We start from the raw sequence: 55,235 nt of genomic DNA, 5'->3' as shown, positions 1-55,235 counted from the left end.
GATGCTGGTTGAAAGGATTCACCGCCTGACCGAGAGGCCCCCGACATGCTGATGGCGACGCCGACCCGCGCGACCTCCCGGGTGCGCGAGGAGATCCTGTACTACTGCCGGGAGTCGGTCCGTTGCGGCCTGAACTTCAACACGCAGGGCAACATCAGCGTCCGCCTGACCGCTCCCGACGGCACCGAGGCGATCGTCATCACCCCGTCCGACGTGCGCTACGACGTGATGACCCCGGACGACCTGGTCGTCGTCGCCATGGACGGCACCGTGCTCGAGGGCGACCTCCTCCCGTCGACCGAGCTGCCCGTCCACCTCGCCCACTACGCGCGCCGGCCGGACGCCCAGGCGGTCGTCCACACCGAGTCCACGTTCGTGAACGTGCTGGGCGTGCTCGGTCGGACCATCGACCCGGTGCTGCTCAACATGGTCCTGTACGCCAAGGGCCCGATCCCGGTCATGCCGTTCGAGTTCTCCACCAACGCCGACTTCGGGCGCCGCAGCGCCGAGCTGATGGGCGACGACGTCAACGCCGTGGTGTGGGCGAACCACGGCCTGCTCGCGGTCGGAAGCTCGCTGAAGCTGGCGTTCAAGGTAGCGGTGGCCGTGGAGGAGAACGCCGAGGTGCTCCACCGCGCGAGCCTGGCCGGGTCGCCGAACGTCCTCGTCTACGACCGCATCGCGATCCCGGAGGGAGCGCGCCTGCCCTGACGCGAGTCAGCCCAGGGTGCCGGCCACCACGAGGAGCACGGGTACGCACAGCACGGTCGTCACGAGGCCGGCGTCCCGCGCGAGCGCCTCGCCGTGCCGGTACTGCATGGCGTAGACGAGGACGTTCTGTGCCGTCGGCAGCGCCGCCATGGCGACGACGGCGAGGAGGGCGTGCGGCGGGAGGCCGAGCGCGGTACCGAGCGCCCACGCCAGCACCGGCTGCACGACCGTGCGCAGCGCGACGGCCAGGACGAGGTCGCCCCGGGGAGCGGCGGTGTCGACCGTCCGCGGCACGGCCAGCGACATGCCGAACGTGAGCAGCGCGAGCGGCGCGGCGGCGGCGCCGACCAGCCGGAACGGCTCGAAGAGCACCTCCGGCGGTCGCCAGGGCAGGGCCGCCAGGACCAGGCCGACCAGGGTCGCGACGATGATCGGGTTGCTCAGCGTGCGCCGCAGGACCGGTCCGGGCCGCAGCGGACCTGTGCGGGCGTCGAGCACGGCGAACGCGACGGGCGCCAGCACCAGCAGCTGGAACAGCAGCGTCGGGACGACCGCGACGGCGTCCCCGAGCAGGTAGACGGCCAGCGGGAGCCCGAGGTTGCCCGCGTTCACGTACGACGACGCGAGCGTGCCGACCGTGACGTCGGCCGACGACCGGCGCCAGGCCGCCCGGAGCACCAGCACCGCGACGAGGGCGACCGTCGCCGTCGACGTCCACGTGACCACGGCCGTCCGCGACAGCAGCAGGTGCAGGTCGGTGTGCGCGACCGTGGTGACCAGGAGCGCGGGGGTGGCCACGGCGAACACGACCCGGGCGAGCACGGGCGCGGCGCGCTCGCCGAGGACGCCCCGCCGGGCGAGCACCCAGCCGAGCGCGATGACCGCGCCCATGGTGCCCAGCGCCGTGAGCACGGCGGTCATCGCGAGATCACGTGCCCGATCCTCGCACGCGGTTCTTCAGCCGGAAAGCGCTTGCCTCGACCGCGGCCCGCGTGGCACGATCGGGGGGACGCGCAGGTCACGCGCGCGTCCCGCACACGAGGGAAGGCAACGATGCCGGCAGTCGCACTGGTCACCGGGGGCAATCGGGGGATCGGCCTCGGGATCACGCAACGGCTGCTCGCCGACGGCTTCGCCGTGTCGATCCTGGCCACGCGCGAGGAGCCGACCGAGCTGCTGGAGTCGCTGGACGCGCCCGGTCGGGTGCGCTACGTGCGCGGCTCGGTGGCCGACCTCGAGGACCACGCCCGGTTCGTCGACGACGCGGTCGAGGCCTGGGGTCGCCTCGACCTGCTCGTGAACAACGCCGGGGTCGCTCCCGCCGTGCGGGCGGACCTCCTCGAGGCCGGCCCCGAGAGCTTCGACCGGGTGCTCGGCATCAACCTGCGCGGGCCGTACTTCCTCACGCAGACGTTTGCGAACCGGGTCATCGCGCTCGGGTCGGACCGTCTCCCTCGGGCCACCATCGTCAACGTCTCGTCCATCTCCGCCACCGCCGTCTCCACCAACCGCGGCGACTACTGCGTCTCCAAGGCGGGCGTCGCGATGGCCACCCAGCTGTTCGCGGTCCGCCTGGCCCCCGAGGGGATCGTCGTCTACGAGGTGCGCCCCGGGGTCATCGCCACCGACATGACGGCGGGCGTGACCGAGAAGTACGACGCGATGATCGAGAACGGGCTCGCGCCGATCAACCGCTGGGGCAGGCCGTCCGACGTCGCCGGCGCCGTCTCGATCCTCGCCTCCGGCCAGACCCCGTACTCCACCGGCGAGGTGTTCCACGTCGACGGCGGCATGCACATCCCGGTGCTGTGATGTCGATTGAGCTGGACGGCGTCCCCGTCGTCACCGTGAACACCGTCGTCGTCGGCACCGGCTCGGCCGGCTTCTGCGCGGCGGACCGCCTGTGGGAGCTGGGCCAGACCGATCTCGTCATGGTCGCCGACAAGGTCAACGCGGGCTCGTCGCGGAACGCCGGCTCCGACAAGCAGACGTACTACAAGCTCACGCTCTCGGGCGGCGACGGCGACTCCGTGCGGGAGATGGCCGAGACCCTCTACTCCGGCGGCGCCATGGACGGCGACAACGCTCTCGCCGAGGCCGCGCTGTCGGCCCGCGGGTTCTTGCGCCTGTGCGACCTCGGCGTCCCGTTCCCGCAGAACCGGTACGGCGAGTTCATCGGCTACAAGACCGACCACGACCCGCGGCGTCGGGCCACGTCCGTCGGGCCGTACACCAGCCGGTCGATGGTGGAGCAGCTCGAGAAGAAGGTCCACCGCAACGGCACGCGGATCTACGACGAGTGCCGCGTGGTCGACGTGATCGTCCAGGACGGCGCGGTCGCTGGGCTCCTGGTGCTCCGGACCGACGTCCCGCACGACGGCGCCGAGAGCCCGTTCCTGCTGTTCCGCTGCACCAACCTCGTCTACGCGACCGGCGGACCGGCCGGGATGTACGCGACGCGCGTCTTCCCGAACGGCCAGTGGGGCGCGTCCGGCGCCGCCTACCGCGCGGGCGTGCACGGCAAGAACCTCACCGAGTGGCAGTTCGGCCTGGCCTCGACCCACCCCCGCTGGAACGTGTCCGGCACGTACATGCAGGTCGTCCCGCGCTTCGTGTCGACGGATGCTGACGGCGGGGACGAGCGCGAGTTCCTGACGGAGGCCATCCCCGACTACGGGCGGCTCATGTCGCTGGTGTTCCTCAAGGGGTACCAGTGGCCGTTCGACATCCGGAAGGCGCGCGACGGCTCGTCGCTGATCGACCTGCTGGTCTACCGCGAGACGGTGCTGCGCGGGCGGCGGGTGTTCCTCGACTTCCGGCGCAACCCGGTGCATGCGGAGTTCGACCCGACCGCGCTCAGCCCTGAGGCGCACGACTACCTCGACCGCGCGGGCGTGCTGTTCGGGACGCCGATCGAGCGGCTGCGGCGCATGAACGAGCCCGCGTACCAGTTCTACCTGGGCAAGAACCCGTACGTGGACCTCGAGACGACGATGCTCGAGGTCGACGTCTGCGCGCAGCACAACAACGGCGGGCTCGTCGTGGACGCCTGGTGGCAGTCCAACGTCGAGGGCTTCTTCCCGGTCGGCGAGGCGGGCGGCGCGCACGGGGTCTACCGGCCCGGCGGCGCGGCGCTGAACAGCGGGCAGGTGGGCGCGACCAGGGCGGCGCAGTTCATCGCGGCGCGACGCGCGTCGGCACCCGCGCCCTTCGACGACGCCGCCATCCCCGTCCTCGAGGCCGCCCGGGACCTGGTCGCCGCGTCGTCGGCGCGCGCGGCCTCCGGCATCCCCGACAACACCGGCGACCTCCTGCGCGAGGTCCAGGTGCTCATGAGCGCGAAGGCCGGCCCGGTCCGCTCCGCCGCGTCGATCGACGAGGCCCTGGCCCAGGTGCACGAGTGGCTCACCGCGTACGAGTCCACGGTCTCCGCCGATGCCTCCTCGCGCCGCTCGATCAACCGGGTCTTCCTGGTCCGCGACATCCTGACCAGCGCGTACGTGTACCTCTCGGCAATGGCCGACTACGTCGCGCACGGCGGGCGGTCCCGCGGCTCGGTGCTCTACACCGACCCAGCCGGCGAGCTCCCGCACGGGCTGCCCGCCCTCCCGGACGTCTTCCGGTTCACGCTGGACGCCGGCGCACTCGACGACGAGGTGCAGGAGACGTCGTGGGTGCCGGCTCGTGGATGGCGCCCGGTCGTCCCGCGGGCGTCCGAGGACCCCGCCGGCGAGCCCGTGTTCCGCTGGCGGCCGCGCCGGCCGATCCCCGAGGACGACGACTTCTTCGAGAACGTGTGGCGCGAGTTCCGCGAGCACGGGAACGTCCTCTGATGGGGTTCCCGGCCACGATCCCGCTGCCCGATCCGCGCGTCGAGATCCGCGGCGCTGCCTGGCTCGAGGAGTCCCTCGACGGCGTGCTCCCGCACCGGCTCCCGGCGTGGGCGCGACGTCAGTTCCCCGACGGCTTCATGGCCATGGTGGAGGCGCAGCCCGCCGGTGTCCGCCTGCGCTTCCGGACCGCCGCGCGCACGGCCGACCTGACCGTCCGGGTGCTCCGGGTCGCCGTCGAGCACGCGCCGCCGGGAGCGCCCCAGCCGTACGACGTCGTGGTCGACGGGGCGGTCGTGCCGCAGTCGTCGGCCGTCGCGTCCGAGGCCGGCGTGCTGCTGCTCGAGCCACTCGCCGGCACGACCGTTGAGCTGCCCGGGCCGCCCGGCACCGTCCACCTCGCGCTCGGCGGCGACGGGATCACCGAGCGGGACGTCGAGATCTGGCTGCCGCCGGGGGAGACCACCCGGCTCGTCGCGCTCAGCACCGACGCGCCGGTCTCGGCGGCTCGGCCCGTGGACCCCCCCCGATGGGTGCACCACGGCTCGTCGATCAGCCACGGCGCCGGCGCGGCGTCGGCCCTCGGCGCCTGGCCGACGGTCGCCGCGCGCGCCGCCGGGCTCGATCTGGTCAACCTCGGGTTCTCGGGCAACGCCGTGCTGGACCCGTTCGTCGCACGCGCCGTCCGGGACCAGCCCGCCGACGTCATCTCGCTCAAGCTCGGCATCAACGTGGTCAACCACGACGCCATGCGCCTGCGGGCGTTCGTCCCGGCAGTGCACGGGTTCCTCGACACCATCCGCGAGGGTCACCCGACCACGCCGCTCGTCGTCGTCTCGCCCCTGCTGTGCCCGCTCGTCGAGACCACCCCGGGTCCGACCTCCCTCGACCCCGCGGACCCGTCGGTGTTCCGCACGCTCGGTCACCCGTCCGAGGTCGCCGCCGGCAAGCTCTCGCTCACGGTGATCCGGTCGGCGCTCGCGGCCGTGGTCGCGTCGCGTGCCGACGCGGCCCTCACCTACGTCGACGGCACCTCGCTCTACGGCTGGTCCGACTGGGACGACCTGCCGATGCGGGACCTCATGCACCCCGACGCGGCGGCGCACCGGCTGATCGGGAAGCGGTTCGGCGCGGTGCTCGGGGGCGTGCTGGCGTAGGTCGCCGCGGCATCCTCAGAGCCCGTCGATGATGCGCTGGCGGATCTCCCCGAGTTCGTCGGCCGTGATCAGGCCGCGATCGTGCAGGTCCTGCGCCTCCGCGAGCCGGGCCTCCGCCGAGCGGTCGGTCGGCTGCTCGGGTGCACGGTCGGACGCCCGCTCGGGAGCGAGCAACTGGCTGTTCCGGGCCTGGGCGAGGAGCTGGGCCTCCGCCGTGAACGGGTCAAGGCCGGCCTTCCGCAGGACCGACGCCTTGCGGACGGCGGTCACCACCGAGAAGACGATCCCCAAGACGATGATGATCGGGATGATGACCGCCGCCGCGCTGAACGTCGCGTCGAAGGCTGTGGGGGCGAGCGGGTCCATCGCGGGTCCTCCGGCGGTCGGCGTCGACGTCGTCACACGCTAGCGGCGGCGACCCCCGCCCGTCAGAGGAACGGCTGGACGTGCTCCAGGTAGCGCGCCGAGAGCGTCGCGACCGTCTCGTCGCCGGGCGCGTCCCAGACGGCCTGGTTGAAGATCTCCACCTCGACGTCGCCCGCGTAGCCGGTCTCGGCCACCCAGCGCGTGATCGTCGGGAAGTCGATGAAGCCGTCACCCACGTGCCCGCGGGACAGCAGGGCGTCGGACGCCAGCGGCAGGATCCAGTCGCACACCTGGTAGCCCGCGATCCGGCCGGCGGCACCCGCTCGCGCGATCTGCCGGCGCAGGTCCGGGTCCCACCACACGTGGTACGTGTCGATGACGACGCCGACGACGTCCGCCGGGAACGGCTCCGCGATGTCGAGCGCCTGGCCCAGCGTCGAGATGACCGCGCGGTCCGCGACGAAGATCGGGTGCAGCGCCTCCAGCACCAGCCGGACGCCGTGGCCCGCCGCGAACGGCGCGAGCTCCCCGATGCGGTCGGCCACCCGCCCCCGGGCGGCGACCAGGTCGCGCCCACCCGTCCCCGGCCGCGCCGGACGGCCGGGCTCGGTGGACGCCGGGAGGCCGCCCACGACCATGACCAGCTCGCGCGTGCCCAGGGTCGCCGCCTCGACGATCGCGCGGCGGTTGTCGTCGAGCGCGGCCTTGGCGTCGGCGTCGTCCTCCGCGGTGAGGAAGCCGCCGCGGCACAGCGACGAGACGCGCAGACCGGCGTCGGCGACGATCTTCGCCGACTCGGTGACGCCCGCCTCGTGCACGCGGTCGCGCCAGAGGCCGATGGCGGGCAGGCCGGCGCGCACGGCGCCGTCGACCGCTTCCCGCAGCGTCCATGACTTCGTGGTCGCCGTGTTCAGGGACAGCCGGCTCAGGTCACCGGTCGCTGCGCGTCCGGAGGTCACGGCGTGGACCGTGCTCACAGCGTGATCGTCGGGACGTCGAGCCGGCGGCCCTCCGCCGACGACCGCAGACCCAGCTCGGCCAGCTGCACGCCGCGCGCGGCCGAGAGGAGGTCGAACCGGTGGGTCCGCCCGGCGACGACGTCGCGCAGGAACTCCTCCCACTGCAGCTTGAAGCCGTTGTCGAGGTCGCCGTTCGCGGGCACCTCGAGCCACTGGTCGCGGAACGACTCCGTGACGGGCAGGTCGGGGTTCCACACCGGCTTCGGCGTGTGCGCGCGCTGCTGGGCGACGCACTTGTTCAGTCCGGCGACCGCCGAGCCGTGCGTCCCGTCGACCTGGAACTCCACCAGCTCGTCGCGGTACACGCGGACGGCCCACGACGAGTTGATCTGCGCGACCACCGGGTCGCCGTCGGGCGTCTCGATCTCGAAGATCCCGTACGCCGCGTCGTCGGCGGTCGCGTCGTACGCCTCGCCCCGCTCGTCCCAGCGCGTCGGGATGTGCGTGACGGCCTGCGCGTTCACCGTCCGGACCGTGCCGAGGATGCCCTCCAGCACGTAGTTCCAGTGGCAGAACATGTCGACGACGATGCCGCCGCCGTCCTCCTTGCGGTAGTTCCAGCTCGGGCGCTGGGCCTCCTGGCCGTCGCCCTCGAACACCCAGTAGCCGAACTCGCCGCGCAGCGACAAGATGCGGCCGAAGAAGCCCTCGTCCACCAGTCGGCGCAGCTTGACCAGGCCCGGCAGGTACAGCTTGTCGTGCACGACGCCCGCCGTGACGCCCGTACTCTCGCGCAGCCGCGCCAGGTCGATCGCGTCCGCCAGCGTCTCGGCCGTCGGCTTCTCCGTGAAGACGTGCTTGCCGGCCTTCATCGCCGCGGCGAGCGCCTCGTACCGGCGGCTGGTCACCTGCGCGTCGAAATAGATGTCGACCGTCGGGTCCGCGATCACGGAGTCCGCGTCGGTGGTCCAGTGCTCGACCCCGTGCAGCTCCGCCAGCTCCCGGACCTTCTCCGCGTTGCGGCCCACGAGGATCGGCTCGACCTGCACCCGCGTGCCGTCCTCGAGCGTGACCCCGCCCTGGTCGCGGATCGACAGGATCGAGCGGACGAGGTGCTGGCGATAGCCCATCCGACCGGTGATGCCGTTCATCCCGATGCGCAGGGTGCGAGTGGTCATGGGTGCTGCTCCGAGGGTTCGGGACCGCGTTGTCGGTCGGAGTGGAATGCGCTTTCCAATGTAGCGCATCCCGGTCCGGTCGCGTCAAGGGGACGACGCGATCGGCCCGGCCCGGCCCGACCCGACTCGACCCGGCCAGGGGGGCATCTAGGTGAAGACTTCGTCGCGCCAGGCGCGACAAAGTCTTCAACCAAGCCTCAAACCGCGACGAAGTCGCCGCGCAAGCCCCAACCGCGACGAAGTCGTCGCCCAACCCCCAACCGCGACGAAGTCTGCAACCAAGCCTCGGCTCGGTGGCGCGATCGGCCGAGGTCAGGTGCGGACGGTGACCAGGTCCGCGACGGCCGCGCGCACGGCGACCCGGAACGGCGTCGAGTCCGCCAGGTCGTCACCGAACACCGGGCGGACGGCGAGCATCCGGTCCGCGAGCGTGTCGAGTGGGCCGGCCGCAGCCTCCGCGAGCGTGGTGGCCAGCGGGTCGTCGAGCGCGATGCGCCGCCCGTCGACCGTTAGGTCGCCCTGCGTCGTCGCGTGCACGTACGCGATCCAGGCGGCGACCGTGCCGGCGGCCGCCACGGGCACCGCGCCGGCGGCGAGCCGGTCGCGCACGGTGCCGAGCAGTCGTTGCGGGAGCTTCTGCGACCCGTCCATCGCCACCTGCACCGTGGTGTGCCCGGTGTTGGGGTTGGCGAACCGCTCGAGCACGTCGTCCCGGTACCGCGCGAGGTCGAGGCCGTCGGGCGCCACCAGGGTCGGCAGGACGTCCTCGTCCACGAGCGCCCGGACCGCACCGGCCAGGTCCGGGTCGGCCACCGCCTGCGCGATCGTCGGGTGCCCCCGCAGGGCGCCGAGGTACGCGAGCGTCGAGTGGCTCGCGTTCAGCACCCGCAGCTTGGCGCGCTCGAACGGAGCGACGTCGGAGGTGAGAGTGGCCCCGGCGCGCTCCCATGCCGGTCGAGGTCCGGCGAACGAGTCCTCGACGACCCACTGCGAGAACGGTTCACCCACCACCAGGCCGGCGTCCGTCAGGCCGAGGAGCCCGAGCGCCTCGTCGCGGTGGGCGTCGGAGGTGGCCGGGACGATCCGGTCCACCATCGTCCCCGGGAAACGGACCGAGCCCTCGATCCACCCCCGCAGAGCGTCGCCGCCCGGGACGGCGTCGAGCGCAGCGCCGACCAGCGCGCCGAGCACGGCGCCGTTGTCCGCGAGGTTATCGCAGCAGACCACGGTGAGCGGGCCGGAGTCGCGGCGCCGGCGGAGGGCCAGGCCGCGCAGGAGCAGGCCGACCGGCGAGCGCGCCGGCGCCGGGTCGGTCGACCCGCCGCGCAGCTCGGCGGCGAGCGAGGCGAGGTCGGCCGCCAGGTCGGGGTCCGTGAGGTCCGGGCCCCCACCCGCGGCCCGTCGGTAGCCCTTCTCGGTCACCGTCAGCGTCACGACGTGCGTGGTCGGCGCCGCGATCGTCGTCATCACCCGGGCGGTGTCGGTGCCCGGGAACGCGACGTCCCGCAGGGACCCGACGAGGCGGAGGGACGTCTGCTCGGCGCCCTTGGTCAGGACGCCGTAGAGGCCGTCCTGGGGCGCGAGCTGGTCGACCACACGGGCGCTGCGCTGCGTCACGCCGAGGATTCCCCAGCCCAGCTCGCCCGTCGCGGCCGCCGCGTCCTCGGTGAACACCGCCTGGTGCGCCCGGTGGAACGCGCCGAGGCCCAGGTGCACGATCCCGACGCTCACCGAGCCCGGGTCGAGCACGGGCAGCCGGACGGTCGGGGCCAGGCGGCGTGCATCGAGGGAGGCCAGGGCGGCGCGCGAGAGCCGGTCCGTCATCGTGCCGCCCCGCTCGCGATGCTCGCCACGCCGGTCGACGCGCGGACCACCAGCTCGACGCCGATGCGCACGGTGGGGGCGTCGCCGTCGGCCGTCGCCGTGCTGGTGATGCCCTGCCTGCTCTGCGCGGCCGTGCTGAGCGCCGCGGCGAGCGCGGACTCCACGGCCGTCGGCACCGACCCCGTCTCGACCAGCAGATCGACGGCCGCGCGGCCCAGCCGGGCGAGCGGGACGGTGACCGTGGTGAGCGCCGGCGACACCAGGGTCGCGGCCGGGATGTCGTCGTACCCGACGACCGAGACGTCCTCGGGGACGCGTATCCCGCGTGCCCTCAGGCGGCTGAGGACGCCGAGCGCGAGCAGGTCGTTGTGGGCGAGCACGGCGGTCACCCCGCTGGCCGCGACCAGGTCGCCGGCGGCCACGCCGCCGCCGAACACCGGCGGGAAGTGCCCGAGGTCGACCACCTCGACGCTGCGCAGGCCGTGCGAGGCGTGCTCGAGGCCGCGCCTCCGCTGGGCGTCGGACCACGAGCCGACGGGGCCGCCGGCGTAGCCGATCCGCCGGTGGCCCAGGGCGTGCAGGTGCGTCACGGACTGGCGGATCCCGTCGGCGTTGTCGATCACCACGGACGGCAGGCCGTCGTGCAGGCGGTTGACGAGCAGGAGCGGGACGTCGCGGTCGAGGACGGCCCGGCTGAGCCGGTCCAGCTCGGTCTCCGACATGCGCGGGGAGCAGAGCACGACGCCGTCCACCTGCGCGCCGAGGTGCCCGACGAGCTCGGCCTCGAGCCGGGGGTCCTCCTCGGCGTCCGCCACGAGCAGCGCGAACCCCAGGGCGCGCGCCCGCGCCTGGACGCCCTTGGCGACGGCGGCGAAGAACGGGTTCTCCAGGTCGGGCACGACGAGGCAGAGGTTGCCGGTGCGCCCGGTGATGAGCTCGCGCGCGGCGCGGTTGGGGCGGTAGCCGAGCTCCCGGGCGACGTGCTGGACGTGCTCGCGGCGGGCCGGCGCGACGAGGTCGGGGGCGCTGAGCGCGCGGGAGGCCGTCGCCGGCGAGACGCCGGCGGCCCGCGCGACGTCGCGCAGCGTGACCACCACGTGGCACCCCTCTCTGTGTCGGTTCTGTGTCGGTCGACCGGATGAATGCGATTTCAGCACGCTCCAGCACGCCGCGGCAAGCCTGTTCTCGAGATGCGGGACGAAGGCGGCCTGCCCCTTGTGGTCTGCGCACTCACCTGGTTGGCTGCGATGAATGCGTTTGCACCGCGAGTCATCGGACGTCGCGGTATCGAGGTCGAGGAGGAGCTAATGGTCGGCGAGAAGGGCTGGTCGCTGCACCCGGACCGGGCGCTGCCCAGCGATCCCGCCGTGCGCCCGATCGCGCGGGAGATCCTCGCCTCGACCGCTGGTCTGCCGATCGTCTCGATGCACGGTCACGTCGACGCGGGCGTGCTGGCGCGCGACGAGCCGTTCGCGGACCCCGCGTCGCTGCTGGTGACGCCGGACCACTACCTGGTCCGGATGCTGGTGTCGCAGGGTGTCCCGCACGACGCCCTCGGGGTCGCGCGCGCCGACCGGCCCGGCGTGGCCGCGGATCCGCGGGAGGTCTGGCGCACGTTCGCCACGCACTGGTCGCTGTTCCGCGGCACGCCGACGCGCTACTGGCTCGAGCACGAGCTGGTCGAGGTGTTCGGGCTCGACGAGCGACCGTCGGCCGAGTCCGCCGACCGGCTCTACGACCTGCTGGCGGAGCGGCTGGCCGAGCCCGCGTACCGCCCGCTGGCGCTGTTCGAGAGATTCGGGCTCGAGATCCTGGCGACGACGGACGCGGCGACGGCCACCCTGGCCGACCATGCCGACCTCGCGGCCCGCGGGTGGGGTGAGCGGATCGTGCCGACGTTCCGGCCGGACGCCGTCCTGCACGTCGACCGCCCCGGGTGGCGCGCGGACGTGACCCTCCTCGAGGAGCGCTCGGGCGTGCCCATCGGCGGGTACCGCGACCTCGTCCTGGCGCTGGAGGAGCGTCGGCGCACCTTCGCCGCGGCCGGCGCGCGCGCGACCGACCACGGGCACCTGTCGGCCGACACCACCCCGCTCAGCGTCGGCGAGGCCGAGCGGATCGTGTCCGCCGCCCTGCGGGGCGACGTGTCGGTCGCCGACGCGCAGGCGTTCTCCGGTCACATGCTCCTCGAGATGGCACGCATGTCCTGCGAGGACGGCCTGGTGATGCAGCTGCACCCGGGAGTCCTGCGCGACCACGACCCCGCCGTCGCGGCGCTCCGCGGACCCGACGTCGGCTACGACATCCCCGTGCCGACCGACTATGTGCACGGGTTGCGGCCGCTGCTCGAGGCGTTCGGCCACCACCCGAACCTGCGCCTGGTCCTGTTCACGGTGGACGAGGACACGTTCAGCCGGGAGCTCGCCCCCATCGCGGGCGTCTACCCGGCCGTGCGGCTCGGGGCGCCGTGGTGGTTCCTGGACACCCCCGACGGCATGCGCCGGTTCCGCGAGGCGGTGACCGACACGGCGGGGTTCGCCAACACCAGCGGGTTCGTCGACGACACGCGCGCGTTCTGCTCGATCCCCGCCCGGCACGACCTCGCCCGCCGGGTCGACGCCGGGTTCCTGGGCAGGCTGGTGGCCGAGCACCGCCTCGAGCTCGACGAGGCGATCGACACCGCGATCGATCTCGCCTACCGGATCCCGCGGCAGGCGTATGCTCCACCACGAGCGGCAAACGCTTTCCCGCCTCCGAGCGCCGAGCCGGACGTGGCGGCGATCGGCGACGAGCACGGTGCGAAGGAGCACGAGTGAGCGAGATCCTCCAGCGTCTGGCGGCCCACCGCCTGGTCCCGGTCGTCGTCATCGACGACGCGGCACACGCGGACGCCCTGGCCCAGGCACTCGTCGACGGCGGACTGCCGGTCGCCGAGGTCACGTTCCGCACGCCGGCCGCCGGCGACGCGATCCGCGCGATGGCGGCCCGCGGCGACGTGCTCGTCGGCGCAGGCACCGTCCTCACCCCGGCACAGGTCGACGCCGCCGTGGCGGCGGGCGCGTCCTACGTCGTCTCACCCGGTACCAGCCGCGCGGTGGTCGAGCGTTGCCAGGAGCACGGCGTGCTCGCGCTGCCCGGCGCCGTGACGGCGACCGAGGTCCAGGCGGCCCTCGAGCTCGGGCTCACCACGGTCAAGTTCTTCCCCGCCGGCACGTCCGGGGGTGCCAAGGCCGTCGCGGCGCTCGCGGCGCCGTTCGGGGACGTCGGCTTCGTGCCGACCGGCGGCATCGGCCCGGCGAACCTGGCCGAGTACCTCGCGCTGCCGTCCGTGCGGGCCGTCGGGGGCTCGTGGATGGTCCCGCGCGACCTGGTCCGCGCGGGCGACCTCGACGCCGTCCGCGACCTCACGGCCGAGGCAGTGAGCCTCGTCGCACACCTCTGACCTGCGAGGAGACCCCGCTCATGTCCGACCTGCATATCCGCCCCGCGAACGAGACGCGGTACGACGCGGTCTCCCTCGGTGAGGTCATGCTCCGCCTCGACCCCGGCGAGGGCCGGATCCGCACCGCCCGGTCCTTCCGGGTGTGGGAGGGCGGCGGTGAGTACAACGTCGCCCGCGGCCTGCGCCGGGCGTTCGGGCAGCGCACGGCGATCGTCACCGCGCTGGCGGACAACGAGATCGGGCGGCTGGTCGAGGACTGCATCCTCACGGGCGGCGTGGACACGTCGTTCCTGCGCTGGGTGCCGTACGACGGGGTCGGGCGCGCGGTGCGCAACGGGCTCAACTTCACCGAGCGCGGGTTCGGGGCGCGGGGCGCCGTCGGCGTGAGCGACCGCGGGCACACCGCCGCCGCGCAGCTGGCGCCGGGAGACGTCGACTGGGAGCACCTGTTCGGCGAGCTGGGCGTGCGGTGGTTCCACACCGGCGGCATCTTCGCGGCGCTGTCCGACAGCGCGGCCGAGACCGTGATCGAGGCGGTGACCGTCGCCCGCAAGCACGGCACGATCGTCAGCTACGACCTCAACTACCGCCCGAGCCTCTGGAAGGCAGTCGGCGGGCAGGCACGCGCGCAGGAGGTCAACCGGGCGATCGCGTCGTCCATCGACGTGATGATCGGCAACGAGGAGGACTTCACCGCCTCGCTCGGCTTCGAGGTCGAGGGCGTCGACGAGAACCTCAGCACGCTCGAGCTCGACTCGTTCGCGGCGATGATCGACCGCGTCGCCCAGGAGTACCCGAACTTCCAGGTCATCGCCACGACCCTGCGCACGGTGCACTCCGCCACGGTCAACGACTGGGGCGCGATCGCCTGGTCGAAGGACACCGGACTGGTCAGCGCGACCCACCGGGAACGGCTCGAGATCCTCGACCGCGTCGGCGGCGGCGACTCGTTCGCGTCGGGGCTGGTCTACGGCCTCCTGGACGGCCAGAGCCTGCAGACCGCCGTCGAGTACGGGGCCGCGCACGGCGCGCTGGCCATGACGACCCCGGGGGACACGACGATGGTCAGCAAGGCCGAGGTGCTCAAGCTCGCCGGCGGGGGCGGTGCGCGGGTCGACCGATGACGCCGGCGGGTGCGCGCGACCCGCTGACTACTCCGTGAAGCTCCACGACCCCACCGGGGCGTACGAGGAGTCCGAGATCGTCTCGCCCGCGTCGGGCTCCATCGGGTAGTGCTTCACGTTCCCGGCCCAGTAGCGCAGGATCCGGCCGAGCTCGCCGAGGACGTCGTCGGGGACGACGCCGGCGGACAGGTCGACCTCGAGCGTGAACTTCATCGGGGAACCTCCTGACGGGTGGCCTCCGACCGTACGTCCCCCCGCCACGGCACGGTCAAGAGCGGGAGCACAGGAGCGTCAGGTCACCGCGCCGAGCTGCCACGGCACGAACTCGTCGGCCCCGAGGTCGAGCTCCTCGGAGACGGTCTGCTGCCCGGAGGCGACGGCGATGATCAGCTCGAACAGCTCCTCGCCGACGGAGTCGACGGTCGCAGTGCCGTCGACGATCCGCCCGGCGTTGAGGTCCATGTCCTCGGCCATCCGCAGGTAGGTCGCGGTGTTCGTCGCGACCTTGATGGACGGCGTGGGCTTGCACCCCAGCACGGACCCGCGGCCTGTGGTGAACACGACGACCGTGGCGCCGCCGGCGACGAGCCCGGTGACGGAGACGGGGTCGTAGCCGGGGGTGTCCATGAAGGTGAACCCGCGGGCGGTCACGGGCTCGGCGTACTCGTAGACCTCGACCAGCTCGGCGGTCCCGCCCTTGGCGACGGCGCCGAGCGACTTCTCGAGGATCGTCGTCAGCCCGCCGGCCTTGTTGCCGGGCGAGGGGTTGTTGTCCATGGTCCCGCCGCCGGCGGCGGTGTAGCCCTTCCACCAGTCGAGCCGATCGAGCAGCTTCTGGCCCACGGAGCGGGAGACGGCCCGGCGCAGCAGGAGGTGCTCGGCGCCGAAGACCTCGGGGGTCTCGGCGAGGACCGAGGTGCCGCCGCGCGCGACCAGCAGGTCGGAGGCGTGGCCGAGAGCGGGGTTGGCGGTGATGCCGGAGTACCCGTCAGACCCGCCGCAGTTGAGCCCGAGCACGAGTGAGGAGACGGGCGCGGGGGTCCGGCGCATTGCGTCGATGCCGGGGAGCATCGTCTCGATCGCGGCGACGCCGGCGCGCACGGTGGCACGGACCCCGCCGGTCTCCTGGATGACGAGCGTGGTCACGGGCTTGTCGGCGGGCAGCGCGAGGCCGTCCAGCAGCGACTGCGCGGGGATCATCTCGCAGCCGAGGCCCAGCACCAGCAGGCCGGCGATGTTGGGGTGGTCGGCGTACCCGCGCAGGGTGCGCCGCGTGATCTGGGCGCCCTCGCTCGTCGGGACCAGGCCGCAGCCGGTGTCGTGCGTGAGCGCGACGACGCCGTCGACGTGCGGGTAGGCGTCGAGCACCCGGCCGCGGAACTGGTCGGCGATCAGGCGGGCGGTCGACGCCGAGCAGTTCACGGACGTGACGATGCCGACGTAGTTGCGGGTGCCCCAGCGGCCGTCGCTGCGGGCGTACCCGTCGAAGGTCCGGACGGGCCCGGCGGGGGTCGGCAGCGTGACGCGGGCGGTGCCGAACTCGTAGGCGCGCTCGTCGTCGTCCATGCCGAGGTTGTGGCTGTGCACGTGGTCGCCGACGGCGATGTCGCGGGTCGCGCGGCCGATCGACTGCCCGTACTTGTGCACGGCGGCGCCGGCGGGGACGGCGCGGAGCGCGAGCTTGTGGCCGCGCGGCACGCTCTGGTTGACCACCAGCGCGTCGAGCTCGGTGCCGGACTGCAGGTCCCGCGTCGCGACCCCGACGTCGTCGTCCGGGCGCAGCACGAGCACGCAGTCAGCCAGAGCCAGCGTCATCGGCGTCCCTTCCACGTGGAATCTACCCGCAGGATATCGCTTTCCCGACGAAGGTACCGGCGTTGCCCGGCCCGAACGTGCCGCGCGGCCGGGGCAAGCGCCTACCCTCCAGACATGGCCGCTTCCGTCACCCTCAGCGACGTCGCACGCGAGGCAGGCGTGTCGCTCGCCACCGCCTCGCGCGCCATCAACGGCAGCGCCAACCGCACGGTCCGCGCGGACCTGCGCGACCGGGTGCTCGCCGCGGCGACCCGCCTGCGCTACACGCCGGACGCCAACGCGCAGGCGATGGCCCGCGGCCGGACGACGTCGCTCGGCCTGGTGGTGCACGACATCGCGGACCCGTACTTCTCCTCGATCGCGGCCGGCGTCGCGCGCGCGGCGGAACGGGCGGGCCTGCAGGTGACTCTGGCCAGCACCCAGCACGACCCGAGCCGCGAGAGCGGGCTGGTCGACCTGCTCAAGCGGCAGCGGGCGCGCGCCATCGTCATCGCCGGCGGCCGGCTGGACGACGAGGCCACCAACGACGAGCTCCGCGCGGCGCTCGCCGACTATCGCGCGGTGGGTGGCTCTACCGCGCTCATCGGCCAGCCCATCCTCGGTGTCGACTCCGTGGTGATCGACAACGCGCAGGGCGCCGGCGACCTGGCCAAGGCGCTGCACGGGCGCGGCTACCGGCGGTTCGCTGTGCTGGCCGGTCCCGCGGGCCACCTGACCGCGCGCGAGCGCAGCGAGTCCTTCCGCGGGGCGCTGGCCGAGCTGGGCAGCCCGGTCCCGGACAGCGCCGTGCTCACCAGCGCGTTCACGCACGAGGGCGGCGAGGACGCGATGCGGACGCTGCTGCGCGGCGGTGACCTGCCGGAGCTGGTGTTCGCCGTCAACGACGTCATGGCCCTGGGCGCCCTCGCGGCCGCGCGCGAGGCGGGCGTCCGGGTCCCGGACGACATCGCGCTCGCGGGGTTCGACGACATCTCGACGCTGCGCGACGTCGTCCCGGCGCTGACCACCGTGCGGATCCCGCTGGTCGACGTGGGCATCGCCGCGACCGAGCTGGCCCTCGCGGACGCCTCGGACGAACCCCGGCTCACGCACGTGCCCACCGAGGTGGTCCTGCGCGACTCGACGCCGGGGATCTGACATGACCCAGCCGATCGTCGAGATCCACGTGCCCCTGACCCCGGACCCCGACGTCGCCCCGGGTGCGTACCCGTTCCCGTGGATCGACGACATCGAAGAGACGCTCGAGCTCGGCGCGGAGGACGGCGTGTACGAGGTGTACGACGACGCCGAGGAGCTGGGCGACGAGTACGTCTTCTTCATCACCGGCGACGAGGAGTCGGACCTGCTCGTCGTCGCGACGCAGGTGGCCAACCTCGTCGGCGTGCCGGACGGGACGTTCGCCGTGGTGACCGACGAGGACCAGCAGGACCTCGGCACGGGCCGCCGCGTGGAGCTGTCGAGCTAGTCGTCCCAGGGCGCGCGGGCTCCGGTCGCCGAGTCCTCGAGGCCGAGCAGGTGGGTGGCCATCCGCAGCCGCGCACGGTCGGGGTCGCGGGCCGCGACGGCGGCCAGGATCGCCTCGTGCTCGACGAAGGCGCGGTCCTCAGCGCCCTCGTCACTCAGCCCGCGCCAGAGGCGGGTCCGGGAGGCGCGCCCGGCCAGGCCTTCCACCAGAGCGGCGAGCACGGGGTTGCCCGACGCCCGTGCGATCTCCTCGTGGAAGGCGAGGTCGGCGTCGACCAGCCGGTCGTGGTCGAGCGGGTGCTGGACCAGCGCGCGGGCGGTCTCGTCCAGCACGGCCCGCAGCCGGGCGAGCCCGTCGTCGTCGATGTGCAGCGACGCCAGGCCGGCGGCCTCGGTCTCCAGCAGGCGCCGGACCGCGTGGAAGGCCGCGGCGTCGTCCTGCAGCTCGGCGACGAACCCGACGGGGGCGAGCAGCAGCGCGGGGTCGAGCGTCGTGACGTAGGTGCCGTCGCCGTGGCGGGAGTCGAGGATGCCGAGGGTGCCGAGCGCGCGGACCCCCTCGCGCAGCGAGCCGCGGGACACCCCGAGGGTCGCGGCGAGCTCCTTCTCGGCGGGGAGCCGCTCGCCGGCCTGCAGTCGCCCGTCGAGGATCATCTGCTTGACCCCGTCGACGACGTCATCGGAACGTGACACGGAGCGAACCTAGCGGTCGGCGGGTCAGTAGGCGTCGAAAGGCAACCCGTACACCCGGGTGGCAGTCCCTCCGAGCACCAGCGCGCGGTCGGCGTCGGGGAGGCCGTCGACGGTGCTGCGCAGCCCGTGCCAGACCTGCGCGTACGAGTCGCCCTCGAGCAGCGCGTAGGGCCAGTCGCTGCCGAGCATGAGCCGGTCCGGCCCGAACACCTCGAGCGCGCGCTCGACGGACGGGAGCAGGTGGTCGGGCCGCCAGCCCGCGCCCGCGGCGGTGGCCAGGCCCGAGAGCTTGGCGACGACGTTCGGCAGCTGCGCGACCGCCCCGAGCAGGGCCGACCAGTGCGCCCAGGTGTCCCGGTCGCCGGCGCGCTGCGCCGCGATCGGCGGGGAGCCGAGGTGGTCGAGCACGATCGTGAGCTTCGGGTGCTTCTCGGCCACGGTGGCCACGTGGGCCAGCACGGTCGAGTTCGGGGTCCGCAGGTCGAAGGTCAGACGCCGCTCGGTGAGGAGCGAGAGCCCGTCGTCGACGGCCGGCCGCAGCAGCCAGTCGGGGTCGCGCTCGTCGTGCACCCGGTGGCCGATGCCGACGATCGGCTCGCGCCGCCACTTCTCCAGCTGGGTCGCGGCCTCGTCGGGGGCGTCCAGCGGCACCCACGCCACCACACCGGCCACGCGCCGCGAGGACAGGGCCTGGAAGAGCATGAGCTCGGAGTCCGCGCGGTTGTCGGCCGCCTGCACCAGCACCACCCACGCGACGCCCTCGTCGGCGAGCTGATCCTCGATGTCCGGCACCCGGAACTCGCGGTGCAGCGCCGTGTTCTCGGAGGTCATCCAGGGGTAGTGGACGGCGTCGGGATTCCACACCTGCAGGTGGGCATCCACGACGTCGGGCATGTGCCGACGCTAACAGTGGTCCGATCTCTGGGCCTGACGGCCCGGCGGTTCCTCATCGAACCCTCATCAAGGGGTCGATTCATCGGAGGACTTGCCTAGCGGCCGACCGCGTAGCCCTGCATCCCGCGGGGGTTGGCGGCGGCGACGAGCAGTCCGTCCGACCGCACGCCCGCCGCGCTCAACCGGCCGAGCTCCCACGGGCCGGTGGTCTCGATCGCGTGACCGCGCTCGGCGAGCCCGTCGATCACGTCGGACCCGAGCCGCGACTCGACCACCAGGCCGCGCGGCGTGTGCGTGCGCGGGTAGAACGAGCCGGGCACGTGCGACGAGTGCCAGGCGGGGGCGTCGATCGCGGCCTGCAGCCCGGCGCCGCCCAGCAGGTGCCGCAGCAGGAACGGGACGGTCCACTGGTCCTGCTGGTCGCCGCCCGGCGTGCCGAACGCGAACCCGGTCCCGTCGTCGTCCAGCAGCATCGCCGGGCTGAGCGTGGTGCGCGGCCGCTTGCCGGGCGCCAGGCTGTTCGGCAGCCCGGGCTCGAGCCAGAACATCTGCGCGCGCGTCGGCAGGGCGAACCCGAGGCCGGGCACCACGGGGCTCGACTGCAGCCAGCCGCCCGACGGCGTGGCGGACACGCGGTTCCCCCAGCGGTCGACGACGTCCACGTGGCAGGTGTCGCCCGGGCTCAGGCCGAGCGGCGAGACGGTGGGTTCGCCGACGCCGACGCCGGAGCTCTCGCGGGAGTCCCACAGGCTCGCCGACACCCGCGGCACGCGCCCGTCGGGGGAGCCGGGCAGCAGCCCCTCGGAGGCGGTGGGCCCGACGAGCGCGGCCCGCGCCGCGGCGTACTCCGGGGACAGCAACGTCTCCAGCGGGACGTCCGGCACGTCGCCGTACCAGGCCTCCCGGTCCGCGAACGCGAGCTTGGCCACCTCGACCACGGTGTGCACGAGGGCAAGCGTGTCGTTGCTGCGCACCAGCCCGGCCACGTCGAGCGCGTCGAGCATGGCGAGCTGCTGCAGGAGCACCGGACCCTGGCCCCACGCGCCGGTCTTGTGGACGGTCCGGCCGGCGAAGCGCAGGGACGTCGTCGGCTCCTCCGTCGCGCGCCAGGCCGCCAGGTCCGAGGCTCGCAGGAACCCCGTGTGCCGCCGGCCCGACGAGTCCTGCACCGCGACCGACGACTGGAAGTCGTCCACCGCCTCCGCGACGAACCCCTCGTAGAACGCCCGCCGCGCCGCCTCGATCTGCGCCTCCCGCGTCCGGCCGGGCACCAGCAGCCGCTCGAACGTGTCGGCCAGCGCCGGGTTGGCGAACCGGGTCCCCGCCGCGGGGACCTGGCCGTGCGGCAGGTAGACCGCGGCGGACGTGGGCCAGTGCTCGGTGAACAGGTCGGCGACGGTCGCGATGGTCCGCGACGCGGCCCGGACCAGCGGGTACCCGTCGCGCGCGTAACCGATGGCCGGGGCGAGCACGTCGGCCAGGGGGAGCGTGCCGTACCGCGCGAGCAGGTCGAGCCACGCGCCGAACGCCCCCGGCACGACGGCGGCGAGGTGGCCGGTCCCGGGCACCAGGTCGAGCCCGAGGTCGCGGTAGGCGTCGATGGTCGCCAGGGCCGGCGCGGAGCCCTGCCCGCAGACGACGAAGGTGTGCCCGTCGGACGCCCGGTGCCCGATGATCGGCGCGTCGCCGCCGGGCCCGTTGAGGTGCGGCTCGACCACGCTGAGCGTGAACCCGGCCGCGGCCGCGGCGTCGAACGCGTTGCCGCCGGCCTCGAGCGTGCGCATCCCGACCGCCGACGCCAGCCAGTGCGTCGAGGCGACCATGCCGAACGTGCCGAGGAGCTCGGGGCGGGTGGTGAACATCCGTCGATCCTGCCGCAGCGAGCGGGCGCTCACACCCCGCCGTCGAACCCCAGCTGCCGCCAGGCCTCGTACACGCCGACGGCGGCGGCGTTCGAGAGGTTCATGGAACGCCTGCCGGCGAGCATCGGGATCCGGACGCCCGCCGTGACCCGGGGGTGCGCGAGGACCTCGTCCGGCAGGCCGGTGGGCTCGGGCCCGAACAGCAGGACGTCCTCGTCGGCCCACGCGACGTCGGTGTGGTGCTGCGTCGCCTGCGTGGTGAACGCGAAGACCCGGCCGGGCAGCGCGGCCAGTAGGGCGTCGAACGAGGGGTGCACGACCACGTGCGCGAGGTCGTGGTAGTCCAGGCCGGCCCGCCTCAGCCTCGCCTCCGACAGGTCGAACCCGAGCGGCTCGACCAGGTGCAGGGTCGCGCCCGTGCCCGCGGCCATCCGGATCGCGTTGCCGGTGTTGCCGGGGATGCGGGGCTCGAAGAACGCGACGTGCAGCACGGGCCGATCCTACGGATAGCGTTGTCTCATGCCCTTCCTCGCCGACGACGCCCGGTACGACTCCATGACCTACCGCCGGACGGGCCGCAGCGGCCTGGACCTGCCGGCGCTCTCGCTCGGCCTCTGGCACAACTTCGGGGACACCACGCCCCTGGACACGCAGCGCGCCGTCCTGCGCCGGGCGTTCGACCTCGGCATCACGCACATCGACCTGGCCAACAACTACGGCCCGCCGTACGGCTCCGCGGAGGAGAACTTCGGCCGGATCCTGGCCTCCGACCTGCGGCCGTACCGCGACGAGCTGGTCATCTCCTCCAAGGCCGGCTACGACATGTGGCCCGGCCCGTACGGCGACGGCGGCTCGCGCAAGTACCTGCTGTCCTCGCTGGACCAGTCGCTGGCGCGCATCGGCGTGGACTACGTCGACATCTTCTACTCGCACCGCCCCGACCCGTCGGTGCCGATCGAGGAGACGATGGGCGCGCTGCACACCGCCGTGACCAGCGGCAAGGCCGTCTACGCCGGCATCTCGAACTACTCGCCGGCCCAGACCCGGGTGGCCCAGCAGGTGCTCGCCGACCTCGGCACGCCGCTGCTGATCCACCAGCCCAGCTACTCGATGTTCAACCGGCACGTCGAGAATGTCGCCGACGGCCAGACCGAGAGCCTGCTCGACGTCGTCGGCGACCTCGGCATCGGCACCATCGTGTTCTCCCCGCTGGCGCAGGGTCTGCTCACCGGTCGCTACCTGTCCGGAGACGTCCCGGCCGACTCCCGCGCGGCCGTCGGTCACTTCCTCAAGCCGGCCGCCATCTCGGAGACCTACCTGTCCCGTGCGCGGGCGCTCAACGAGATCGCCGCGGGCCGCGGGCAGTCGCTCGCGCAGCTGGCGCTGTCGTGGGTGCTCCGCGACGACCGCATCACGTCCGCCCTGGTGGGCGCGAGCTCGGTCGCGCAGCTCGAGGACAACGTCGCCGCCCTGAAGGCCCCCGCCCTCACGGCCGACGAGATCGCCGCGATCGAGCCCCACGCGGTCGACGGCACGGGCCGCTAGACCGGGGCTCCGGGCCCCGTCACACCACCGCGGGCGGCGCCGTGCTGTCGCGGATCACGAGCTCGGTGCCCAGCTCGATGCGTGGGTTGGCCGGCACCTCGCCGCGGGCCAGCGCGAGCACCATGCGGGTCGCCGTCGCGGCCATCTCCTGCAGGGGCTGGTGGATGGTGGTGAGGGCGGGGCCGATCCACTCGGTGACGGGAAGGTCGTCGTAGCCGACGACGGACAGATCCTCGGGGATCCGCAGGTCGAGCTCGCGGGCCGCGCGCATGACACCGAGCGCCTGGAAGTCGGAGCCGGCGAAGATCGCGGTGGGCCGGTCGGGCCGGTCCAGCAGGTCCATGCCGTGGGTGTAGCCGCCGCCGACGAAGAAGTCGCCGTACCGGATCAGCGCGGGGTCCACCGCGACGCCGGCCTCGTCGAGCGCGGTGCGGTACCCGTCGATGCGCGCCCGGCTGCACAGCACGTCGACCGGGCCGGAGATCACGGCGATCCGACGGTGGCCCAGCCCGAGCAGGTGCCGCGTGGCGGCCAGCCCGCCGGCCCAGTTGGCGGACCCGACGGTCGGCACGCCGGCGGGCTGCTCGCCCGCGGTGTCGACGACGACGAACGGGATCGACCGGGTCTCCAGCTGCCGGCGCTGCGCGGGGTCCAGGTCGGACAGCACCAGGATCACGCCGCGCGGACGCCGGGCCAGCACGTCGTCGAGCCACTCCTGGCGGGGCCGGTGCGCGCCGCCCAGCTCGGATAGCACCACGCCCATGCGCTCGGGCCCGGCGACGGACTCGACGCCCTTGATGATCTGCACCGCCCAGCCGGCATCGAGCTCGTGGAAGACGAGGTCGAGCAGTCCCGGGCCGGCCTGGCTGCGGGCGCGACGCCGGCGGTACTGGTACCGGTCGATGACCTCCTCGACGCGGGCGCGGGTGACCGCGGCGACGTCGGTGCGGCCGTTGAGCACCTTGGACACGGTCGGGATGGAGACCCCGGCCTCGGCCGCGATCAGGGCGATGGTCGCCACCGGCGTCGGTTCGGTGGCGGCATCGCCCAGCGGTTCGGGCGTGGCGCGGCCGGGGGATGCGCTGGGGGCGGTCATGGGGGTCCATCCGGTCGTCGCAACTATCGGCTCGAACGTAGCACCACCGCCCCGACGCCCGGGGCGCGCGTCGCCGCAACGCACCCGTACGCCGCGGTCAGGACGAGGAGAGACAACCGTCATGGTGGCCTGCACCGTCGGACCGTGGGCGACCCGCAGGAGGCCGATACTTTCGGACCGAGCTGTCGCCCGGAGGCGGACGTGCGCAGCCCGCCGGTCGTGAGTCCGGCGGGTGTGGTCGGATGACGGCCATGGCGGCGAGGAGCGACGACGAGATCGGCCCCGGCCTGCTCGCGCGCTCGTCGGCGGCCGTGTACTGGTTCCTCGTGGTCGAGGTGCTGCTGCTCCTGACCAGCGCACCCGGCCTGGTCCTCGTGCAGGTGCTGGACCGCGACGCGAGGAGCATCCCCCTGTTCGCGCTGGCGTGCGTGCCTTTCGCGCCGTCGGTCGCCGCCGCCCTGTTCGCGTGGCGGGTGTTCGCGCGTGACCGCGACCTGTCGCCCGCCCGGCACTTCTGGCGCGGCTACCGGCTCGACGCGCTCGACGTGCTGCGCTGGTGGGTGCCGACGCTCGTCGTGCTCGCCGTGATCGCCGTCAACCTCACGCACCTGGCCGACGCCGGTCTGCCGGCGCCGCTCGGGATCGTGCTGGCGGCGCTGGCCCTGCTGCTCGTCCTCTGGTCCGGCCACGCGCTCGTGCTCAGCGCGCTCTTCTCGTTCCGCACGCGCGACGTCGGCCGACTCGGCGCGTACTTCGTCGCCACCAAGCCCCTGGTCACCCTGGGGTTCGCGGCGCTGCTGGTGCTCACCGTCGGGATCGCCTACCTGTCCGACTGGCTGCTCGTCCTGCTGGCCGCCCCGCTGACCTACGTGTACTCGCGCACGGCCGCGCCGGTCGTGGCGCTCACCGAGCAACGCTTCACAGCCTGACGACGGTCTTCCCCGTGGTCTCGCCGCGCATCATCGCGAGGAACGCGTCCACCGCGTGGTCCAGGCCGTCGATCACCGTCTCGTCGTACGCGATCTGCCCGGTGGTGAACCACTCACGCATGTCCGCCAGGAACGCCGGGTAGTGCTGGGTGTGGAACCCGACGGTGAAGCCCTTGAGGGTCAGCCCCTGCTGGATGATCCGCGCCATGTTGCGGGGCCCGGGCTGCGCCTGCTCGTCGTTGTACCCGGAGATGGCACCGCACACCGCCACGCGCCCGCCGCGCCGCAGGGTCCCGAGCGCCGCCTCGAGGTGCACCCCGCCGACGTTGTCGAAGTACACGTCGATCCCGTCCGGCGCCGCGGCCCGCAGCTGCCGGTAGATGTGCCCGTCCTTGTAGTCGAACGCGGCGTCGAACCCGTACTTCTCCTGCACCAGCGCGACCTTCTCGGCCGACCCCGCCGACCCGATCACGCGTGACGCGCCATTGAGCTGCGCGATCTGCCCGACCATCGACCCGACGGCCCCGGCCGCCCCGGAGACGAACACGACCTCGCCGGGCTTCATCTGCGCGATCTCCAGCAGCCCGAGGTGCGCGGTGAACGCCGTCATCCCGAGCACCCCGAGGTACGCGGACAGTGGGACGCCGTCCTGGACCACGCGGAACCCGTCCGCGGAACCCTGCGCCACGTCGCGCCAGCCGAGCCCGTGGGTGACCGCGGCACCCACCGGCACCTGCGACGACGTCGACTCGACCACCCGACCGACCGCGCCGCCGGTCATCGTCTCGCCGAGCGCGAACGGCGGCGTGTACGACTCCTCGTCGTTCATCCGCCCGCGCATGTACGGGTCGACGGAGAGGAACTCGTTGGCCACGCGCACCTGGTCCGGTCCGAGGTCGGGCAGCTCGACGGCGACCGTGCGGAAGTCCTCGGGGACGGGCCACCCCTGCGGCCGGCGGAGGAGCTGGACCTGGGTGCTGAGCGTCATGCCCCGAGTCTGCGCCACCGACGTCCGTCCGGCGCGGTGCGCTGGTCTCGGCCCCGCCCTCGACGGCAGGCTGACCCCGTGACGATCACGGACGCCGACCTCATCCACCTGACCCGGGCCGTCGAGCTCGCGCGCGAAGCCCTCGACGACGGCGACGAGCCCTACGGCTCCGTCCTGGTCGACGCCGACGGCCGGGTCCGCTTCGAGGACCGCAACCGCGTCAAGGACGGCGACCAGACCCGCCACCCCGAGTTCGAGATCGCCCGCTGGTCGGCGAACCACCTCACGCCCGAGGAGCGCGCGGCAGCGACCGTCTACACGTCGGGCGAGCACTGCCCGATGTGCGCGGCGGCCCACGCCTGGGTCGGCCTGGGCCGGATCGTCTACGTGACGTCGTCGGAGCAGACCGGCGGCTGGTTGGCGGGCTGGGGCGTCCCCGCCGCCCCGGTCGCCGCCCTCCCGATCAACGCCGTCGCCCCGGGCATCCTCGTCGAGGGTCCCGTGCCCGGCCTCGACGACGAGGTCCGCGAGCTCCAGCGCCGCCGGTTCGGGGCCTGATCAGGGCACGTTGACCTGGTCGTCGAACCAGCCCAGCGAGTCGGTCTCAGCCACCTCCAGGACCTCCAGGTCCGGCGCCGCGAGCAGGTCGTCGACCAGCGCGCGGGTCCCGCCGACGACGGTCGAGTCGAGGTCGACCTCGGTCGCCAGGCACCACGAGCGATCGTCGGGCCAGAGCAGGTTCGGTGTCCGGAAGCCCGGGTCGAACGGCTCGACGTCCGCCACGGCCCGACCGTCGGCGAGCGCCTCGAGGTCGCTGGGCGCGGCGCGGAACAGGACGTGGGCGCGGTGCGGGAGCTCGAGCTTCGGGCCTCGCAGGACCGCCGGCGCGAGTGCGTCGGGCGCGCGACGAGGCGGGGGCGGCGTCGCGTCGGGGTCGTCGGACCACCACGCCACCACCTGCCACCCGCCGTCCCAGCCCGAGCCCTCCCAGAACGCCGCGACGAGGGCGTCGGCGGTGTGCCGCCCCAGCACCCGCGAGAGCGCGCGCAGCTCGGGCGCCGGGAGCGAGCCCTCGGCCGGATCGTCGCCGGGCCACTCGCCGTCGGCGGGCTCGTCCGACGGCCGGCCGGCGTGCACCGCCGAGCGGCCCGCCACCCGCCACGACTGGGCTGTCGGGTGCAGCACCCGCCCGGTGGTCCGGGCGACCTCGGCCCAGGAGACGGGTGCCCACGCGACGTCGAGCATCGGGTGCAGGACGCGCGCGTAGGCCTCGAAGCCCCGCGGCACCAGCGAGCCGACGGTCGCGCCGAACGGGCCGAGCCGGGGGCTCAGCCAGTCACCGACGCGCGGGTCGGACTCGTACCGGAACATGAGGTCCAGTGCACCAGAGCCGGTCCAGCGGATTGCGGGTCAGACCGGCTCGCCGACCCCCGCCAGCGCCGCGAGCAGCCCGGGCCCGTGCCGCTCGAGCTTGGCCGCACCGATGCCGCTGATCCCGCCCAGCTGCTCCAGCGACGTCGGCCGCTGCGTGACCACCTCGCGCAGGGTCGCGTCGTGGAACACCACGTACGCGGGCACGCCCTGTTCCTTGGCCACGCCCGCCCGCCAGGCCCGCAGCACCTCGAACAGCTCGAGGGCGTCGTCCGACAGGTCCGCCGCGGCCGTCGGCCGGCTGGAACGCGACCCGCGCGTCCGCACGACCTTCTCGGTCTCGCGGCGCAGCCGGACCTCGCGCGCCCCGCGCAGGACGTCGGCGCTGTCCGGCGCCAGCCGCAGCGTCCCGTAGCCGTCGGTGTCGACGCCGAGAAGCTCCATGGCCAGCAGCTGCCGGACGACCCCGCGCCACTCGCCGTCGGACAGGTCCTTGCCGACGCCGAACGTCGAGAGGTCCTGGTGCCCGAGCTGCGTGATCCGCGGGGTCACCTTGCCGAGCAGGATGTCGACCAGGTGCCCGGCGCCGTACCGCTGCCCGCGCTGCTCGAGCCGGACGACCGTCGACAGCATCTTCTGCGCGGCGACGGTCCCGTCCCACGACTCGGGCGGCGTGAGGCAGGTGTCGCAGTTGCCGCAGGGCTCCGAGGGCTGGCCGAAGTAGTTGAGCAGCTGCACCCGGCGGCACGAGACCGTCTCGCAGAGGGCGAGCATCGCGTCGAGGTGCGCGGTCAGCCGGCGCTTGTGGGCGGCGTCGCCCTCGGACGTATCGATCATGCGGCGCTGCTGCACCACGTCGGCCAGCCCGTACGCGAGCCACGCGGTGGACGGCAGACCGTCGCGGCCCGCGCGGCCGGTCTCCTGGTAGTAGCCCTCGACGGACTTCGGCAGGTCGAGGTGCGCGACGAACCGCACGTCGGGCTTGTCGATGCCCATGCCGAACGCGATGGTCGCGACCATCACGATCCCGTCCTCGCGCAGGAACGTCGACTGGTTGCGCGCCCGCACGTTCCGGTCGAGGCCCGCGTGGTACGGCAGCGCCGGCACGCCGTGGTCGACCAGGAACTGCGCGGTCTGCTCGACCGAGTTCCGCGAGAGGCAGTAGACGATCCCCGCGTCGCCCTCGTGCTCGGTGCGCAGGAGGGTGAGCAGCTGGTCGCGGGGCTTGTCCTTGGGCGCGATCCGGTACTGGATGTTGGGCCGGTCGAAGCTGGCGACGAAGTGCTTGGCGTCCCCGAGCTGCAGGCGCTGCGCGATCTCCGCGTGCGTCTGCTCGGTAGCCGTGGCGGTCAGCGCGATGCGGGGGACCTCGGGCCAGCGCTCGTGCAGCATCGACAGCTGCAGGTAGTCGGGCCGGAAGTCGTGCCCCCACTGGGACACGCAGTGCGCCTCGTCGATGGCGAACAGCGCGATCGTGCCGCGGTCCAGCAGCTCGATGGTCTCCCGCACGCGCAGGCGCTCGGGCGCGAGGTACAGCAGGTCGAGCTCGCCGGCGAGGTACGCGTCCTCGACCGTCCGACGCTCGAACGACTGCTGCGTCGAGTTGAGGAACCCGGCGCGCACGCCCAGCGCGGACAGGGCGTCGACCTGGTCCTGCATGAGGGCGATGAGCGGCGAGACGACGACGCCCGTGCCCTGCCTGACCAGCGCGGGGACCTGGTAGCAGAGCGACTTGCCGCCGCCGGTGGGCATGAGCACCAGGGCGTCGCCGCCGCGGACCACGGTGTCGATGATCTCGGCCTGCTCGCCACGGAAGGCGCCGTACCCCCACACGCTGTGGAGCACCTCGGCCGCGGCGGCCAGCGCCGCCTCGGGGTCGAGCACCTGGGCGACCTCGCGGGGGATGTCGGGCCGCGCGGGCGGCTCGGCGCGGCCGCCGCGCGCGGGCTCGTGCTCCGGCGGCGCGGCGTCGTAGAACGGGTCGAACGGCGGCTCCTCGTCGAGAGGCCAGTCCGGCACGTCGCCACCCCACCCGTCAGTCACGCGCACACCCTACGTGCCGGCACCGACGCCCGGATGGTGCGCTCCACAGCGGCGCGCGACGGCCGGGACCGATCCGTAGGGTGGTCCCCATGGCAACCGCACTCATCACCGGCGCCAGCGCCGGGCTCGGTCTGGAGTTCGCCTGGCAGCTGGCCACGGCCAAGCACGACGTCGTCCTGGTGGCGCGCAACGAGGAGCGGCTGACCCGGCTCGCCGCGCAGCTCGAGGCCGCCGCGGGCGTCCGCGCCGAGGTGCTCGTGGCCGACCTCTCCGTCCGCGCCGACGTCGAGCGCGTGGCCGACCGCCTGCGCGCCACCGAGCGACCGGTCGGGCTGCTGGTCAACAACGCGGGCCTGGGCCTGAACCAGCGGTTCGTCACCGGCGACCTCGCCGCCGAGGAGGCCGCGCTGGACGTCATGGTGAAGGCCGTGCTGGTCCTCTCCCACGCCGCCGCGGGCGCCATGGTCGAGCGCGGCCGCGGCGCCATCCTCAACGTCGCGTCCGTCGCCGCCCTCCTCGCGTCGGGCACGTACTCCGCCCACAAGGCGTGGGTCCGGGTGTTCACCGAGGGGCTCGCGGTCGAGCTGCGCGGCACGGGGGTCACCGCGACGGCCCTCTGCCCGGGGTTCGTGCACACCGAGTTCCACGAGCGCGGACAGATCGACACGACCGCGTACCCGGAGATCGCCTGGCTCAACGCCGAGGACGTCGTGGCCACGGGCCTTGCCGACGTCCGCCGCGGGGCGGTCATCTCGACGCCCAGCGTGCGCTACCGCACCCTGTCCGCGGTCGCCCGCATGGCCCCCCGTTCGGCCGTGCGCGCGTTCGGGCGCTACCGCCGGGCGCTGCAGGAGTCCGAGTAGCCTGACGGCCGTGAGCACCGACCTCTCCCCGACGCCCCGCGAGCAGCTGCTCGAGCTCATCAAGACCCTCGCGGTCGTGCACGGGAAGGTCACGCTGTCGTCCGGCCGTGAGGCCGACTACTACGTCGACCTGCGCCGCGTGACGCTGCACCACCGGGCCGCGCCGCTGATCGGTCACCTGCTGCTGGACCGGCTGGAGGAAGTCGGCCTCGGGACGGCGGAGATCGACGCCGTCGGCGGCCTGACGCTCGGCGCCGACCCCGTCGCCACGAGCCTGCTGCACGCCGCCGCGAGCCGCGGGCAGGACCTCGACGCGTTCGTCGTCCGCAAGGAGGCCAAGGCGCACGGCATGCAGCGCCGCATCGAGGGTCCGGACATCGCCGGTCGCAAGGTCGTGATCCTCGAGGACACCTCGACCACCGGCGGCTCGCCCATCGCGGCCGTCGAGGCCGCGCGCGAGGTCGGGGCCGAGGTGCTCGGGGTCGCCGTCATCGTCGACCGGGCCACCGGCGCCCAGGCCAAGATCGAGGCGCTCGGCGTGCCGTACCACTACCTGTTCAGCCTGTCCGACCTCGGGCTCGCCTGACCGTGAACGGCGTCATCTTCGCGATCGTCGCGCTCGGCGTCGTCATCGTCGCCGTGCTCGCCTACATGATGCAGAAGAAGCGTCAGGAGGCGTTCCAGCAGTGGGCGCTGCGCAACCGCTGGACCTACGAGGCCTCGGACCCGACGCTGGTCCACCTCTCGGACGCCCAGCCGTTCGGTCAGGGCCGCGACCGGCGGGCGACCGAGGTGCTGCGCGGCGTCTTCGACGGGCACCCGGCCGTCTCGTTCACGTACACGTGGACCACGGGCGACGACAAGGACAAGTCGACCCACACGGCCCACGTGGTCGCGTTGGGGCTGCCGGCGTACCTGCCGACCGTCGAGGTGACCCGCGACGGGTTCGGCGCCAAGCTGGACAAGCTGTTCGGCGGCCAGGACATCCAGTTCGAGTCCGAGGCGTTCAACAAGGAGTTCCGCGTCAAGGCGTCCGACGCGCAGGTCGGGCACGCGATCGTGCACCCGCGCCTGATGGAGCGGCTGCTGCGCGACGGCTCGGTCACGCCGTGGCGCATCGAGGGCACGTGGATCATCTCGTGGGAGCCCGGGTCCTCAGCGCTCGAGACCATGGCGACGCGGCTCGGCCTGCTCTCCGCGGTCGTCCGCTCGATCCCGCGGCACGTGTGGCTCGACCACGGGTACGACCCCCTCGACGCTACGATCGGCTGACCTGACCGACCGCTGAGAGGCCTGCGCTGTGAGCACCGGTGTCATCGTCCTGATCGTCCTCGCCGTGATCGTCGTCATCGCGCTGATCTGGGCCGTCTCGACCTACAACGGCTTCATCCGGCTGCGGAACCTCGTGCAGGAGGCCTGGCGGCAGATCGACGTCGAGCTGCACCGCCGGCACGACCTGATCCCGAACCTCGTCGAGTCCGTCAAGGGCTACGCGGCCCACGAGAAGGGCGTGTTCGAGGAGGTCGCCCGCGCTCGGGCGGCCGCGATCGGCGCCGGGTCGGGCCCGGCCGAGCAGGCCGCCCAGGAGAACCAGCTGACCCAGGCACTCGGCCGGCTCTTCGCCGTCGCCGAGGCGTACCCGGTGCTGCGGGCCAGCGAGAACTTCCAGCAGCTGCAGGCCGAGCTCACCAACACCGAGGACCGCATCGCCGCCGGCCGCCGGTTCTACAACGCGAACGTCCGCGAGCTGAACACCAAGGTCGAGTCGTTCCCGTCCAACGTCATCGCGGGCGCGTTCCACATCGAGCGCGCCGAGTACTTCGAGGCCGACGAGCCCAGCGTGCGCGCGGCACCCGAGGTCAGCTTCTAGTCAGACCCGCTCGACCAGGTCCTGGACCGAGTCCAGGATCTCGGTCGGCCGGAACGGGAAGCGCTCGACGTCGGCCAGCCGCGTGGAGCCGGACAGCACCAGGAACGTGCGCAGCCCGGCCTCGATCCCGGCGACGACGTCGGTGTCCATCCGGTCGCCCACCATGACGGTGGTCTCCGAGTGGGCGTCGATGCGGTTGAGCGCGGACCGGATCATCATCGGGTTGGGCTTGCCGACGAAGTACGGCTGGCGGCCCGTCGCGGCGCTGATCATGGCGGCGACGGCCCCGGTGGCCGGCAGGTCGCCGTCGGCGGACGGGCCGGTGACGTCGGGGTTGGTGGCGATGAACCGCGCGCCGCCCTGGATCAGGCGGATGGCCTGCGTGATCGCCTCGAACGAGTAGGTCCGCGTCTCCCCGAGCACCACGAAGTCGGGCTGGGCGGCGGTCAGCGTGTAGCCGGCCTCGTACAGCGCGGTGGTCAGCCCGGCCTCGCCGATGACGTACGCCGAGCCGCCGGGCATCTGGTCGGTGAGGAACTGGGCGGTCGCGAGCGCCGAGGTCCAGATCGCGTCCTCCGGGACGTCGATGCCGGACGCCGCCAGCCGGGCGCGCAGGTCGCGCGTGGTGAAGATCGAGTTGTTGGTGAGGATGAGGAACGGTCGCTCACCGTCGCGCAGCGCCTTGACGAACTCGGCGGCGCCGGGCAGGGCCGTGCCCTCGTGCACCAGCACGCCATCCATGTCCGACAGCCACGACCGGATCTCTCGCGGGCCGTGATGGGTCACGCGCCGAACGCCTTGCGCTCGACCTCGTCGCGCTCCGCCTGCTCGTCGTACCGCTCGTCACGGCCCTCGTCGGCGGGGAGCCCGGCCTTCGCGCGGCGGCGCTTGCGCCACACCTCGACCAGCACCGGTGCCACCGAGATGAACACGACGAGGACCAGCAGCACCTCGATGTTGTTCTTGATGAAGGAGATGTTGCCCAGCAGGTACCCGAGCATCGTCACGCCACCGGCCCAGAGCACGACGCCGATCGCGTTGAAGAGTGCGAAGTGCCGGTAGGGCATCTTGCCGACGCCGGCCGCGACGGAGGCGTACGTCCGCACGAAGGGGATGAACTGCGCGACGATCAGCGTCCGGCCGCCGTACCTGTCGAAGTAGGCGTACGTCTGGTCGATGTACTTCTGCTTGAAGAACCGCGAGTCCGGCTTGCTGAACACCTTCGGCCCGAGCTTGCGGCCGATCAGGTAGCCCGTCTGCGTCCCCGCGTAGGCCGTGACGATCATCAGCGCGCACAGGCCCCAGATGTTGATGTTGACCTGGAGGTTCTCCTGGGCGACGAGCGCACCCGCGGTGAACAGCAGCGAGTCGCCGGGCAGGATGGGGAACAGCAGACCGACCTCGATGAAGACGATCGCCATGATGCCGAGGAGCACCCACGTCCCGAACGAGTCGATCAGGTGCTGCGGGTCGAGGAAGTCGGGGCCCAGGGCCCCCAGGGTTCCGGCGGCCGGGAGAACGGTCGTCATCAGCATGGCGCTCAGCCTACGGGCCGGAAAGTTAAGGGCTCCTGAGGAACCTGTGCGCGAGGTGAGCAGACCCTGCGCGGCGCCGTGCTGAACAATGGCGCCGTGCGGGCCACCGTGAAGGACGTCGCAGCCCGCGCGGGCGTGTCGCCCAAGACCGTCTCCAACGTCATCAACGGCGTGGTCTTCGTGCGCCCGGAGACCCGCGAACGGGTGGAGCGAGCCCTCGCGGAGCTCGACTACGTGCCCAACCTGGGCGCCCGGGGGCTGCGCAACGGCCGGTACGGGCTGATCGCGCTCGCCCTGCCGGACCTGTCGACGGCGTACTCGGCCGAGCTCGCGCACCACTTCGTCGAGGAGGGGCACGCGCGCGGCTGGTCGGTGCAGATCGAGGAGACGGCCGCCGAGCCCGAGCGCGAGCGGGCGCTGCTGTCCCGGGCGCGGTCGCACCTGGTCGACGGGCTGGTGCTCAACCCCGTCTCGCTCGAGGACTCGGTGGTCCCGGTGGTCGCCGGTCCGCTGCCGCCGACGGTGCTCATCGGCGAGGTGCTGCAGGACCGCGCCGACCACGTCGGCGTGGACAGCGTGCGGGCAGCGCAGGACATGACCGAGCACCTGTTGGCGACGGGTCGGCGGCGCATCGCGGTCGTCGGGCCGCCCGGACCGGTCGAGACGGCGGCCGCGCGGCAGCGCACCGAGGGGTACCGGCTGGCGCTCGCGGCCGCCGGCGTCGCCCACGACCCGTCGCTCGAGATCCCGACGGCCGTCTGGACCATGGTCGAGGCGGTCGGCGCGACGCGAGCCTTCCTGGACTCGCACGCCGTGCCCGACGCGTTCTTCTGCTTCACGGACTCCATGGCGTTCGGGGTGCTCAGCGTCCTGTGGGAGCGGGGGCTGCGGGTGCCGCAGGACGTCGCGGTGGCGGGTTTCGACGACATCGGGGGAGCCAGGTTCGCGGTCCCTCCTCTGACGACCGTGGCGTTCGACCTGCGCGGTTACACCACGACCGCGCTCGACCTGCTCAGCGACCGCATCGACGACCCCAGCCGTGCCGCGCGACAGGTCGTCGTCCCGCACCGCGTGGTGGTCCGCGCCAGCACGGGCTGAGGTCACGACACATCTGACTGGTGTCGCCCGATCTGTTGCGCATCCATTCCAACGATGTAATGCTACGAACCGGGCACGGCAAGGACGCCGACCTGCACCGGAAGTTGTGTCTCACGAAGGAGTGAGGGCATGGCACTGCACCATCGGCCGCGCACGCTCGCGGCACCCCCGCCCCCCTCGGGCATCACCCGGCGGCAGATGCTCGTCGGCTCCCTGGCCGCCGTCGGTGGCCTCGCCGCGGTGGGCAGCCTGGCCGGCTGCGCGCCCGGCGCCTCGGCCGCGGACGGCGTCCGCGAGCTCGCCTTCTGGCACCTGCTCAGCGGCGGCGACGGCATCAACATGGCCGGCCTGGTCGACGACGTCAACGCGCTGAACCACGGGTACGAGGCCACCCAGACCGTGCTGGCCTGGGGGGCGCCGTACTACACCAAGCTCGCCATGGCGAGCGTCGGCGGACGCGCGCCCGACACGGCGATCATGCACGCCTCACGCGTGGCCGGATACGCGCCGGGCGGGCTGCTGGACCCCTGGGACCTCGACCTGCTGGCCGAGAACGGCGTGCACGAGTCGGACTTCCTCGACCGGGTCTGGGCCAAGGGCGGGCTGAACGGCAAGCAGTACTCGATCGCCCTCGACTCGCACCCGTTCATCATGATGTACAACCTCGACGTGGCCGAGCAGGCCGGTGTGCTCGGCAGCGACGGGCAGCTCGCGCCGATCGACAGCCCGGACCAGTTCCTCGAGGTCGCCCGGGCCATGCAGGGCGTGACCGGCAAGCACGGGCTGTCCTACGGGTACCTCGGCGACGGCGCCCAGATGTGGCGGCTGTTCTACACGCTGTACAAGCAGCACGGCGCCGACTTCGACCTGTCCGGCCCGCGGGCCGAGGTCGACAAGGACGCCGCGGTCTCGTCGCTCGAGTTCGTCCAGCAGCTGCTGGACGGCACGATCTGCACCCCCAGCGGCGACTACGGCACGGCCGTCTCCGAGTTCATGTCGGGGGAGAGCGGCATGTTCTTCACCGGCGTCTGGGAGCTGCCGACCGCCAAGAACGCCGGCATCAACTTCGACGCCCAGCCGATCCCGACCCTCTTCGGCACGCCAGCGGCGTACGCCGACTCGCACGCGTTCACGCTCCCGCACCAGTCGAGCCCGAACGCGGACCAGCGGCGGGCGACCTACCGGTTCGTGGCGGACATCCTCACGAACTCCCTCGCGTGGGCCGAGGCCGGGCACATCCCGGCGTTCCAGCCCGTCGTGAAGAGCGCCGAGTACCAGGCGCTCCTGCCGCAGGCGCACTACGCCCCGGCCGCGGAGATCCTCAACTACGACCCCGAGGCGTGGTTCACCGGGTCCGGCAGCGACTTCCAGAACTACTTCCTCGAGACCGTGCAGGGCGTCTACCTGGACGGATCCGACGCGGCCGAGGGCTTCAACGCCTTCGTCCGACGCGTCAACGTCCAGCTCTCCAAGCCGAACCCCGTCTGACCGGAAGGAGTCGAACATGTCCACGGCAGCCCTCAGCGTCGCCGCCGGCACGCGCGCAGGCTCGGAGCAGGTCCGGGCCGGCGAGCGCTCGGCCCGCAACCGGAACAACCGGATCGGCTGGGCGTTCGTCGCGCCCTTCGTCGTCGTCTTCGCGATGTTCCTCATCTGGCCGCTGATCCACGGCTTCTACCTCAGCTTCACCGGCGAGAGCATCACGGGCGCGAACGGCGAGCTCATCGGCTTCGCGAACTACGCCGAGGCGCTGCGCGACCCGATCATGTGGCGCTCGTTGCTCAACACCCTGTGGTTCACGGTGCTGTCGACGATCCCGCTCGTCATCGTCGCGCTGGCTCTCGCGCTGCTCGTGCACCAGGGGCTGCCCGGCCAGTGGCTGTGGCGGCTCTCGTTCTTCATGCCGTTCCTGCTGGCGTCCACCGTCGCGGCGCAGTTCTGGATCTGGATGTACAACCCCCAGCTCGGGCTCGTGAACTACCTGCTGGGCTTCGTCGGCGTCGATCCGGTGGCATGGCTGCAGGACCCGACCTGGGCGATGTTCGCCGTGGTCGTCATGACGACCTGGTGGACCGTGGGGTTCAACTTCCTGCTCTACCTGACCGCGCTGCAGAACATCCCGGAGCAGCAGTACGAGGCCTCCGCCCTCGACGGCGCCGGTAGGTGGCGGCAGCTGCGCTCGATCACCGTCCCCCAGCTGGGCCCCACCACGGTGCTCATCGTGATGCTGCAGATCCTGGCCTCGCTCAAGGTGTTCGACCAGATCTACGTCATGACGAACGGCGGCCCCGCCGGCGTCACGCGGCCGGTCGTCATGTACATCTTCGAGACGGGCTTCACCGGCTACCGGTTCGGGTACGCGTCGGCCATCGCGTACATCTTCTTCGCCCTCATCGTCATCATCTCGGTCGGACAGGTCCGGCTGACGTCCCGCAGGAGCGCCTGATGACCGCCATCACCACCGAGCCCACCACCCAGCCCGTCGCCCACCACCCCCGCGGCCGGTTCGCCGAACGCGCGGGCCTGCGCATCGGTGAGCGCTTCGCCAGCCCCGGCCGCATCGGGGCGCTCGTCGCCCTCGTGGTGCTCGCCCTGCTCTGGCTCCTGCCGTTCCTGTGGGCCCTCGTCACCTCGTTCAAGTCCGAGACGGACGCGGCGGCGACACCCGTGTCGTTCTTCCCGAAGAGCGGCTTCACCACCGACGCGTACTCGAACGTGCTGAGCCAGGGGAACATCCCGCTCTGGACCTGGAACAGCCTGCTGACGGCCACGGCGGTCACGCTCATCACGCTCGTGGTGTCGGCGCTGGCCGCCTACGGCTTCTCGCGGCTCGACTTCGCCGGCCGGCGCTGGCTGTTCTGGGGGATGATCGCGTCGATCATCATCCCGCCGCAGGTGCTCATCGTCCCGCTGTTCTACGAGATGCTCACGCTCAACCTCGTCGACACCTACTGGGCGATCATCCTGCCGCAGGTGGTCGCGCCGGCGATGGTGTTCATCCTCAAGAAGTTCTTCGACCAGGTGCCGATCGAGCTCGAGGACGCCGCCCGGATCGACGGTGCCGGACGCCTGCGGGTGTTCTGGTCGATCGTGCTGCCCCTGTCGCGGCCCATCCTCGCGGCCGTCGCGATCTTCGTGTTCATCGCGGCATGGAACAACTTCCTGTGGCCGTTCATCGCCACCAGCGACTCGTCGCTCATGACGCTGCCCGTGGGGCTGCAGACCGTGAAGAGCGCCTACGGCCTGCAGTACGCGCAGGTCATGGCGTCGGCCGTGCTGGCGGCGATCCCGCTGGTCGTCGTCTTCCTCTTCTTCCAGCGCCAGATCATCCGCGGGTTCGCCACCACCGGCTTCGGCGGTCAGTAGCACCCCCTCGTCACAGAGATGCAAGGAGACCCATGTCCCGCGCACGCGTCACGCTCGACCGCGACTTCGTCGTCGGCGAGGTCCCCCGACGGATCTTCGGGTCGTTCGTCGAGCACATGGGCCGGTGCGTCTACACCGGCATCTACGAGCCCGGCCACGCCGCGGCCGACGAGCAGGGCTTCCGCCGCGACGTGCTCGACCTGGTCAAGGAGCTGGGCGCCACGGTGATCCGGTACCCGGGCGGCAACTTCGTCTCGGGGTACGCCTGGGAGGACGGGGTCGGCCCGGACCGCCCCCGCCGGCTCGACGGCGCCTGGCACACCGTCGAGTCCAACGCCTTCGGCCTGCACGAGTTCATGGACTGGTCGCGGGTGGCCGGGGTCGAGGTCATGGAGGCCGTGAACCTGGGCACCCGCGGCGTCGAGGAGGCCCGCGCGCTGGTCGAGTACGCCAACCACCCCGGCGGCACTGAGCTGTCCGACCGGCGGCGCAAGAACGGCCACGAGGACCCGTTCGACATCCGCCTGTGGTGCCTGGGCAACGAGATGGACGGCCCGTGGCAGATGGGCGCCAAGACCGCCGACGAGTACGGCCGGCTCGCGGTCGAGGCGGCCAAGGCCATGCGGCTGGTGGACCCGCGCATCGAGCTGGTCGCCTGCGGCTCGTCGAGCTCGGCGATGCCGACGTTCGGCGCGTGGGAGCAGACCGTGCTCGGGCACACCTACGACGAGGTCGACTACGTCTCGCTGCACGCCTACTACCAGGAGCACGACGGCGACCACGCGAGCTTCCTGGCCAGCGCCGTCGACATGGACTACTTCATCGAGTCCGTCGTCTCCACGGCCGACGCCGTGCGCGCCCGCGGCAAGCACAAGAAGCACATCGACCTCTCGTTCGACGAGTGGAACGTCTGGTACCAGTCCGGCCGGGACACCGAGGACCAGCCGCACGTCATCGAGAAGGCCGGCGTCTGGAAGGAGCACCCGCGGATCATCGAGGACGAGTACTCGGTCACCGACGCCGTCGTCGTCGGCACCCTGCTCAACTCGCTGCTGCGCCACGGCGACCGCGTGAAGATCGCCAACCAGGCGCAGCTGGTCAACGTCATCGCGCCGATCCGCTCCGAGGAGGGCGGACCCGCGTGGCGGCAGTCGATCTTCTGGCCGTTCGCGCGCACGGCGGCCCTCGCCCGCGGGGTGGTCCTGCGGGCGGCCGTCACGTCCGACCGGTACGACACCTCGAGGTTCGACGCCGTCGACCTGGTCGACGTCTCCGCCACCTGGGACGAGGAGCACGGCCGGGTCGCCCTGTTCCTGGCGCACCGGGGTCTCGACGAGGACGCCGAGGTCACGGTCGACCTACGGGGCTGGGCGACGGGCCGGGTCACGCGCGCCGAGGTGCTGACCGTGCCGGACGGCGGCGACCGGCACACCTCGAACTCGCAGGAGGCCCAGGACCGGGTGGGCTTGGTCCCGCTCGACGGCGTGGGTGCCGACGACGGCAGCGTGAGCCTGCGGCTGCCGCCCCTGAGCTGGGCCGTCGTGGAGCTGGAGGTCACACCGGGCTGAGGCTGCGGTTACCGTGGCGCCCGTGGACGAGGAGCGCGCGGAGGTCGGGGTGGGCCCGTGGACGGGCGAGTGGCCCGTCAGCGACCGGTACGACCCCGTGCTGCTGGCGGAGGGCGACCGCCGCAACGTCGTCGACCGCTACCGGTACTGGTCCCTCGAGGCGATCGTCGCCGACCTGGACACCCGCCGGCACCCGTTCCACGTGGCCATCGAGAACTGGGCCCACGACATGAACATCGGCTCGGTGGTCCGCACCGCCAACGCGTTCCTGGCGGCCGAGGTGCACATCGTCGGCAACCGCCGCTGGAACCGCCGCGGCGCCATGGTGACCGACCGCTACCAGCACGTCCGCCACCACCCGACGGTCGAGGACCTGCTGGCGTGGGCGTCCGCCGAGGGCATCCCCGTGCTCGGCGTCGACAACCTGCCCGGCTCCGTGGCGCTCGAGGGGTACCCGCTCCCGCGCGCGTGCGTGCTGCTGTTCGGCCAGGAGTCCGTCGGGCTCTCGGACGCCGCGCGCGACGCCGTCGTCGACGTCCTGCACATCGCGCAGTTCGGCTCGACCCGCTCGATCAACGCGGGCGCGGCCGCGGCGATCGCGATGCACGCGTGGATCTCGCAGCACGCTGTCCAGGGGTAGAACGTCCCGGACGGCGCCTCGCGCAGGCGTGCCAGAATCTTCCTGATACCCCTCCCACAACCCGCAGGAGATGCTGCAGATGGCCATCGCCACCCCCGAGGTGTACGCCGAGATGATCGACCGGGCGAAGGCGGGCAAGTTCGCCTACCCGGCCGTGAACGTCACCTCGTCCCAGAGTGTCACCGCCGCCCTGCAGGGCTTCGCCGAGGCAGAGTCCGACGGCATCATCCAGGTCTCCGTCGGCGGCGCCGAGTACGCGTCCGGCGCGACCGTCAAGGACCGCGTCGCCGGCTCGCTCGCGCTCGCGGCGTACGCGGCCGAGGTGGCCAAGGGCTACCCGATCACCGTCGCGCTGCACACCGACCACTGCGCCAAGCAGAACCTCGACTCCTGGGTGCGGCCGCTGCTCGCGCTCGAGATCGAGCAGGTCAAGGCCGGCAAGCTCCCCACGTTCCAGTCGCACATGTGGGACGGCTCGTCCGTGCCGCTCGACGAGAACCTGCTGATCGCCGAGGAGCTCCTCGAGCTCTCCGTCGCCGCCCGCACGATCCTCGAGATCGAGGTCGGCGTGGTCGGTGGCGAGGAGGACGGCCACACGGCCGAGATCAACGACAAGCTGTACACGACCGTCGAGGACGGCCTGGCCACGGTCAAGGCGCTCGGTGCGGGCGAGAAGGGCCGCTACCTGACGGCCCTCACGTTCGGCAACGTGCACGGCGTCTACAAGCCGGGTGCGGTCAAGCTGCGCCCGTCGATCCTCGCGGACATCCAGAAGGCCGTCGGCGACGCCATCGGCAAGGCGAACCCGTTCGACCTCGTCTTCCACGGCGGCTCCGGCTCGACCGAGGCCGAGATCTCCGAGGCCGTCGACAACGGCGTCATCAAGATGAACATCGACACGGACACGCAGTACGCGTTCAGCCGTCCGGTGGCGGACCACTTCTTCCGCAACTACGACGGCGTGCTCAAGGTCGACGGCGAGGTGGGCAACAAGAAGGCCTACGACCCGCGCGCCTGGGGCAAGCTGGCCGAGGCCGGCATGGCGCAGCGCCTCGTCGAGGCCGCCCAGCAGCTCCGCTCGGCGGGGCACACGCTCGGCGCCTGAGTCCTGCTATGCGAAAGGGCCCCTGCGGGGGCCCTTTCGTGTGTCTAGCTGGTGCTGTCGCCCACCGGCTGGAACTGCGACTCGTCACCGTCGACGACGTCGAGCAGCTCGCCGATGCGCGTGACCTCGAGCAGGAACCGCACGGTCGGCGGCACGCGCAGGAGGCGTACCCGGTGCTGCGACCGGATGGACAGGCGCGCGAGGAACGCGACGCCCGAGGAGTCCATGAACGTGACGTGATGGGCGTCGACCTCGATGGGCAGACCCACCTGCTCGGCCTCCGCTGTCGCCTCCTGCAGCTCCGCGCCGAGGTCGGCGTCGACCTCTCCCGAGAGCACGATCCGGGTGGCGTCCGTCCCCACGATGACGTGGACGGCACCGGGCTCGCCGACGATCCCCGCGCCCTGGTCGGCCTTCGAGACGTCCGCAGGCCCGTCGGGGATCGTGCTGTTACCGTCGCGCACGGTGCTCCTTTCGCTGACAATCGCCGTAGGCCAGTGCCGGCTGCTCGACGACTCGCCTGTTCGGCACGCTAGACGATCGGAGGTGGTAGCGGTCAACTCCCACGCTGCCCCCTTTCCCGATCACGATCACGATCTCGTCGACGTGCGCGACCGCGCCCTGCGGGCCACCTCCGTGCCGATCGCCTTGCTGGATGCGATCGAGCCTGGTCTGCCCGTCGTGTGGGTGAACGACGCATTCGAGAGGGTCACAGGGTACGGCCTGGACGAGGCACGACGGCGACAGTCCGACGTACTGGCCGACACTGCCCTCCAGACGCCCGACCTCGAGCCCCTGCAGGAGGCGCTCCGGACGCAGCAACCGGTCGCGCACACCCTGATGCTGCGCCGGGCCGACGGGTCCCGCTTCGCCTGCCGAGCGCACCTGTCCCCGGTGCTGGACGACGGGCAGCTCACGCACTGGGTCGCCGCGCTGCAGGACCTCACCGAGCAGATCTCGCACGACGCGGAGCAGGCCGCGCTGGTGGAGGCCGAGCGGCGCGAGCGGCGCAGCCTCGGGCTCATCGCGCAGGTGTCGGACCTGCTCATGGACGTCGACGAGCCGCACGCCCTGCGGGAGATCGCGACGATGCTGCGCCGGTCCGTCGTCGGCTGGGCCGCGTTCTACCTCAACGACGGCGGCCTGCGGGCGGCGGACGGCATCGACGGGTCGCGCCCGCCGACCGGCAAGGGCGCCCGGCACGGCGAGGGGCCTGCGGTCCGGGACGTGCGCACGGACGCCGTCCAGGAGCTGCTCGACGGCGAGCGCGACCGGGCCGTCGAGCTCGAGCTCAGCGGCTCGTACGGGCTCGGCACCGCCTCGGCGTGGCTGGCCCGCGAGGTCGACGGCGAGCTGGGCGGCTCCGAGGCCGCCGAGGACCGCCGCGTGCTCGTGTTCCCCCTCCCGGGTCGTCGCCGGGTGCTCGGGGTGCTGGTGGTGCACGCGCTCGGCGGTGCCGGGCTCCGCGAGATCGAGCCGTCGGTGCGCACGGTCCTCGACCTGACCGCCCGGCGCGTGGGCCTCGTCATCGACAACGCCCGGCTCTACGACCGCGAGCACCGCCTGGCCGAGACCTTGCAGCGGGCGATGCTCCCCGAGCAGGCCGAGGTGGACGGGCTCGACGTGTGGACGTACTACGCGCCGAACTCGGAGAACGCCCAGGTGGGCGGCGACTGGTACGACGTGCTGCAGGTGAGCGCGGACGTCGTCGGCGTCGTCATCGGCGACGTCGTCGGGCACGACGTCGAGGCCGCCGCCGCGATGGGGCAGCTGCGCTCGGTGGTTCGCTCGTACATGTTCGACGTCTCGACCCCCGGCCCGGTCCTCGACCGGGTCGACCAGCTGGTGGCCGGCATGCGGGTCCCGCGGCCGGCGGGGCTGGTCCTGTCGACCCTGACCCGCACGGGCGACTCGTGGCGGCTGCTGTACTCGCGCGCCGGCCACCTGCCGGCGCTGCACGTGCGCAGCGGGCAGGTCACGCAGCTGAGCGACGCGGGCGGCGCGCTGATCGGGTTCGGGGGAGTGCCGCGGACGACGGCGACGGTGGACCTCGCGCCCGGCGACGTCGTCCTCTACTACACGGACGGCCTGATCGAGCGGCGCGACCGCGGCCTGCGCGACGGGCTCGTGGCCCTGACGGCGGTCGCCGCGGCGATCACCGCGCGCGACGCCGCGGGCATCGGGGAGGAGCTGCTGTCGCGGCTCGCCGACCACCCGGAGGACGACGTCGCGGTGGTCGTCGTCCGCGTGCCGTCGCCCCTGGACGCCTCCGAGCGCACGCGCAGCCCCCGCCGTCGACGCTGGTCGCTGCCCAGCGAGGCGGCCTCCATCGGTCGCGCCCGGCACGCGGTCGTCCGCACCTGCCAGGCCTGGGGGATCGAGGATGCCGCCAACGCCGAGCTGGTCGTGTCCGAGCTGGTGGCCAACGCCGTGCTGCACGGCTTCGGGCACGTGACGCTGCAGCTCTACGACACGGGCGACGGTCTGCGCATCGAGGTCACCGACTCGAACCCCGCGCCGCCGGTCACCACCGACGGGCACCCCGGACGGGTGGGCGGGTTCGGCATGCAGATCGTCGAGCGCCTGGCCGACTGGGGCTGGCGGCAGTCGCGCGGCGGCAAGCTGGTGTGGGCGAAGGTCCGCCCGGGGTCGCTGCCCGAGTCCTAGGCGGGGGCCGAGGCCTCGTCCGGGCGGCGGAACCCCGTCGAGCTCACGGCGGACTCGCAGTGGTGCTCCGCGTCGATGCGGAACAGCTCGAGGGCGCCGCAGATCTCGATGACGAACAGGTCGCGAGGGTCCGCCCCGCGCAGGACCGTGGCGCCGCCCCGCTTGCGACCGGCGTCGGCGAGCGAGATGAGGAACGCCGCGCCCGTCGAGTCCATGAACGTGACCTGGCACATGTCGATGACCAGCAGCTGGCGGCGCAGGCCGACGACCCGCGCGGCGATCTCCGGGAACTGGTCACGCTCGGCCAGGTCCAGGTCGCCTGCGACGGTGAGGGTCGTCGTCGTCGAGGACGTCGAGATCTCGATCATGTCCGCCCTGTCGTGAGGGGGTTGGGCGTGCCGAACAACGGTCCAGGTCGGCGGGTCGACTGTAGTCGCGCCGTCGCGAGCCTGCACCCGGAACTGAGGGAGACTGGCCGCATGAGCCACGAGAACCTCCTGGACGGACCCGCCCCGACGCTCCTGCCCGCGGACGGCGCCGACGCCGACGCCCGGTCCGCACTGAGCAGCGGCTCCTCGCCGCGCGAGGCCGTGCCGGCCGCTCCGGCGTCCTCGCTGCTGTGGGCGCTGCTCGCCGAGGGCGCGCTGGCCGACGAGGGCGACCCCGTCGCGGCGTACGCCTACGCGCGGACCGGCTACCACCGGGGGCTCGACGCCCTGCGCCGCGCCGGGTGGCACGGCCGCGGCCCGATCCCCGCGTCGCACGCCCCGAACGAGGGCTTCCTGCGGGCCCTGCTCGCGCTCGCGGAGGCCGCCGAGGCCATCGGCGAGTCCGAGGAGGCCGAGCGCTGCGAGAAGTTCCTGGTGGACAGCGGCACGTCCGTCGACGAGGTCGCGAACCTGCGCTGACATGACCATCTCTTGACGGTCCGGTACCCTCTCGGAGGTACTGGGTCACTGCCGCCCGGTGCCCGGGCCCCGTACACGGGTCCGCACCGCAGGCAGGGTGGGAGTGGTGATCTAGATGCCGGCCGTCGTGGTGCTCGGTGCCCAGTGGGGCGACGAGGGCAAGGGCAAGGCGACCGATCAGCTCGGCTCGCGGACCGACTACGTCGTGAAGTTCAACGGCGGCAACAACGCCGGGCACACCGTCGTCATCGGCGGGGAGAAGTACGCCCTGCACCTGCTGCCGTCGGGCATCCTCTCGCCGGGCGTCGTCCCGGTGATCGGCAACGGCGTCGTGGTCGACATCGAGGTGCTGTTCGAGGAGATCGACGCGCTCGAGGCGCGCGGCGTCGACACCTCCGCCCTCAGGGTGTCGTCGGCCGCCCACGTCATCGCCCCGTACAACCGCACGCTCGACAAGGTCACCGAGCGGTTCCTCGGCAAGCGCCGCATCGGCACGACCGGTCGCGGCATCGGCCCCGCGTACTCCGACAAGATCAACCGCGTCGGCATCCGCATCCAGGACCTCTTCGACGAGAAGATCCTGCGCGAGAAGGTCGAGGGCGCCCTCGACCAGAAGAACCACCTGCTGGTGAAGGTCTACAACCGCCGCGCCATCACGGTCGACGAGACGGTCGACGACCTGCTGCGCCACGCCGACCGCCTGCACCCCCTGGTCGCCGACACCCCGCTGCTCCTCAACCGGGCGCTGGACGACGGCAAGACCCTCGTCTTCGAGGCCGGCCAGGCCACCATGCTCGACGTCGACCACGGCACCTACCCGTTCGTCACGTCCTCGTCGGCCACGGCCGGCGGCGCGTGCACGGGCTCGGGCGTGGGGCCGACGAGGATCGACCGGGTCGTCGCCGTCGCCAAGGCGTACACCACCCGCGTCGGCGAGGGCCCGTTCCCCACGGAGCTGCTCGACGACGACGGCGAGTGGCTGCGGCAGACCGGCGGCGAGTTCGGCACCACCACCGGCCGTCCGCGGCGCACCGGCTGGTACGACGCCGTCGTGGTGCGCTACGCCGCCCGCATCAACGGCCTGACCGATCTCGTGGTCACCAAGCTCGACGTGCTCACGGGCCGCGACAAGATCCCCGTCGCCGTGGGCTACGACGTCAACGGCCGCCGGTTCGACGAGATGCCGTACGACCAGTCGGACTTCCACCACGCGACGCCGATCTACGAGTACCTCGACGGCTGGTCCGAGGACATCTCGGGGGCCCGCGACTTCGACGACCTGCCGGTCAACGCCCAGCGCTACCTGCTGCGGCTCGAGGAGATCTCGGGCGTCCGGATCTCGTCGGTCGGCGTCGGACCCGGCCGCGAGGCCACGATCGTCCGGCACGAGCTGCTCAGCTGACCTCGGGGTCGCCCACCACGCGCGCGTGCAGGTGCATGTCGTGCCAGCCGTCGGCGTGGCGGGCGACCTCGCGCTTGGTGCCCTCGAGCCGGAACCCGGCGCGGGTCGCCACGGCGCAGGACGCCGGGTTCGCGGTCGAGTGGTCGACCTCGATGCGGTGCAGCCCGGCCGTCCCGAAGCCCCAGGCGGCGACGGTGCGCAGCGCGGTCGTGGCGAGGCCGCGTCCCCGGGCGGCCGGCAGCACCCAGTAGGAGACCTCCGAGAGGCCGTCCTCGTGGTGGAGCACGCGCAGGCTGATCTGCCCGACGGGCTCGTCGTCGATCGTGACGGCCCAGCCGACACCCGTCTCGTCGCGCCACCGGCCTGCCCAGTGGGCGACCCACGCGGCCGCCTCGTCGGCGGTCATCGACCGGTCGTGCCAGCGGCGGATGCCGGGGTCGGCGTAGGCGGTCTGCACCGCGCCGGCGTCGCGCGCCCTCCAGGGCCGCAGGACCAGGCCGTCGGCGTGCAGGACGGGCTGGGGCTGCGCGCAGATGCTGCCGGGTGCGATCGCGGGCGGGGTCAGCCGGGGCACGCCGCCAGTATGTCGGGGCTCAGGCGGAGACGGTCTGCCTCTCCTGCTCGACCGCCGGCAGCTCGAGGTCCGCGACCATCCGCTGGCGGACGACCGCGATCGGGTAGGCGACGGCCAGCAGGCACAGGACGGTCGCGCCGACGAACACGGCGGGCAGCCCCCACTGCTCCGCGACGAACCCGGCGAGCAGCGCGCCGACCGGCATGAGCCCGTAGCCCAGGGTCCGGCTGGCGCCACCGACGCGGCCGAGCATCCCCGGGGCCACCATCCGTTGCCGCATGGACTGCGAGATGACGTTGCCGATGGTGTTGAGGAAGCCGAGGAAGAACGCGGTGATCGAGATGGCGGGGACGTTCGGCAGCAGCACGGGGACGAACAGGAGCGCCGAGTTGAGGGTCCAGCAGCCGAGCAGCAGGCGGACCTCGGGGACGAACCGGCCGAGGGATTCGGCCGCGATCGAGCCGGCGACGGCGCCGACCGCGAGCACGGCGACCACCAGGGGATAGCGCTCCGGCTCGAGCCCGACGCGCGAGCCGGGCCCGACCACCCAGAGCACGAACACCGCGAAGTAGCCGGTGTTCGCCATGTTCATCACGCTGCCGGCCACCAGCAGCGGGCGCAGCACGGGGTGCCGGACGAGGAAGCCGACGCCCTCGCGGATCTCCGTGGTCGCGCGGCGCTTCTCGGGCCGGGCGTGCTTGTAGCTGCCGGGGATGCGGGTGGCGACGAGCAGCAGCGCGGCCACGGCGAGCCCGGCGGGGACGCCGAACACCCAGCCCGCACCGAACGCGAGCATGGCGCCGGCGATCGGTCCGCCGACGAACGCGGCCATGACCTGCTGGGCGGCGAGCGTGCGGCCGTTGGCGGCCTCGAGCCGGGAGCGGGGCACGAGGTCGGGCACCAGCGCGGAGCCTGCCAGGTCGACGAACACGTCGGTCACCCCGTAGGCCAGCACGACGACCGTGAGCGCGGTCATCGACATGTCGCCGGACGCGACCAGCCAGACCGCGACGGCGAGGAGGACGGCCCGGGCCGCGAGGCCGACCACCTGTGTGTACTTGCGGTCGCGGCGGTCCACGACGACCCCGGCGGCGAGCCCGAGCACCAGCCACGGCAGCCACGCGGCGGCGGTGAGCAGCGCGATCTGGCTCGGGGAGCGGGTGAGCGTGAGGGCGTAGAGCGGGACGCCCGTCTGGATCACGCCGTCGCCCAGGTTGGCCAGGCCGGTCGCCGTGAGGTGGGCCGTGAACCGGCGGCCCAGGGGTTCTCGCGTGGCGACGACGTCGCTCATGGGGGACTCCGCGTAAGATCGAAGAGGAAACTCTGCAAAGACAACTCTGCAAAGGTATCTCTGCGAATGAGCGAGAGCAAGCCCCTGCCGTTCCGGGCCCGCGCGATCGGGCCCGAGGAGCTCAAGGCGTTGGCCCACCCCCTGCGGATGGCGATGTACGACTACCTCTCCGAGCACGGGTCGGCCACCGCCAGCCAGCTGGGCCGGCACCTGGGCGAGAGCAGCGGGCAGACCAGCTACCACCTGCGCCAGCTGGAGAAGCACGGGTTCGTCGAGGACGACCCCGCGCACGAGCGGGGCCGCGACCGGTGGTGGCGGGCGGTCGGGTTCAGCCTCGACGGGCGCGACATGCTGCGCGACCCCCGGACGGCGGACGCGGCCAACGCCCTGCTGGCCGGCGTCGTCGCCGAGCGCGCGCAGGTGCTGCAGCGCTGGCTGAGCACGGGCGACACCCCGGAGTGGGAGGCGGCGTCCCTCAACGACCGGTCGACGGCCGACCTCACGGTCGAGGAGCTGCAGGAGGTCGTGCTGGCGGTCCAGGAGAGCATCGGCGGCGCGCTCAAGCGGGCAAAGGAGCGGGCGGCGGCGGGCGAGACGGCGGGCCGTCGGCGTGTGCGCCTCTACTTCGACGCGCTCCCGCTCCCCGAGCAGTGAGCGGGCCGGTAGGCTCCCGGCCCGTGAAGATCCTCGTCGTCGGCACCGGTGCCCGTGAGCACGCCCTCGTGCGCGCGCTGTCCCTCGACCCGGCGGTGACGGCGCTGCACGCGGCCCCGGGCAACCCCGGGATCGGGCGGCTCGCGACGCTGCACGCGGTCGACCAGCTGGACGGCGACGCGGTCGCCGCGCTCGCGACCTCGCTGGGCGCGGACCTCGTCGTCGTCGGACCCGAGGCGCCGCTCGTCGCGGGCGTCGCGGACGCGGTCCGCGCGGTGGGCATCCCGGTGTTCGGGCCGTCGGCGCAGGGCGCCCGGCTCGAGGGGTCCAAGGCGTTCGCCAAGGAGGTCATGGCCGCAGCCGGCGTGCCGACCGCCGAGCCGCGCGTGGCGACGACGATCGAGGAGGCGTCGGCCGGGCTGGACGCCTTCGGCGCCCCCTACGTGGTCAAGGACGACGGGCTGGCCGCGGGCAAGGGTGTCGTCGTGACCGACGACCTCGCGGAGGCCCTCGCCCACGCCGCGGCCTGCCTGGCCAAGCCCGACGGCCGGATCGTCATCGAGGACTACCTCGACGGCCCCGAGATCTCGCTGTTCGTGCTGTCCGACGGCATCGACGTGGTGCCGCTGGTGCCCGCGCAGGACTTCAAGCGCGCGCTCGACGGCGACGAGGGCCCCAACACCGGCGGCATGGGTGCGTACTCGCCGCTGCCGTGGGCGCCCGCGGACCTGGTCGACGAGGTGGTCGAGCGCGTCGCGCGGCCGACGATCCTCGAGATGTCCCGTCGCGGCACCCCGTTCTCGGGCGTCCTGTACGTCGGCCTCGCGCTCACCACGAAGGGGCTGCGCGTGGTCGAGTTCAACGCACGCTTCGGCGACCCCGAGACGCAGGTGGTCCTGGCCCGGCTCGCGACGCCGCTGGCGGGCGTGCTGCTCGCGTCGGCGACGGGCACGCTCGGCTCGCTGCCCCCGCTGCAGTGGCGCGACGACGCCGCGGTGACGGTCGTCATCGCGTCCGGCGGGTACCCGGGCACGGTCCGCTCGGGCGACCCGATCACGGGCATCGAGGACGCCGAGGCGCTCCCGGGCGTGCACGTCCTGCACGCCGGCACCGCCCTGCGGCTCAACGCGCCCGGCGACGACGACGACGTGATCGACGGCGCCCACCTGGTCTCCGCCGGCGGCCGTGTGCTCTCGGTGGTCGGCGTCGGCCGCGACCTGGCAGCCGCCCGCGCGGCGGCCTACGCGGGGGTCGAGCAGATCGAGCTGCCGGGCTCGCACCACCGGTCGGACATCGCGGCGGCCGTGGCGGACCTCCCTCTCGTCTAGCCCGTCAGCGCGCGCACGTCGGCGACCACGCGCCCCACGGTCCGCCCCGCGGTGTCGACGACGGTCGCCTCCGGCCAGGGTTCGAGCACGCGCGTCGACACGTCGGCCCAGGCCGGCTGCCGGTGCCCCGGGATGTCGGCCACGCGCTCCTCGACCCGCCTGCGGTGCTCGACGGGGTCGGAGCAGACCACGAGGACCTCGACCAGCCGCGCGCCGGCCTCGTCGGCCACCGCCTGCCAGCCCTCCTGGCTCGCGCGCACGGGGTTGACGGAGTCGGCGACCACGGGCAGCCCGAGCCGCAGGTTGTCGAGCGCGACGCGGGCGCCGGCGGCGTAGCCGGCTTCTCGGGCGTCCGGCACGGCCAGCGACGACTGCACGATCGCCTGCTCGAGGGTGTCGATGCGGACGTGCACGGCGCGCAGCTCGCGGGCCAGCGCGCGGGCGAGGGTGGTCTTGCCGGACCCGGGCAGCCCGCCGAGCACCACGAGCAGGGAATTGTCGGTCATGGGTGCCATCATCGCGGGATGGCCACCACCACGTTCGAGTACGGCGACGGCTCCTGGGGCGGCGATGTCGCGGTGACCCCGAGCCTGCGCATCGAGGTCCAGGACGGCGACATCGCGACCGTCGACTACCGGCCCGCCCCCGAGGGTCTGGGTCGGTTCTACCTGGGGTTCCAGCCGCGGGACTTCTTCGACGACCCGGCCGAGAGCGACCCCGTCGACCTGGCTGCCGAGGCGGAGGCGTTCGCCGAGTGGGCGCTGCTGGTGGGCGCCGTCGACGTCGAGGCCAAGCACGTGCGGCGCCTGCTGGCCGAGGCGCACGTCGACGAGCCCGAGGACACATTCGTCGAGGAGACCGTCGAGCGGCTGGTGCGGCTGGTCGGGCTGCCCATCCCGGAGGGGCTCGAGGGCGGCGACGAGGTCATCTGATCCTGCACACTTAGGCCCGTGACCTCTGCGCTCCCTGGCTGGACCCACACCTACTCGGGCAAGGTCCGGGATCTCTACGTCCCCGACGGCTCGGCGCTGACGTCGGACCTCGGCGACGTCGTCCTCGTCGTCGCGAGCGACCGGGTCTCGGCCTACGACCACGTGCTCAGCCCGGGCATCCCCGGCAAGGGCGTCGTGCTCACGCAGCTCAGCCTGTGGTGGTTCGAGCAGCTGGCGGACCTGGTGCCCAACCACGTGGTGTCGACGGACGGCCCCTCCGAGGTGGCCGGCCGCGCCATGATCTGCCGCCGCCTGGAGATGTTCCCCGTCGAGTGTGTCGCGCGCGGCTACCTCACCGGCTCGGGGCTGGCGGAGTACCGGGTGTCGAGGTCGGTCACCGGCATCGCCCTGCCGGACGGCCTGGTCGACGGGTCCCGCCTGCCGGAGCCGATCTTCACGCCGGCGACCAAGGCCGAGCTGGGGGAGCACGACGAGAACGTGCCGTTCTCCGCCGTGGTCGACCAGCTCGGGTCGACCACCGCGACGTCGCTGCGCTCGTTGACCCTCGCTGTCTACGCCCGGGCCGAGTCCATCGCGCGCGAGCGCGGCGTGATCCTGGCCGACACCAAGCTGGAGTTCGGCACCGACCCGACCACGGGCGCGATCACCCTGGGCGACGAGGTGCTGACCCCCGACTCGTCGCGGTTCTGGCCGGCGGACCTCTGGGAGCCGGGCCACGCCCAGCCCAGCTTCGACAAGCAGTTCGTGCGCGACTGGCTGACGTCGGACGCCTCGGGCTGGGACCGCGCGTCGGACGCCACGCCGCCCGCGCTGCCCGCCGACGTCGTCGAGCGCACCCGCGACCGCTACCTCGAAGCGTACGAGCGCCTGACGGGATCCGCCCTGGCGGTGTGACCTTTCGCTCACGGTCGACGGCCGGAGGCGATCGGAGCAGAGGTTAGGCTTACCTCATTCGATCCCCGAACGAATGGGAGCATCCCCGTGCGCATCGCGCGCCTCGCGGCAGCCGTCGCGGCGACCGCCGCCGTCGTCCTCACCCTCTCGGCCTGTGGCAGCGACGCCGACGACGCCGGCGCGGAGCCCTCGGCGACGGACGCCGCCTTCCCCGTCTCGATCGACTCCGCCCTCGGCACCGCGGAGATCACCGCGAAGCCGGAGCGTGTCGTGACCCTCGGCTGGGGCGCGGCGGACATCGCGTTCTCGCTCGGCACCACGCCCGTGGGCATCGAGTCCGACACCTGGGGCGGCGACGCCGACGGGTACGAGCCCTGGTTCCGCGAGGCCGTCGAGAAGGCCGGCGACGAGCTCCCGAAGACGATCGCCATGTACCCCGAGCTCGACATCGACGCCGTCGTCGCGCTGAACCCGGACCTCGTGCTCGCCCCGCAGTCGGGTCTCGACCAGGCGACGTTCGACCAGCTGTCGGCGTTCGTGCCGGTGGTCGCGTACCCCGGCGACGCGTGGCAGACCTCGATCGAGGACCAGGTGACCATCGCCGCGAAGGCCCTCGGGGTGCCGGACAAGGCGCAGCCGCTGCTCGACGAGCGCCAGGCCGCCATCGACGCGGCCGCCGCGGCGCACCCGGAGCTCGCCGGCACGACGTTCGCGTACGTGTACGGCGGCGACCAGCCCGGCGCCCTGTCGGTGTACCTGCCCGGCGACCCGCGCGTGGAGCTGCTCACCGGCCTGGGCATGACGCTCGCGCCCTCGGTCGCGTCGCTGACCGCGTCGCCCGGCACGTTCGTCGCGACTCTGGGCCTGGAGAACGCGGACCAGCTGGACGACGCGCAGATGCTCTTCACGTGGTTCAACGACGCGGACGAGCAGGCGTCGACCGAGGCGCAGCCGCTCTGGGCGCAGATCCCGGCGTTCGCGTCGGGCGCGTACGTGCCGATGCTCGACCCGCAGCTGGGCATGGCCGTCACGGTGGCGACGCCGCTGAGCGTGCCGTGGGCGCTCGACGCCTACCTGCCGCTCATCACCGCGGGCGCGGCGAACGTCGCCTCGTAGCCTTCACCCCGTGAGCATCGCCGTCGCACGAGCCCCGCACGCCACCCGCGCGCGGTGCTCGCGCGCGCTCGGGCTCGCGCTCGGCCTGGTCGGCGCGGCGGCGCTGCTCGTTCTCGTGGTGGGGCTCAGCATCGCGATCGGGTCGAAGCAGGTGCCGCTCGGCGAGGTCTGGGCGGCGTGGCGGCACCCCGACGGGTCGTACGTCTCGACGGTCGTCGCGTCGCGGATCCCGCGCACCGAGCTCGGGCTGCTCGTGGGGGCCGCGCTCGCGGTGGCCGGCGTGGTGATCCAGGGGCTCACGCGCAACCCGCTCGGCGACCCCGGGCTGCTCGGCGTCAACGCCGGGGCGTCCGCGTCCTTGGTCGTCACGGTCGCGGTGCTCGGCGGCGCCGCCGGTCGGTCCGTGTGGGCCGCGGTGCCGGGTGCGCTGTTCGCGGCCGTCGCGGTGTACCTGGTGGGGTCCGGGGGCCGACGAGCGACGCCCGTGCGGCTCGTGCTGGCCGGCGCGGCCGTGTCCGCCGTGCTCGTGGCGCTGGTCGAGACCATCACGCTGGCCAGCCCGACCATCTTCGACACCTACCGCTACTGGGTGGTCGGCTCCCTGGCCGGGCGGCCGCCGTCCACCGTCGGGGCCGTGCTCCCGTTCATAGTGGTCGGGCTCGTGGTCTGCCTCCTGCTCGCGCGGCAGCTCAACGCACTCGCGCTCGGCGACGAGGCCGCGACCTCCCTCGGCCTGCGCGCCGGCCGGACCCGGCTGCTCGGCGCCGCCGGCGCGACCGTGCTGTGCGCCGCTGCCGTCGCCGCCGTCGGGCCCATCGCGTTCGTCGGCCTCGCCGTGCCGCTCGTGGTCCGCGGGTTCACCGGCGGGGACCACCGCTGGCTGCTCCCGTACTGCCTGCTCCTGGGTCCGGTCCTGCTGCTGGCCTCCGACGTCCTCGGGCGCGTGGTGGCCCGGCCCGGTGAGCTCCCCGTCGGCGCGGTGACTGCGTTCGTCGGGGCGCCGTTCCTCATCGCGGCAGTGCGGCGGGGGAGGGTCGGCCTGTGACCGCGGTCCTGACGCTCGGACCGTCGGTGGTGCTGCTGCGCCGCCGCCGACCGGTCGTCGTCTGCCTCGTCGCGCTCGCGGTCGTGCTGGTCACCATGCTGGTCACGCTCGCCGCCGGGGAGCTGGGCATCCCCCTCGCGGAGCTGCCGTCGGTCGTCGCCGGCCACGGCTCCCGCGTGCAGGAGTGGGTGCTCTGGACCAACCGGCTCCCGCGGCTGCTGGTCGGCGCGGCCGCCGGCGCGGCGTTCGCGGTGTCGGGCGCGATGTTCCAGTCGGTCACGCGCAACCCGCTCGGCAGCCCCGACGTCATCGGTCTCGGGTCCGGCGCCGCCGCGGGTGCCGCGGCCGCGGGGCTGCTGTGGCCGGGCGTGGTGCCGGTGCCGATCGGGGCGCTCATCGGCGCCGGGGTCGCGATCCTCGCGGTCTACCTCGGATCCGGCGCCGGGCTCCGCGCGCCGCTGCGGATGGTGGTCGTCGGCATCGCGGTCGGCGCCATGTCGCTCGCGTTCGTGCAGCTGGCCCTCGCGCGGGCCACCCGGCAGGACGCGCAGGTGGTCGCCGCGTACCTCAACGGAAGCCTCGCGGCGCGGTCCTGGGCGGACGTCGTGCTCATCGTGGTGGCGCTGCTCGTGCTCCTGCCCGCGGCGCTGGTGCTCACCCGGCCGATGCAGCTGGTGGAGATGGGCGACGAGGTCGCCGTGGCGGTCGGCGTCCCCGCCGACCGCGTGCGGACCTGGGCCGTGGTCGTCGGCGTGCTGCTGATGGCCGCGGCCGTGACAGTGAGCGGACCGATCGCGTTCGTGGCCCTCACCGCGCCGCAGATCGCGCGCCGGCTGACCCGTTCGACCGGGCCCGGCATGGTCGCGGCGGCGTGCTGCGGGGCCGCGGTCCTCGTGGTCGCCGACCTGATCGCGCAGTACGCCGTGCACGGTGTCGTCTATCCCGTCGGGGTGGTCACGGCCGCGCTCGGCGGCGTGTACCTCGCGGTCCTGCTGGTCCGCGAGTGGAGAAGGAGTGCCGCGTGAACGGTCCACCGCTGGAGGCGTCGGGCCTGACCCTGGCCTACG

57 protein-coding genes (1 of these 57 cut by a window edge) are annotated in these 55,235 nt (G+C 73.0%); 34 read left to right on the top strand and 23 right to left on the bottom strand.

Annotated elements, in window-relative coordinates:
• The first annotated feature begins 51 nt into the window (after positions 1 to 51).
• Positions 52 to 711: a class II aldolase/adducin family protein gene (locus AC1DWH_RS16435; RefSeq protein WP_477094578.1), complete on the top strand. Its 660-nt coding sequence runs from the start codon at positions 52 to 54 to the stop codon at positions 709 to 711.
• Between the two features lie 6 nt (positions 712 to 717).
• Here the strand turns inward: AC1DWH_RS16435 and AC1DWH_RS16430 are convergent, their stop codons facing one another.
• Complete coding sequence (locus tag AC1DWH_RS16430; protein ID WP_477094577.1) at positions 718 to 1,632, bottom strand: AEC family transporter; 915 nt, start codon at positions 1,630 to 1,632, stop codon at positions 718 to 720.
• Positions 1,633 to 1,764: 132 nt separating this feature from the next.
• On the opposite strand from AC1DWH_RS16430, the gene AC1DWH_RS16425 reads away from it, so the two are divergent.
• The 3 genes from AC1DWH_RS16425 to AC1DWH_RS16415 are packed head-to-tail and all read left to right on the top strand — an operon-like array spanning position 1,765 to position 5,698.
• Complete coding sequence (locus AC1DWH_RS16425) at positions 1,765 to 2,523, top strand: 3-ketoacyl-ACP reductase (protein ID WP_477094576.1); 759 nt, start codon at positions 1,765 to 1,767, stop codon at positions 2,521 to 2,523.
• Positions 2,523 to 4,544 carry an FAD-binding protein gene (locus AC1DWH_RS16420; RefSeq protein WP_477094575.1) on the top strand — a complete coding sequence of 674 codons (2,022 nt, stop codon included), beginning with the start codon at positions 2,523 to 2,525 and terminating at the stop codon, positions 4,542 to 4,544. Before AC1DWH_RS16425 ends, AC1DWH_RS16420 begins: the two co-directional genes overlap by 1 nt.
• Entirely contained in the window at positions 4,544 to 5,698 is a 1,155-nt protein-coding gene (locus AC1DWH_RS16415; RefSeq protein WP_477094574.1) for an SGNH/GDSL hydrolase family protein, read from the top strand. Before AC1DWH_RS16420 ends, AC1DWH_RS16415 begins: the two co-directional genes overlap by 1 nt.
• 15 nt (positions 5,699 to 5,713) lie before the next feature.
• On the opposite strand, the gene AC1DWH_RS16410 is transcribed toward AC1DWH_RS16415, so the two are convergent.
• The 5 genes from AC1DWH_RS16410 to AC1DWH_RS16390 form a co-directional block, all read right to left on the bottom strand.
• A complete protein-coding gene (locus AC1DWH_RS16410; RefSeq protein WP_477094573.1) occupies positions 5,714 to 6,064 on the bottom strand; it encodes an SHOCT domain-containing protein in 351 nt (116 codons plus the stop codon).
• A gap of 62 nt (positions 6,065 to 6,126) precedes the next feature.
• The gene (locus AC1DWH_RS16405) at positions 6,127 to 7,041 is read right to left on the bottom strand and encodes a sugar phosphate isomerase/epimerase family protein (protein ID WP_477094572.1); all 915 of its coding nucleotides are present in this window, start codon (positions 7,039 to 7,041) and stop codon (positions 6,127 to 6,129) included.
• A complete protein-coding gene (locus AC1DWH_RS16400) occupies positions 7,038 to 8,201 on the bottom strand; it encodes a Gfo/Idh/MocA family protein (RefSeq protein WP_477094571.1) in 1,164 nt (387 codons plus the stop codon). The genes AC1DWH_RS16405 and AC1DWH_RS16400 overlap by 4 nt, the downstream gene beginning before the upstream one ends.
• A gap of 312 nt (positions 8,202 to 8,513) precedes the next feature.
• Complete coding sequence (locus AC1DWH_RS16395; RefSeq protein WP_477094570.1) at positions 8,514 to 10,025, bottom strand: mannitol dehydrogenase family protein; 1,512 nt, start codon at positions 10,023 to 10,025, stop codon at positions 8,514 to 8,516.
• On the bottom strand, positions 10,022 to 11,119 hold the full coding sequence (locus tag AC1DWH_RS16390; protein WP_477094569.1) for a LacI family DNA-binding transcriptional regulator: 1,098 nt from the start codon (positions 11,117 to 11,119) through the stop codon (positions 10,022 to 10,024). The genes AC1DWH_RS16395 and AC1DWH_RS16390 overlap by 4 nt, the downstream gene beginning before the upstream one ends.
• 213 nt (positions 11,120 to 11,332) lie before the next feature.
• Between AC1DWH_RS16390 and uxaC the strand changes: the two genes are divergently transcribed.
• From uxaC to AC1DWH_RS16375, 3 genes are read left to right on the top strand one after another with little or no spacing between them, the layout of a single operon-like run.
• Positions 11,333 to 12,841 (top strand): glucuronate isomerase, encoded by a 1,509-nt coding sequence (gene uxaC, locus AC1DWH_RS16385; protein WP_477094568.1) that lies wholly within the window; start codon positions 11,333 to 11,335, stop codon positions 12,839 to 12,841.
• Complete coding sequence (gene eda / locus AC1DWH_RS16380) at positions 12,838 to 13,467, top strand: bifunctional 4-hydroxy-2-oxoglutarate aldolase/2-dehydro-3-deoxy-phosphogluconate aldolase (RefSeq protein ID WP_456845942.1); 630 nt, start codon at positions 12,838 to 12,840, stop codon at positions 13,465 to 13,467. Before uxaC ends, eda begins: the two co-directional genes overlap by 4 nt.
• A 20-nt stretch (positions 13,468 to 13,487) precedes the next feature.
• Positions 13,488 to 14,591 carry a PfkB family carbohydrate kinase gene (locus AC1DWH_RS16375; RefSeq protein WP_477094567.1) on the top strand — a complete coding sequence of 368 codons (1,104 nt, stop codon included), beginning with the start codon at positions 13,488 to 13,490 and terminating at the stop codon, positions 14,589 to 14,591.
• A gap of 27 nt (positions 14,592 to 14,618) precedes the next feature.
• Here the strand turns inward: AC1DWH_RS16375 and AC1DWH_RS16370 are convergent, their stop codons facing one another.
• Positions 14,619 to 14,804, bottom strand: a complete 186-nt coding sequence (locus AC1DWH_RS16370) for a hypothetical protein (protein ID WP_477094566.1) — start codon at positions 14,802 to 14,804, stop codon at positions 14,619 to 14,621.
• Between the two features lie 78 nt (positions 14,805 to 14,882).
• Positions 14,883 to 16,406 carry a UxaA family hydrolase gene (locus tag AC1DWH_RS16365; RefSeq protein ID WP_477094565.1) on the bottom strand — a complete coding sequence of 508 codons (1,524 nt, stop codon included), beginning with the start codon at positions 16,404 to 16,406 and terminating at the stop codon, positions 14,883 to 14,885.
• A gap of 114 nt (positions 16,407 to 16,520) precedes the next feature.
• Here AC1DWH_RS16365 and AC1DWH_RS16360 point away from each other — a divergent pair, with 114 nt between their 5' ends.
• Both AC1DWH_RS16360 and AC1DWH_RS16355 read left to right on the top strand, forming a co-directional pair.
• Entirely contained in the window at positions 16,521 to 17,543 is a 1,023-nt protein-coding gene (locus tag AC1DWH_RS16360) for a LacI family DNA-binding transcriptional regulator (RefSeq protein WP_477094564.1), read from the top strand.
• 1 nt (position 17,544) lies between these two features.
• Positions 17,545 to 17,871 carry a hypothetical protein gene (locus AC1DWH_RS16355; RefSeq protein WP_456845947.1) on the top strand — a complete coding sequence of 109 codons (327 nt, stop codon included), beginning with the start codon at positions 17,545 to 17,547 and terminating at the stop codon, positions 17,869 to 17,871.
• Here the strand turns inward: AC1DWH_RS16355 and AC1DWH_RS16350 are convergent.
• From AC1DWH_RS16350 to AC1DWH_RS16335, 4 genes are all read right to left on the bottom strand, one after another.
• Positions 17,868 to 18,563 (bottom strand): FadR/GntR family transcriptional regulator, encoded by a 696-nt coding sequence (locus AC1DWH_RS16350; protein ID WP_477094563.1) that lies wholly within the window; start codon positions 18,561 to 18,563, stop codon positions 17,868 to 17,870. The two genes, AC1DWH_RS16355 and AC1DWH_RS16350, sit on opposite strands and share 4 nt — an antisense overlap.
• Positions 18,564 to 18,587: 24 nt before the next feature.
• Positions 18,588 to 19,457: an amidohydrolase family protein gene (locus AC1DWH_RS16345; protein WP_477094562.1), complete on the bottom strand. Its 870-nt coding sequence runs from the start codon at positions 19,455 to 19,457 to the stop codon at positions 18,588 to 18,590.
• A gap of 95 nt (positions 19,458 to 19,552) precedes the next feature.
• Positions 19,553 to 21,319 (bottom strand): gamma-glutamyltransferase family protein, encoded by a 1,767-nt coding sequence (locus AC1DWH_RS16340; protein ID WP_477094561.1) that lies wholly within the window; start codon positions 21,317 to 21,319, stop codon positions 19,553 to 19,555.
• Between the two features lie 29 nt (positions 21,320 to 21,348).
• Positions 21,349 to 21,810, bottom strand: coding sequence for a tRNA (cytidine(34)-2'-O)-methyltransferase (locus AC1DWH_RS16335; RefSeq protein WP_456845951.1), 462 nt, complete (start codon positions 21,808 to 21,810; stop codon positions 21,349 to 21,351).
• Positions 21,811 to 21,838: 28 nt separating this feature from the next.
• Between AC1DWH_RS16335 and mgrA the strand changes: the two genes are divergently transcribed.
• Positions 21,839 to 22,864 (top strand): L-glyceraldehyde 3-phosphate reductase, encoded by a 1,026-nt coding sequence (gene mgrA / locus AC1DWH_RS16330; RefSeq protein ID WP_477094560.1) that lies wholly within the window; start codon positions 21,839 to 21,841, stop codon positions 22,862 to 22,864.
• Positions 22,865 to 22,883: 19 nt separating this feature from the next.
• Here mgrA and AC1DWH_RS16325 read toward each other — a convergent pair whose 3' ends face one another.
• Entirely contained in the window at positions 22,884 to 23,960 is a 1,077-nt protein-coding gene (locus AC1DWH_RS16325; RefSeq protein WP_477094559.1) for a LacI family DNA-binding transcriptional regulator, read from the bottom strand.
• A gap of 251 nt (positions 23,961 to 24,211) precedes the next feature.
• Between AC1DWH_RS16325 and AC1DWH_RS16320 the strand changes: the two genes are divergently transcribed.
• Positions 24,212 to 24,889 (top strand): glycosyl transferase, encoded by a 678-nt coding sequence (locus tag AC1DWH_RS16320; protein WP_477094558.1) that lies wholly within the window; start codon positions 24,212 to 24,214, stop codon positions 24,887 to 24,889.
• Here the strand turns inward: AC1DWH_RS16320 and AC1DWH_RS16315 are convergent.
• The gene (locus tag AC1DWH_RS16315) at positions 24,879 to 25,877 is read right to left on the bottom strand and encodes an NADP-dependent oxidoreductase (RefSeq protein WP_477094557.1); all 999 of its coding nucleotides are present in this window, start codon (positions 25,875 to 25,877) and stop codon (positions 24,879 to 24,881) included. The genes AC1DWH_RS16320 and AC1DWH_RS16315 overlap by 11 nt on opposite strands.
• Before the next feature lie 78 nt (positions 25,878 to 25,955).
• On the opposite strand from AC1DWH_RS16315, the gene AC1DWH_RS16310 reads away from it, so the two are divergent.
• Complete coding sequence (locus tag AC1DWH_RS16310; RefSeq protein ID WP_477094556.1) at positions 25,956 to 26,435, top strand: nucleoside deaminase; 480 nt, start codon at positions 25,956 to 25,958, stop codon at positions 26,433 to 26,435.
• Here the strand turns inward: AC1DWH_RS16310 and AC1DWH_RS16305 are convergent, their stop codons facing one another.
• Positions 26,436 to 27,248, bottom strand: coding sequence for a hypothetical protein (locus AC1DWH_RS16305; RefSeq protein ID WP_477094555.1), 813 nt, complete (start codon positions 27,246 to 27,248; stop codon positions 26,436 to 26,438).
• Between the two features lie 39 nt (positions 27,249 to 27,287).
• On the bottom strand, positions 27,288 to 29,291 hold the full coding sequence (gene recQ, locus AC1DWH_RS16300) for a DNA helicase RecQ (protein ID WP_477094554.1): 2,004 nt from the start codon (positions 29,289 to 29,291) through the stop codon (positions 27,288 to 27,290).
• Positions 29,292 to 29,380: 89 nt separating this feature from the next.
• Between recQ and AC1DWH_RS16295 the strand changes: the two genes are divergently transcribed.
• The 4 genes from AC1DWH_RS16295 to AC1DWH_RS16280 are packed head-to-tail and all read left to right on the top strand — an operon-like array spanning position 29,381 to position 32,024.
• Positions 29,381 to 30,154 (top strand): SDR family NAD(P)-dependent oxidoreductase, encoded by a 774-nt coding sequence (locus tag AC1DWH_RS16295; protein ID WP_477094553.1) that lies wholly within the window; start codon positions 29,381 to 29,383, stop codon positions 30,152 to 30,154.
• Positions 30,155 to 30,164: 10 nt separating this feature from the next.
• The gene (gene pyrE, locus AC1DWH_RS16290) at positions 30,165 to 30,740 is read left to right on the top strand and encodes an orotate phosphoribosyltransferase (RefSeq protein WP_477094552.1); all 576 of its coding nucleotides are present in this window, start codon (positions 30,165 to 30,167) and stop codon (positions 30,738 to 30,740) included.
• A 2-nt stretch (positions 30,741 to 30,742) separates the two neighbouring features.
• Positions 30,743 to 31,426: a DUF3137 domain-containing protein gene (locus AC1DWH_RS16285; protein ID WP_456845602.1), complete on the top strand. Its 684-nt coding sequence runs from the start codon at positions 30,743 to 30,745 to the stop codon at positions 31,424 to 31,426.
• Between the two features lie 28 nt (positions 31,427 to 31,454).
• Positions 31,455 to 32,024, top strand: coding sequence for a LemA family protein (locus AC1DWH_RS16280; protein WP_477094551.1), 570 nt, complete (start codon positions 31,455 to 31,457; stop codon positions 32,022 to 32,024).
• Here the strand turns inward: AC1DWH_RS16280 and AC1DWH_RS16275 are convergent, their stop codons facing one another.
• Together AC1DWH_RS16275 and AC1DWH_RS16270 are read right to left on the bottom strand one after the other, a co-directional pair.
• Entirely contained in the window at positions 32,025 to 32,765 is a 741-nt protein-coding gene (locus AC1DWH_RS16275; RefSeq protein ID WP_477094610.1) for an HAD-IIA family hydrolase, read from the bottom strand.
• A 41-nt stretch (positions 32,766 to 32,806) separates the two neighbouring features.
• Entirely contained in the window at positions 32,807 to 33,559 is a 753-nt protein-coding gene (locus tag AC1DWH_RS16270; RefSeq protein WP_477094550.1) for a VTT domain-containing protein, read from the bottom strand.
• Positions 33,560 to 33,655: 96 nt separating this feature from the next.
• On the opposite strand from AC1DWH_RS16270, the gene AC1DWH_RS16265 reads away from it, so the two are divergent.
• From AC1DWH_RS16265 to fbaA, 7 genes are all read left to right on the top strand, one after another.
• The gene (locus AC1DWH_RS16265) at positions 33,656 to 34,657 is read left to right on the top strand and encodes a LacI family DNA-binding transcriptional regulator (RefSeq protein ID WP_477094549.1); all 1,002 of its coding nucleotides are present in this window, start codon (positions 33,656 to 33,658) and stop codon (positions 34,655 to 34,657) included.
• A 129-nt stretch (positions 34,658 to 34,786) separates the two neighbouring features.
• Positions 34,787 to 36,145, top strand: a complete 1,359-nt coding sequence (locus tag AC1DWH_RS16260; protein ID WP_477094548.1) for an extracellular solute-binding protein — start codon at positions 34,787 to 34,789, stop codon at positions 36,143 to 36,145.
• 16 nt (positions 36,146 to 36,161) lie between these two features.
• A complete protein-coding gene (locus AC1DWH_RS16255) occupies positions 36,162 to 37,103 on the top strand; it encodes a carbohydrate ABC transporter permease (protein WP_456845597.1) in 942 nt (313 codons plus the stop codon).
• The gene (locus AC1DWH_RS16250; protein ID WP_477094547.1) at positions 37,103 to 38,023 is read left to right on the top strand and encodes a carbohydrate ABC transporter permease; all 921 of its coding nucleotides are present in this window, start codon (positions 37,103 to 37,105) and stop codon (positions 38,021 to 38,023) included. Before AC1DWH_RS16255 ends, AC1DWH_RS16250 begins: the two co-directional genes overlap by 1 nt.
• A 32-nt stretch (positions 38,024 to 38,055) precedes the next feature.
• Entirely contained in the window at positions 38,056 to 39,591 is a 1,536-nt protein-coding gene (arfA, locus tag AC1DWH_RS16245) for an arabinosylfuranosidase ArfA (RefSeq protein ID WP_477094546.1), read from the top strand.
• A 22-nt stretch (positions 39,592 to 39,613) separates the two neighbouring features.
• Complete coding sequence (locus AC1DWH_RS16240; RefSeq protein ID WP_456845594.1) at positions 39,614 to 40,231, top strand: TrmH family RNA methyltransferase; 618 nt, start codon at positions 39,614 to 39,616, stop codon at positions 40,229 to 40,231.
• Positions 40,232 to 40,310: 79 nt separating this feature from the next.
• Entirely contained in the window at positions 40,311 to 41,336 is a 1,026-nt protein-coding gene (fbaA, locus tag AC1DWH_RS16235; RefSeq protein ID WP_477094545.1) for a class II fructose-bisphosphate aldolase, read from the top strand.
• 44 nt (positions 41,337 to 41,380) lie between these two features.
• On the opposite strand, the gene AC1DWH_RS16230 is transcribed toward fbaA, so the two are convergent.
• Positions 41,381 to 41,800, bottom strand: coding sequence for an STAS domain-containing protein (locus tag AC1DWH_RS16230; protein WP_477094544.1), 420 nt, complete (start codon positions 41,798 to 41,800; stop codon positions 41,381 to 41,383).
• A gap of 142 nt (positions 41,801 to 41,942) precedes the next feature.
• Between AC1DWH_RS16230 and AC1DWH_RS16225 the strand changes: the two genes are divergently transcribed.
• Entirely contained in the window at positions 41,943 to 44,003 is a 2,061-nt protein-coding gene (locus tag AC1DWH_RS16225) for a SpoIIE family protein phosphatase (RefSeq protein WP_477094543.1), read from the top strand.
• Here the strand turns inward: AC1DWH_RS16225 and AC1DWH_RS16220 are convergent.
• A complete protein-coding gene (locus AC1DWH_RS16220) occupies positions 44,000 to 44,371 on the bottom strand; it encodes an STAS domain-containing protein (protein WP_477094542.1) in 372 nt (123 codons plus the stop codon). The genes AC1DWH_RS16225 and AC1DWH_RS16220 overlap by 4 nt on opposite strands.
• Positions 44,372 to 44,482: 111 nt before the next feature.
• Here AC1DWH_RS16220 and AC1DWH_RS16215 point away from each other — a divergent pair, with 111 nt between their 5' ends.
• On the top strand, positions 44,483 to 44,911 hold the full coding sequence (locus tag AC1DWH_RS16215; RefSeq protein ID WP_456844576.1) for a DUF3151 domain-containing protein: 429 nt from the start codon (positions 44,483 to 44,485) through the stop codon (positions 44,909 to 44,911).
• Between the two features lie 115 nt (positions 44,912 to 45,026).
• The gene (locus AC1DWH_RS16210) at positions 45,027 to 46,313 is read left to right on the top strand and encodes an adenylosuccinate synthase (protein ID WP_477094541.1); all 1,287 of its coding nucleotides are present in this window, start codon (positions 45,027 to 45,029) and stop codon (positions 46,311 to 46,313) included.
• Here AC1DWH_RS16210 and AC1DWH_RS16205 read toward each other — a convergent pair.
• Positions 46,306 to 46,887, bottom strand: a complete 582-nt coding sequence (locus tag AC1DWH_RS16205) for a GNAT family N-acetyltransferase (RefSeq protein ID WP_477094540.1) — start codon at positions 46,885 to 46,887, stop codon at positions 46,306 to 46,308. The two genes, AC1DWH_RS16210 and AC1DWH_RS16205, sit on opposite strands and share 8 nt — an antisense overlap.
• A gap of 19 nt (positions 46,888 to 46,906) precedes the next feature.
• The gene (locus tag AC1DWH_RS16200; RefSeq protein ID WP_477094539.1) at positions 46,907 to 48,178 is read right to left on the bottom strand and encodes an MFS transporter; all 1,272 of its coding nucleotides are present in this window, start codon (positions 48,176 to 48,178) and stop codon (positions 46,907 to 46,909) included.
• 66 nt (positions 48,179 to 48,244) lie between these two features.
• On the opposite strand from AC1DWH_RS16200, the gene AC1DWH_RS16195 reads away from it, so the two are divergent.
• Positions 48,245 to 48,832, top strand: coding sequence for an ArsR family transcriptional regulator (locus AC1DWH_RS16195; RefSeq protein ID WP_477094538.1), 588 nt, complete (start codon positions 48,245 to 48,247; stop codon positions 48,830 to 48,832).
• A gap of 23 nt (positions 48,833 to 48,855) precedes the next feature.
• Positions 48,856 to 50,160 carry a phosphoribosylamine--glycine ligase gene (gene purD / locus AC1DWH_RS16190; protein ID WP_477094537.1) on the top strand — a complete coding sequence of 435 codons (1,305 nt, stop codon included), beginning with the start codon at positions 48,856 to 48,858 and terminating at the stop codon, positions 50,158 to 50,160.
• Here purD and AC1DWH_RS16185 read toward each other — a convergent pair.
• The gene (locus tag AC1DWH_RS16185; protein WP_477094536.1) at positions 50,157 to 50,666 is read right to left on the bottom strand and encodes a P-loop nucleotide/nucleoside kinase family protein; all 510 of its coding nucleotides are present in this window, start codon (positions 50,664 to 50,666) and stop codon (positions 50,157 to 50,159) included. The two genes, purD and AC1DWH_RS16185, sit on opposite strands and share 4 nt — an antisense overlap.
• 18 nt (positions 50,667 to 50,684) lie before the next feature.
• Between AC1DWH_RS16185 and AC1DWH_RS16180 the strand changes: the two genes are divergently transcribed.
• The 6 genes from AC1DWH_RS16180 to AC1DWH_RS16155 form a co-directional block, all read left to right on the top strand.
• Positions 50,685 to 51,092, top strand: a complete 408-nt coding sequence (locus AC1DWH_RS16180) for a hypothetical protein (protein ID WP_477094535.1) — start codon at positions 50,685 to 50,687, stop codon at positions 51,090 to 51,092.
• Positions 51,093 to 51,110: 18 nt separating this feature from the next.
• Positions 51,111 to 52,007: a phosphoribosylaminoimidazolesuccinocarboxamide synthase gene (locus tag AC1DWH_RS16175; protein ID WP_477094534.1), complete on the top strand. Its 897-nt coding sequence runs from the start codon at positions 51,111 to 51,113 to the stop codon at positions 52,005 to 52,007.
• Positions 52,008 to 52,094: 87 nt separating this feature from the next.
• A complete protein-coding gene (locus tag AC1DWH_RS16170) occupies positions 52,095 to 53,123 on the top strand; it encodes an ABC transporter substrate-binding protein (protein ID WP_477094533.1) in 1,029 nt (342 codons plus the stop codon).
• 10 nt (positions 53,124 to 53,133) lie between these two features.
• Positions 53,134 to 54,168: a FecCD family ABC transporter permease gene (locus tag AC1DWH_RS16165; RefSeq protein ID WP_477094532.1), complete on the top strand. Its 1,035-nt coding sequence runs from the start codon at positions 53,134 to 53,136 to the stop codon at positions 54,166 to 54,168.
• On the top strand, positions 54,165 to 55,193 hold the full coding sequence (locus AC1DWH_RS16160; RefSeq protein WP_477094531.1) for a FecCD family ABC transporter permease: 1,029 nt from the start codon (positions 54,165 to 54,167) through the stop codon (positions 55,191 to 55,193). Before AC1DWH_RS16165 ends, AC1DWH_RS16160 begins: the two co-directional genes overlap by 4 nt.
• A protein-coding gene (locus tag AC1DWH_RS16155) for an ABC transporter ATP-binding protein (RefSeq protein WP_477094530.1) crosses the window boundary here: on the top strand, positions 55,190 to 55,235 show its 5' end (the start). It continues 755 nt past the right edge of the window; 46 of the gene's 801 nt are visible here — the first part of the coding sequence; it begins with the start codon at positions 55,190 to 55,192; its stop codon lies beyond the right edge, outside the window. Before AC1DWH_RS16160 ends, AC1DWH_RS16155 begins: the two co-directional genes overlap by 4 nt.

The organism is Cellulomonas sp. P2_F12 (assembly GCF_056403775.1).
Note: the sequence above shows the minus strand (reverse complement) of the source record. Positions and strands in the feature narration are given on the sequence as shown.

Coding starts and splice junctions, on each gene's coding strand:
- AC1DWH_RS16435 (WP_477094578.1), top strand. CDS start 52: ATGGCGACGCCGACCCGCGCGACCTCCCGGGTGCGCGAGGAGATCCTG.
- AC1DWH_RS16315 (WP_477094557.1), bottom strand. CDS start 25,877: ATGACGCTCAGCACCCAGGTCCAGCTCCTCCGCCGGCCGCAGGGGTGG.
- AC1DWH_RS16400 (WP_477094571.1), bottom strand. CDS start 8,201: ATGACCACTCGCACCCTGCGCATCGGGATGAACGGCATCACCGGTCGG.
- AC1DWH_RS16295 (WP_477094553.1), top strand. CDS start 29,381: ATGGCAACCGCACTCATCACCGGCGCCAGCGCCGGGCTCGGTCTGGAG.
- mgrA (WP_477094560.1), top strand. CDS start 21,839: ATGCCCTTCCTCGCCGACGACGCCCGGTACGACTCCATGACCTACCGC.
- AC1DWH_RS16215 (WP_456844576.1), top strand. CDS start 44,483: ATGAGCCACGAGAACCTCCTGGACGGACCCGCCCCGACGCTCCTGCCC.
- AC1DWH_RS16340 (WP_477094561.1), bottom strand. CDS start 21,319: ATGTTCACCACCCGCCCCGAGCTCCTCGGCACGTTCGGCATGGTCGCC.
- AC1DWH_RS16210 (WP_477094541.1), top strand. CDS start 45,027: ATGCCGGCCGTCGTGGTGCTCGGTGCCCAGTGGGGCGACGAGGGCAAG.
- arfA (WP_477094546.1), top strand. CDS start 38,056: ATGTCCCGCGCACGCGTCACGCTCGACCGCGACTTCGTCGTCGGCGAG.
- AC1DWH_RS16355 (WP_456845947.1), top strand. CDS start 17,545: ATGACCCAGCCGATCGTCGAGATCCACGTGCCCCTGACCCCGGACCCC.
- AC1DWH_RS16260 (WP_477094548.1), top strand. CDS start 34,787: ATGGCACTGCACCATCGGCCGCGCACGCTCGCGGCACCCCCGCCCCCC.
- AC1DWH_RS16305 (WP_477094555.1), bottom strand. CDS start 27,248: ATGTTCCGGTACGAGTCCGACCCGCGCGTCGGTGACTGGCTGAGCCCC.
- AC1DWH_RS16395 (WP_477094570.1), bottom strand. CDS start 10,025: ATGACGGACCGGCTCTCGCGCGCCGCCCTGGCCTCCCTCGATGCACGC.
- AC1DWH_RS16250 (WP_477094547.1), top strand. CDS start 37,103: ATGACCGCCATCACCACCGAGCCCACCACCCAGCCCGTCGCCCACCAC.
- uxaC (WP_477094568.1), top strand. CDS start 11,333: ATGGTCGGCGAGAAGGGCTGGTCGCTGCACCCGGACCGGGCGCTGCCC.
- AC1DWH_RS16375 (WP_477094567.1), top strand. CDS start 13,488: ATGTCCGACCTGCATATCCGCCCCGCGAACGAGACGCGGTACGACGCG.
- AC1DWH_RS16345 (WP_477094562.1), bottom strand. CDS start 19,457: ATGCCCGACGTCGTGGATGCCCACCTGCAGGTGTGGAATCCCGACGCC.
- AC1DWH_RS16255 (WP_456845597.1), top strand. CDS start 36,162: ATGTCCACGGCAGCCCTCAGCGTCGCCGCCGGCACGCGCGCAGGCTCG.
- AC1DWH_RS16425 (WP_477094576.1), top strand. CDS start 1,765: ATGCCGGCAGTCGCACTGGTCACCGGGGGCAATCGGGGGATCGGCCTC.
- AC1DWH_RS16270 (WP_477094550.1), bottom strand. CDS start 33,559: ATGCTGATGACGACCGTTCTCCCGGCCGCCGGAACCCTGGGGGCCCTG.
- AC1DWH_RS16430 (WP_477094577.1), bottom strand. CDS start 1,632: ATGACCGCCGTGCTCACGGCGCTGGGCACCATGGGCGCGGTCATCGCG.
- AC1DWH_RS16370 (WP_477094566.1), bottom strand. CDS start 14,804: ATGAAGTTCACGCTCGAGGTCGACCTGTCCGCCGGCGTCGTCCCCGAC.
- AC1DWH_RS16420 (WP_477094575.1), top strand. CDS start 2,523: ATGTCGATTGAGCTGGACGGCGTCCCCGTCGTCACCGTGAACACCGTC.
- AC1DWH_RS16410 (WP_477094573.1), bottom strand. CDS start 6,064: ATGGACCCGCTCGCCCCCACAGCCTTCGACGCGACGTTCAGCGCGGCG.
- AC1DWH_RS16185 (WP_477094536.1), bottom strand. CDS start 50,666: ATGACCGACAATTCCCTGCTCGTGGTGCTCGGCGGGCTGCCCGGGTCC.
- AC1DWH_RS16195 (WP_477094538.1), top strand. CDS start 48,245: ATGAGCGAGAGCAAGCCCCTGCCGTTCCGGGCCCGCGCGATCGGGCCC.
- AC1DWH_RS16360 (WP_477094564.1), top strand. CDS start 16,521: ATGGCCGCTTCCGTCACCCTCAGCGACGTCGCACGCGAGGCAGGCGTG.
- AC1DWH_RS16415 (WP_477094574.1), top strand. CDS start 4,544: ATGGGGTTCCCGGCCACGATCCCGCTGCCCGATCCGCGCGTCGAGATC.
- AC1DWH_RS16200 (WP_477094539.1), bottom strand. CDS start 48,178: ATGAGCGACGTCGTCGCCACGCGAGAACCCCTGGGCCGCCGGTTCACG.
- AC1DWH_RS16320 (WP_477094558.1), top strand. CDS start 24,212: ATGGCGGCGAGGAGCGACGACGAGATCGGCCCCGGCCTGCTCGCGCGC.
- AC1DWH_RS16325 (WP_477094559.1), bottom strand. CDS start 23,960: ATGACCGCCCCCAGCGCATCCCCCGGCCGCGCCACGCCCGAACCGCTG.
- fbaA (WP_477094545.1), top strand. CDS start 40,311: ATGGCCATCGCCACCCCCGAGGTGTACGCCGAGATGATCGACCGGGCG.
- AC1DWH_RS16275 (WP_477094610.1), bottom strand. CDS start 32,765: ATGGATGGCGTGCTGGTGCACGAGGGCACGGCCCTGCCCGGCGCCGCC.
- AC1DWH_RS16220 (WP_477094542.1), bottom strand. CDS start 44,371: ATGATCGAGATCTCGACGTCCTCGACGACGACGACCCTCACCGTCGCA.
- AC1DWH_RS16365 (WP_477094565.1), bottom strand. CDS start 16,406: ATGACGCTGGCTCTGGCTGACTGCGTGCTCGTGCTGCGCCCGGACGAC.
- AC1DWH_RS16180 (WP_477094535.1), top strand. CDS start 50,685: ATGGCCACCACCACGTTCGAGTACGGCGACGGCTCCTGGGGCGGCGAT.